This is a genomic window from Oricola sp. (genome assembly GCF_022763245.1).
In the GTDB taxonomy this organism is placed as follows: domain Bacteria; phylum Pseudomonadota; class Alphaproteobacteria; order Rhizobiales; family Rhizobiaceae; genus Oricola.
The window spans coordinates 110,432-161,877 of record NZ_JALEGV010000028.1; the positions used below are offsets into that span (position 1 = coordinate 110,432).

General features: G+C 66.2%; 45 protein-coding genes (1 of these 45 cut by a window edge). 25 read left to right on the top strand and 20 right to left on the bottom strand.

The features are described 5' to 3' along the window. The 5 genes in view from MRY80_RS12595 to MRY80_RS12615 are tightly spaced (at most 33 nt apart) and all read right to left on the bottom strand, a layout consistent with a single transcriptional unit that may run on beyond the window. A protein-coding gene (locus MRY80_RS12595; RefSeq protein WP_293291370.1) for a protocatechuate 3,4-dioxygenase crosses the window boundary here: on the bottom strand, window positions 1-825 show its 5' portion. Its footprint begins 18 nt before the window's first position; only the first 825 of its 843 coding nucleotides appear in the window; its start codon is at window positions 823-825; its stop codon lies off the left edge, out of view. Beyond that, complete coding sequence (locus MRY80_RS12600) at window positions 825-1,202, bottom strand: protocatechuate 3,4-dioxygenase (RefSeq protein WP_293291371.1); 378 nt, start codon at window positions 1,200-1,202, stop codon at window positions 825-827. Before MRY80_RS12600 ends, MRY80_RS12595 begins: the two co-directional genes overlap by 1 nt. After that, complete coding sequence (locus MRY80_RS12605) at window positions 1,199-1,990, bottom strand: alpha/beta hydrolase (protein ID WP_293291372.1); 792 nt, start codon at window positions 1,988-1,990, stop codon at window positions 1,199-1,201. Before MRY80_RS12605 ends, MRY80_RS12600 begins: the two co-directional genes overlap by 4 nt. Then, window positions 1,987-2,442 carry a nuclear transport factor 2 family protein gene (locus MRY80_RS12610; protein WP_293291373.1) on the bottom strand — a complete coding sequence of 152 codons (456 nt, stop codon included), beginning with the start codon at window positions 2,440-2,442 and terminating at the stop codon, window positions 1,987-1,989. Before MRY80_RS12610 ends, MRY80_RS12605 begins: the two co-directional genes overlap by 4 nt. A gap of 33 nt (window positions 2,443-2,475) precedes the next feature. Beyond that, entirely contained in the window at window positions 2,476-3,462 is a 987-nt protein-coding gene (locus MRY80_RS12615) for a fumarylacetoacetate hydrolase family protein (protein WP_293291374.1), read from the bottom strand. Window positions 3,463-3,614: 152 nt separating this feature from the next. Between MRY80_RS12615 and MRY80_RS12620 the strand changes: the two genes are divergently transcribed. Further along, window positions 3,615-4,424 carry a DNA-binding transcriptional regulator gene (locus MRY80_RS12620; protein ID WP_293291375.1) on the top strand — a complete coding sequence of 270 codons (810 nt, stop codon included), beginning with the start codon at window positions 3,615-3,617 and terminating at the stop codon, window positions 4,422-4,424. Here the strand turns inward: MRY80_RS12620 and MRY80_RS12625 are convergent. Beyond that, on the bottom strand, window positions 4,421-5,335 hold the full coding sequence (locus MRY80_RS12625) for a LysR family transcriptional regulator (protein WP_293291376.1): 915 nt from the start codon (window positions 5,333-5,335) through the stop codon (window positions 4,421-4,423). The genes MRY80_RS12620 and MRY80_RS12625 overlap by 4 nt on opposite strands. A gap of 115 nt (window positions 5,336-5,450) precedes the next feature. Between MRY80_RS12625 and MRY80_RS12630 the strand changes: the two genes are divergently transcribed. Continuing rightward, the gene (locus tag MRY80_RS12630) at window positions 5,451-6,824 is read left to right on the top strand and encodes an aminomethyl transferase family protein (protein ID WP_293291377.1); all 1,374 of its coding nucleotides are present in this window, start codon (window positions 5,451-5,453) and stop codon (window positions 6,822-6,824) included. Window positions 6,825-6,970: 146 nt separating this feature from the next. Here the strand turns inward: MRY80_RS12630 and MRY80_RS12635 are convergent, their stop codons facing one another. Continuing rightward, the gene (locus MRY80_RS12635) at window positions 6,971-7,747 is read right to left on the bottom strand and encodes an IclR family transcriptional regulator (RefSeq protein ID WP_293291378.1); all 777 of its coding nucleotides are present in this window, start codon (window positions 7,745-7,747) and stop codon (window positions 6,971-6,973) included. Between the two features lie 198 nt (window positions 7,748-7,945). Here MRY80_RS12635 and MRY80_RS12640 point away from each other — a divergent pair, with 198 nt between their 5' ends. From MRY80_RS12640 to MRY80_RS12700, 13 genes are all read left to right on the top strand, one after another. Beyond that, on the top strand, window positions 7,946-8,329 hold the full coding sequence (locus MRY80_RS12640; protein ID WP_293291379.1) for a hypothetical protein: 384 nt from the start codon (window positions 7,946-7,948) through the stop codon (window positions 8,327-8,329). Between the two features lie 59 nt (window positions 8,330-8,388). Continuing rightward, complete coding sequence (locus MRY80_RS12645) at window positions 8,389-9,237, top strand: alpha/beta hydrolase (protein ID WP_293291380.1); 849 nt, start codon at window positions 8,389-8,391, stop codon at window positions 9,235-9,237. 219 nt (window positions 9,238-9,456) lie between these two features. Next, window positions 9,457-10,227, top strand: coding sequence for an N-acyl homoserine lactonase AttM (attM, locus tag MRY80_RS12650; RefSeq protein ID WP_293291416.1), 771 nt, complete (start codon window positions 9,457-9,459; stop codon window positions 10,225-10,227). A gap of 129 nt (window positions 10,228-10,356) precedes the next feature. Then, entirely contained in the window at window positions 10,357-11,526 is a 1,170-nt protein-coding gene (locus tag MRY80_RS12655) for an ABC transporter substrate-binding protein (protein WP_293291381.1), read from the top strand. Window positions 11,527-11,599: 73 nt separating this feature from the next. Beyond that, window positions 11,600-13,468: a sugar ABC transporter ATP-binding protein gene (locus tag MRY80_RS12660; protein ID WP_293291382.1), complete on the top strand. Its 1,869-nt coding sequence runs from the start codon at window positions 11,600-11,602 to the stop codon at window positions 13,466-13,468. Next, the gene (locus MRY80_RS12665; protein ID WP_293291383.1) at window positions 13,465-14,883 is read left to right on the top strand and encodes an ABC transporter permease; all 1,419 of its coding nucleotides are present in this window, start codon (window positions 13,465-13,467) and stop codon (window positions 14,881-14,883) included. Before MRY80_RS12660 ends, MRY80_RS12665 begins: the two co-directional genes overlap by 4 nt. Continuing rightward, window positions 14,880-16,253 (top strand): ABC transporter permease, encoded by a 1,374-nt coding sequence (locus MRY80_RS12670; RefSeq protein ID WP_293291384.1) that lies wholly within the window; start codon window positions 14,880-14,882, stop codon window positions 16,251-16,253. The genes MRY80_RS12665 and MRY80_RS12670 overlap by 4 nt, the downstream gene beginning before the upstream one ends. A gap of 48 nt (window positions 16,254-16,301) precedes the next feature. Then, a complete protein-coding gene (locus MRY80_RS12675; RefSeq protein WP_293291385.1) occupies window positions 16,302-17,003 on the top strand; it encodes a bacteriorhodopsin in 702 nt (233 codons plus the stop codon). 57 nt (window positions 17,004-17,060) lie between these two features. Further along, window positions 17,061-18,779: a flotillin domain-containing protein gene (locus MRY80_RS12680; RefSeq protein WP_293291386.1), complete on the top strand. Its 1,719-nt coding sequence runs from the start codon at window positions 17,061-17,063 to the stop codon at window positions 18,777-18,779. Between the two features lie 55 nt (window positions 18,780-18,834). Further along, window positions 18,835-19,260: a hypothetical protein gene (locus tag MRY80_RS12685; RefSeq protein ID WP_293291387.1), complete on the top strand. Its 426-nt coding sequence runs from the start codon at window positions 18,835-18,837 to the stop codon at window positions 19,258-19,260. Next, window positions 19,257-21,206: a hypothetical protein gene (locus MRY80_RS12690; protein ID WP_293291388.1), complete on the top strand. Its 1,950-nt coding sequence runs from the start codon at window positions 19,257-19,259 to the stop codon at window positions 21,204-21,206. The genes MRY80_RS12685 and MRY80_RS12690 overlap by 4 nt, the downstream gene beginning before the upstream one ends. Window positions 21,207-21,234: 28 nt before the next feature. Beyond that, on the top strand, window positions 21,235-22,392 hold the full coding sequence (locus MRY80_RS12695) for an iron-containing alcohol dehydrogenase (protein WP_293291389.1): 1,158 nt from the start codon (window positions 21,235-21,237) through the stop codon (window positions 22,390-22,392). A gap of 26 nt (window positions 22,393-22,418) precedes the next feature. Then, window positions 22,419-23,870, top strand: a complete 1,452-nt coding sequence (locus MRY80_RS12700) for an NAD-dependent succinate-semialdehyde dehydrogenase (RefSeq protein WP_293291390.1) — start codon at window positions 22,419-22,421, stop codon at window positions 23,868-23,870. A 55-nt stretch (window positions 23,871-23,925) separates the two neighbouring features. Here the strand turns inward: MRY80_RS12700 and MRY80_RS12705 are convergent, their stop codons facing one another. Further along, window positions 23,926-25,965, bottom strand: a complete 2,040-nt coding sequence (locus tag MRY80_RS12705; RefSeq protein ID WP_293291391.1) for a cellulose synthase — start codon at window positions 25,963-25,965, stop codon at window positions 23,926-23,928. Window positions 25,966-26,185: 220 nt separating this feature from the next. Here MRY80_RS12705 and bcsN point away from each other — a divergent pair, with 220 nt between their 5' ends. The 4 genes from bcsN to MRY80_RS12725 all read left to right on the top strand — a co-directional run bounded on the left by bcsN (window position 26,186) and on the right by MRY80_RS12725 (window position 32,884). Continuing rightward, window positions 26,186-27,175 carry a cellulose biosynthesis protein BcsN gene (bcsN, locus tag MRY80_RS12710; protein WP_293291392.1) on the top strand — a complete coding sequence of 330 codons (990 nt, stop codon included), beginning with the start codon at window positions 26,186-26,188 and terminating at the stop codon, window positions 27,173-27,175. A 40-nt stretch (window positions 27,176-27,215) separates the two neighbouring features. Then, complete coding sequence (gene bcsA, locus MRY80_RS12715) at window positions 27,216-29,393, top strand: UDP-forming cellulose synthase catalytic subunit (protein WP_293291393.1); 2,178 nt, start codon at window positions 27,216-27,218, stop codon at window positions 29,391-29,393. A gap of 4 nt (window positions 29,394-29,397) precedes the next feature. Next, on the top strand, window positions 29,398-31,680 hold the full coding sequence (locus MRY80_RS12720) for a cellulose biosynthesis cyclic di-GMP-binding regulatory protein BcsB (protein WP_293291394.1): 2,283 nt from the start codon (window positions 29,398-29,400) through the stop codon (window positions 31,678-31,680). Between the two features lie 124 nt (window positions 31,681-31,804). Next, the gene (locus MRY80_RS12725; protein WP_293291395.1) at window positions 31,805-32,884 is read left to right on the top strand and encodes a glycosyl hydrolase family 8; all 1,080 of its coding nucleotides are present in this window, start codon (window positions 31,805-31,807) and stop codon (window positions 32,882-32,884) included. Window positions 32,885-32,965: 81 nt separating this feature from the next. Here MRY80_RS12725 and MRY80_RS12730 read toward each other — a convergent pair whose 3' ends face one another. Together MRY80_RS12730 and MRY80_RS12735 are read right to left on the bottom strand one after the other, a co-directional pair. Beyond that, a complete protein-coding gene (locus MRY80_RS12730; protein ID WP_293291396.1) occupies window positions 32,966-34,039 on the bottom strand; it encodes a pyridoxal-phosphate dependent enzyme in 1,074 nt (357 codons plus the stop codon). Between the two features lie 91 nt (window positions 34,040-34,130). Next, window positions 34,131-34,757: a YgjV family protein gene (locus tag MRY80_RS12735; protein WP_293291397.1), complete on the bottom strand. Its 627-nt coding sequence runs from the start codon at window positions 34,755-34,757 to the stop codon at window positions 34,131-34,133. Between the two features lie 216 nt (window positions 34,758-34,973). Between MRY80_RS12735 and MRY80_RS12740 the strand changes: the two genes are divergently transcribed. Next, window positions 34,974-35,633, top strand: a complete 660-nt coding sequence (locus tag MRY80_RS12740) for a TetR/AcrR family transcriptional regulator (RefSeq protein WP_293291398.1) — start codon at window positions 34,974-34,976, stop codon at window positions 35,631-35,633. Window positions 35,634-35,657: 24 nt separating this feature from the next. Here MRY80_RS12740 and MRY80_RS12745 read toward each other — a convergent pair whose 3' ends face one another. From MRY80_RS12745 to MRY80_RS12765, 5 genes are all read right to left on the bottom strand, one after another. Beyond that, entirely contained in the window at window positions 35,658-36,377 is a 720-nt protein-coding gene (locus tag MRY80_RS12745; RefSeq protein WP_293291399.1) for a response regulator, read from the bottom strand. Continuing rightward, the gene (locus MRY80_RS12750; protein ID WP_293291400.1) at window positions 36,374-38,311 is read right to left on the bottom strand and encodes an ATP-binding protein; all 1,938 of its coding nucleotides are present in this window, start codon (window positions 38,309-38,311) and stop codon (window positions 36,374-36,376) included. Before MRY80_RS12750 ends, MRY80_RS12745 begins: the two co-directional genes overlap by 4 nt. After that, window positions 38,308-39,369 (bottom strand): adenylate/guanylate cyclase domain-containing protein, encoded by a 1,062-nt coding sequence (locus tag MRY80_RS12755; RefSeq protein WP_293291401.1) that lies wholly within the window; start codon window positions 39,367-39,369, stop codon window positions 38,308-38,310. Before MRY80_RS12755 ends, MRY80_RS12750 begins: the two co-directional genes overlap by 4 nt. A 3-nt stretch (window positions 39,370-39,372) precedes the next feature. Beyond that, entirely contained in the window at window positions 39,373-39,729 is a 357-nt protein-coding gene (locus MRY80_RS12760; protein WP_293291402.1) for a group 1 truncated hemoglobin, read from the bottom strand. A gap of 167 nt (window positions 39,730-39,896) precedes the next feature. Beyond that, entirely contained in the window at window positions 39,897-40,754 is an 858-nt protein-coding gene (locus MRY80_RS12765) for an alpha/beta hydrolase (protein WP_293291403.1), read from the bottom strand. Window positions 40,755-40,984: 230 nt separating this feature from the next. On the opposite strand from MRY80_RS12765, the gene MRY80_RS12770 reads away from it, so the two are divergent. Next, on the top strand, window positions 40,985-41,143 hold the full coding sequence (locus tag MRY80_RS12770; RefSeq protein WP_293291404.1) for a hypothetical protein: 159 nt from the start codon (window positions 40,985-40,987) through the stop codon (window positions 41,141-41,143). Window positions 41,144-41,276: 133 nt separating this feature from the next. On the opposite strand, the gene MRY80_RS12775 is transcribed toward MRY80_RS12770, so the two are convergent. The 5 genes from MRY80_RS12775 to cysK all read right to left on the bottom strand — a co-directional run bounded on the left by MRY80_RS12775 (window position 41,277) and on the right by cysK (window position 46,468). Beyond that, on the bottom strand, window positions 41,277-42,446 hold the full coding sequence (locus tag MRY80_RS12775; protein ID WP_293291405.1) for an NAD(P)/FAD-dependent oxidoreductase: 1,170 nt from the start codon (window positions 42,444-42,446) through the stop codon (window positions 41,277-41,279). 12 nt (window positions 42,447-42,458) lie between these two features. Next, window positions 42,459-43,709, bottom strand: coding sequence for an NAD(P)/FAD-dependent oxidoreductase (locus MRY80_RS12780; RefSeq protein WP_293291406.1), 1,251 nt, complete (start codon window positions 43,707-43,709; stop codon window positions 42,459-42,461). A 211-nt stretch (window positions 43,710-43,920) separates the two neighbouring features. Further along, the gene (locus MRY80_RS12785; RefSeq protein WP_293291407.1) at window positions 43,921-44,049 is read right to left on the bottom strand and encodes a hypothetical protein; all 129 of its coding nucleotides are present in this window, start codon (window positions 44,047-44,049) and stop codon (window positions 43,921-43,923) included. A 68-nt stretch (window positions 44,050-44,117) separates the two neighbouring features. Further along, on the bottom strand, window positions 44,118-44,693 hold the full coding sequence (locus MRY80_RS12790; protein WP_293291408.1) for an OsmC family protein: 576 nt from the start codon (window positions 44,691-44,693) through the stop codon (window positions 44,118-44,120). A gap of 272 nt (window positions 44,694-44,965) precedes the next feature. Then, a complete protein-coding gene (gene cysK / locus MRY80_RS12800) occupies window positions 44,966-46,468 on the bottom strand; it encodes a cysteine synthase A (protein ID WP_346433400.1) in 1,503 nt (500 codons plus the stop codon). A gap of 240 nt (window positions 46,469-46,708) precedes the next feature. Between cysK and MRY80_RS12805 the strand changes: the two genes are divergently transcribed. The 4 genes from MRY80_RS12805 (at window position 46,709) to MRY80_RS12820 (ending at window position 51,315) form a co-directional block, all read left to right on the top strand. Then, on the top strand, window positions 46,709-47,950 hold the full coding sequence (locus tag MRY80_RS12805) for an MFS transporter (protein ID WP_293291409.1): 1,242 nt from the start codon (window positions 46,709-46,711) through the stop codon (window positions 47,948-47,950). Between the two features lie 294 nt (window positions 47,951-48,244). Then, entirely contained in the window at window positions 48,245-49,444 is a 1,200-nt protein-coding gene (locus tag MRY80_RS12810; protein WP_293291410.1) for an NAD(P)/FAD-dependent oxidoreductase, read from the top strand. Beyond that, the gene (locus tag MRY80_RS12815) at window positions 49,432-50,625 is read left to right on the top strand and encodes a GNAT family N-acetyltransferase (RefSeq protein ID WP_293291411.1); all 1,194 of its coding nucleotides are present in this window, start codon (window positions 49,432-49,434) and stop codon (window positions 50,623-50,625) included. Before MRY80_RS12810 ends, MRY80_RS12815 begins: the two co-directional genes overlap by 13 nt. Window positions 50,626-50,712: 87 nt before the next feature. Next, entirely contained in the window at window positions 50,713-51,315 is a 603-nt protein-coding gene (locus MRY80_RS12820; protein ID WP_293291412.1) for a hypothetical protein, read from the top strand. The last annotated feature ends 131 nt before the right edge of the window (window positions 51,316-51,446 follow it).

The following is a 51,446-nucleotide window of genomic DNA, read 5'->3' on the forward strand; positions in this document are numbered from 1 at the left end:
GAAAACGATCACGCCGCAACCGGTGATCGCCGGGAAGGTGTAATAGCGGTAGACCTCGCCGATGTCGTCCGACAGCGCGCCGCGCATCGAGAACCACAGGGCCAGTTCGGCCGCTTCCGTGCCGCCGAGCCGCATCAGCTCCTCCTGCGGCAGCGCGATCAGTTCTTCGACATCGTCGCCGATCTTCGACAGAAACCACTCATCCAGCGTCTCGTTGGCGATGCCGAAGCGCGCGCCGGAAATCTGGTGCGACATGCCACCCGTCGAAACGACGGCGATGCGGTCGTCGCTGCCGTCGTCCTCGAGCGCGGCGCGGATCGCCTTGCCGAGACCGTGCAGTCTCTCCGATGTCGGGATCGGGTGGCGCACCATGTTGATGGCGATCGGCACGATCGGGGTGTCCCAGGGCGTGTCCATCACGTAAGGCAGCCAGGAATAGATGCCGTGGTCGATCGCGAGGTCCTGGCAGACCGTCAGGTCATATCCGCCGCGCACCAGCTTGTTGGTCATGTGCCAGCCGAGATCGACATCGCCGACCAGTGACGGGAAGGGGCGGGGGCCCCAGCCTTCGTCGGCCTGGCAGAATTCCGGCGCGACGCCGATGGCGATGGTCGGATAGGCGTCGAAATCGAAATGGTTCAGGTGGTCGTTGTAGACGATCACCATCTTGTCCGGTTTGGTGTCCGCCAGCCACTGCTTCAGGCGGCGCGTCCCGTCGAACCATTTCTGCCAGCGCGGGTCGAAACCCTGCGCCATGCCCTTGTCGTACTCGATGCCCATCGAGGGGGTGTGCGAAATCCCGAACCCGCCAATGATACGTGACATCAGTCGTCTCCTCCCGGAAGCGCGGTGACCCTGCGCGGACACAGCGCCTGAAGTTCCTCGGCGCTCATGTCGGCGTTGTGGGCGCCGATGTGCCAGAGATTCTGGCCGACGGTCGCGGCGACCTTGAGCATGGATTGCAGGTGCCCGCCCGCCTTGAGGAGGCCGGTCCAGTCACGCGCCAGGACCATGGCGACCTCTTCCTCCGACAGTCCGTAACCGGCCATGTAGCCGGTCTCGTCGGCGAGGAACGTCGTGCGGTTGTCCGGATTGCGCAGGCTCAGGCCGAACTTGGTCAGTTTGTAACCGCGCGTCGCGGCCGGCCCGTCATAGATATAGGTGCCCGGCGGGTCGAGATTGAACGGGACGGAATTGCTCATGACACTTCCTCCTGTGTTGCGAGAAATTCGGCCAGCACCGCATTGAAGCGGTCCGGCAGTTCGAGATTCAACATGTGGCCGGCCTCTTCGAAGGTGACCAGGGACGCATTGCGGATCCTGCTCGCGAGCACTGTAGCGATGTCGCGATAGCCCTTGGCATCGCGGCCGCCGCTCATGACGAGCGTTCGTGCGGTCACGGCGTCGGGGTCCTGTCCGGGCGGGCTGACGAAACGCGGGTCGGCGTTTTCCCAGTGCCAGCCGCTGTAATCCGCGACCATCTCGCGGACGGCGGCTGCGGCTTCCGGATAATCGCCGAGCGAGGCAAACAGCGGATGGTCGAGCCAGAACGCCTTTGTCGCCTCGGCGCCGTGCGCGTCGGCATGGGCCTTCGCCGCGTCCGGCGGGCGTTCCTCCTGCCATTCGAAGCCGGGCAGTCCGGACGAGGCCAGAGCGAGTTTCGCCGCCGCATCCGGATAGCGCGCGGCGTAGGACATGGCGATATTCGCCCCCAGCGACAGGCCGACGAGGACCGGCGATTCGAGGCCGAGCGTTTCGATCATCGCCTGCAGGTCGAGCACGTGGTCGTAAGGCTCGGCCGGCGGCGCGGAACGGCCGAAACCGCGCAGGTCGTAGGCGATGCAGCGACTGGTGTCGCGAAAGCGCTCCATCTGCGGCGCCCACTGGCGGTGATCGAAGGAAAAGCCGTGCAGGAAGACGAGGGCAGGGCCGCTGCCTTCGTCGCGTGTCCAGAGGCGGCCGGAGCCGATATCGACCATGCCCTCGCTCATGATTTCGCCGGCCCTTCCGGGCCAGAAATCTCGGCGCTGCGGAAAACCGGGTCGATCCTGCGTTCGGCGAAGCGCCAGCCCTGCGGTCCGCGTGCATAGACGTCGGTGATGTCGGCGACGAGGAACGGCTCGGCCGGCATGATCGGCAGGGCGCCGTCGCCGGCGAAGGTGAGCCAGACCGAATAGCCCGTGGCGCGGTCCGGACCGTCGAAGGTGATCGAGAGCCCCGAATAGAGATGCCGCGACACCCGGCCGCGCGCGGCGCGGGCGGTGAAGAATTCGGTCATTTCCGCCCGCCCGTTGAGCGCGCGAGGGCCGTTCGCGTAGCGGACGTCGTCGGTGAAGAGCGCGACGAAGCCCGTGACGTCGCCCTGGTCGAGCAACCGTCCGAAATCGTCATTGAGCGCCATGATCGCCAGCCGGTCGGCGATGCGCGTGTCGTCTGCGCTCATGTCATTCGCCCTCCCTTGGTCTCCCGGACGCGATCACGACTGGCCGATATGGACGATCGGGTTTTCCAGCCGTCCGATGCCTTCGACGTCGATCCCGATCGTACCGGACATTTCGCCGATGAGGATGTTCTTGTGACCCCTCGGGAACCTGCCCTTACCTTTTCCAGTCGTCCCGAAGGAGATGACGTCGCCGGGTTCCAGCGTGAAATACCGGCTGGCTTCCGCCACGCAGGCCTGGATCGAGAAACGGTAGTTGGACGTGTGGTCCTCGGCGAAGACCTCGCCGTCGATATCGGCGACAACCTTCAGGTCGTTCGGGTCGGCGATCTCGTCGCGGGTGATCATCCACGGTCCCATCGGGCCGAAGGTGTCCGTGCCCTTGGAGCGGGTGTGGTAGACGTAATAGGCGTCGCGGTCGTCGTCGCCGTGGAGATGACGCCACTTGTAGAATTCGGGCCGCGCCATGTCCGGATCGTAGGTGATGGCGATGCTGTCCTTGCCGAATTTCAGGCCGTGGGACGTCACGTCGTTCATGATCGAATAGCCGAAGATGCAGGAGAGGGCGTCTTCCTCGCTGATGTTCTTCGTGCGCTTGCCGATGATCGCGCAGACTTCCGGCTCCGGGATCACAGCGCCCCAGGCGGGGTCCACGCAGATCGGGTGCCCCTGGCCGGTCAGCGCCGAGGGGGGCTTCAGGAAGAAGTTCGGCACGCCCGGATCGATATGCGCCTTCCTGACCAGTTCCTTGTTGTTGAAGGCGACGCCGATGATCTTCGACGGCCGTGTCACCGGCGGGGCCCAATCGATCGGTCCGCCGACCGGCGCGACCTTGTCGGCATGGGCGGCGACCGTTTCCCGCCAGCCGGGCTCGTCGCCTGCGGTCTCGACAAGGTCGAGGATGGTCGCCGGCGCTGCGACGCCCGCCATCTCGCAGACCTCGGACAGGAGGCGCGGAGCGCCGTCTTCGCCCGCGACGACCGGGCAGGATTTGCCATTCAGGTTGATGGTGCCGAATTTCATCCGTGAGCCTCCCGAAACTCCAACCGCAGCCCATCAGGCGCGATCGCACCACAGGGCATCCGGCAAGAGACCTACATCAATTCGCGCCCGATCGTTGATGTTCACGGCGAAATTTCACAAAGTGAAATTTCTGCCATCGCCCGAGGAACCGGATGACCGACGCGCCCGACTCGTTGCTGCCTGACGACATCGCCACCGAGCCCGAGGCGGAAACGGGCTCCTATGCTCCGATCAAGTCGGTCGAGAAGACCCTGCTCGTTCTGGAAGAGCTGAACCGCCATCCGGTGCGGCGCGTATCCGACATCCATGCGGCGACGGGCATTCCGATGCCCACCCTGGTCCGCATTCTCGAGACGCTGGCTGGCGCGGGATACGTCCAGAAGATTTCGCGCTGGGCGGGCTACTGCCTGACGCACAAGGTGCTGTCGCTGTCGTCCGGTTTTCACGGGCTGCCCGAGGTGTTCAGGCCGGCGCGCGAAGCCGCGGACAGTCTGACGCGCACGCTGAAATGGCCGTCGGCCATATGCAGCTTCGACGTCGACGCGATGGTGGTCCGCTATTCCACCATTCCGGCCAGCCCGCTTTCGCACAAGCATTCCACCATCAATCGGCGTCTCGATCTGCTGACCCGGGCGCACGGGCGCGCCTGGCTCGCCTTTTGCGAAGAGGCGGAGCGGATGCGGGTCTGGGACATGCTCGCCCGGTCAGGGCGTCATGCGGGACAGGTCGATGAGCTGCGCGGCGCGATGGAGCCGATCCTGGACGACGTCCGGCGCAAGGGATTTGCGGCGCGCGACCGGCAGACCGAGCCCGAGACGCACACGCTGGCAGCGCCCATCATCCTCGGCGGCGTGCTGATCGGCACTTTGGGCATGACCTACTTTTCCCGCTCGGTGCGCAGCTCGGCGGACATCGCCGAGCACTTGCTGTCGGCCAGCCGGCAACTGTCGAATTCGACCTAGGCTGCGGTCGTGCTTGTCGCGCTTGCGAGATAGTCCATGAGCGCGCGATGGCGCGCGGTGACCGGCGCGCCGGCCGGGCGCGCAAGGCCGAGGGACGTCAGCGGAATCCTGTCGTCGATTTCCAGGACGACGAGGGGCTTGCCGTCATAGGTCATCGGCGACAGCGGGCGCTGGAAGAGGACGCCGTAGCCCAGTCCCCGCGCCACGAGGCAGCGCACGAGCTCGAAATTCGTCGTGGTGTGGCCGATGAGCGGCTTCAGCTTGAGCGCGTTGAAGATGTGCTCGGTATTGGGCCGCGACGGATCCACGTCGAGCAGGATCATCGGCTCCGACACCAGTTCGCCGAGATGGACGCTTTTGCGGCCGGCGAGCGGGTGGTCGGGTGCGACCATCACATAGGGCCGCACCTCCGTCAGCGGGTCGAAAGCGAGCTGAGGCGGCACGTCGGTGTCGTAGAGAAGCGCGGCGTCGATCCGGCCCTGCAGCAGCATTTCCGCAAGCTCGGGCGCCGCGGCTTCGGTCAGGTCGAGCTCGAGTTCCGGATGCCTGCGCTGGAACACTTCCATGATCCCCGGCAGCAGGAAGGGCGTCAGCGTCGAGAAGCAGCCGATAGCGAAGCGGCCGCTCAGGCTGGACGACGCCTGCCAGGCGTTCTCGGCGAGCGATTCGGCGCCCTGCAGCACCAGCCTCGCATGGGACAGGAGGCGCGCGCCCGCCGGCGTCAGCATGACGCCCTTGCCCTTGCGGCGCACGAAGAGTTGCAGCCGCAGATGCTGTTCCAGTTCATCGACCGCCAGCGCCAGCGCCGACGCGCTGACCAGGCACCGTTGCGCGGCCGCGGCAAGCGAGCCTTCGCTGGCGATCGCGTTGAAATATTCCAGCTGCCTGATCGTGAAGGGGATCGAAGCCATCCACAGAAATCCTTGGGTGTTTCATCTTAAAAACATGTTTTACAAACTTGATGCGGGGGTCAAGACTGCCGCCCGACCAATCGGTCTCAGGCCAATGCAAGGGGAGGAACCAGTCTTGGCAAGAAATCTCGAAGAAGCGATCAAGGAAGCCGGCAGCCCGGTCAAACTGTTGTGGGAGTCGACGACGCCGCCGTCGGTGGTGCCGCGCGTCGTGCAGGAATTCACCAACTGGCGCGACGAACAGCTCGCCTGGCGGCGCACGGCCGTTCTCTACGACCAGTGCCACCACATGGCCGACCTCAACATCAAGGGGCCGGACGCGCTGAAGCTGATCAGCGACCTGGCTGTCAATTCGGTCGAGAAATTCCCGGTCGACATGGCCAAGCAGTTCGTCGCGGTGAACCATGACGGCTACGTCATCGGCGACAACATCCTGTTCCATCTCGAGGAAGACGAGTTCCAGGCGGTCGGCATTCCGCCGTCCATCAACTGGATGCACTACCATGCGGTGACCGGTGGCTATGACGTGCGCATCTGGCGTGACGACAACTCCGCGGTGCGCAAGGGCGATCCGGTCAACTACCGCTACCAGATCCAGGGTCCGGGCGCGATGGACGTCATCCGCGACGCGACCGGCGAGGAGCCGCCGAAGCTCAAGTTCTTCTACATGACCCGCTTCACGATCGCCGGCAAAACCGTTCGCGCCCTGCGCCACGGCATGGCGGGCGAGCCCGGTTTCGAGATCTGGGGCCCGTGGGAGGACAAGGACGCCGTTCACGCCGCGATCCTGGAAGCCGGCAAGAAGCATGGCCTGACCCAGGTCGGCGGCCGGGCGTATCACACCAATGCGCTCGAATCCGGTTGGCTGCCGCGTCCGCTGCCCGCGATCTACACCGACGAGCGGCTCGCCGACTATCGCCGCTGGCTCGACGAGAACGCCTACGAGACGATCTCGCCGCTCGGTGGCAGCTTCCATTCGGAGAACATCGAGGACTACTACTTCACGCCTTACGACCTCGATTACGGCCGCATCGTCGCCTTCGACCACGACTTCATCGGCCGCGAGGCGCTGGAGAAAATGGTGGCCGACGGCAAGACCGGCGAGCGCAAGAAGGTGACGTTCGTCTGGAACGGCGACGACACGGCGGCGGCCTACGGCTCCATGTTCCACCAGGGTCCGGGCGCAAAGTTCATCAACCTGCCGATGTCGCTCTACGACACGTTCCATGCCGATCGCATCGAGATCGACGGGAAGGTCGTGGGCCTGTCGACCTGGTGCGGCTATTCGGCCAACGAGCGGGCGATGCTCTCGCTCGGCGTGATCGACGCCGCCTTCGCGGAGCCCGGCACCGAGGTGACCCTGGTCTGGGGCGAAGACACGCCGTCTGCCAAGGTGCAGGTCGAAGACCACGTCCAGGTCAAGATCCGCGCCACCGTGCAGGCCGCGCCGCTGGTCGAAAAGGCGAGAACCAGCTACCGCGCCAACTGACGGCCCGGCCGATCAGAAACGACAAGAACGGCAGTCCCGCACAGGGGCTGCCGATTCTGCGGGACGACAATGTCCGGCCCGACCATTTGATGTCCTGACGCTTTCTGTCGCCGGGTCCAAGAGCCCCGCCGTGCTGCAATCATGCCTCAGCCGAGATCGGCGCCCATTCGGGTTGAGAGGGTGGAGGCGATCCGGCGAACGTTGGCGATGATCTTCTCGCGCTCCGCTTCGCTGATGTCCTCGGCCAACAGGCTGACGGCGACCCCCGCGATCGGCGTGTTGCGCGAATCGAGGACCGACGCGCCGAAGCATACGATTCCCTCCGCAACCTGTTGATTGTCCACCGAATAGTGGTTCTTGCGCGTCTGCTCCAGCTCGCCGAGCAGATGCTCCATCGACTGGACGCTGTGCGGCGTGCGCGGCGTCGGCAGGCCGTCGCCGTAGAGCCGTTTGACCTCGAAATCGCTCATGTGGCTGAGGAAGGACTTTCCGGTGGCCGTGAAGGCGGCCGGCAGGCGCATCCCGGCGCGGAAATCGATCAGCGAATGGCTGACGTCGGAGTTGCGCGCGGCGATGTAGACGACCTCGTTGCCCTCCAGCACGGACAGGGTGATCGTGGCACCCGGCATCTCCGTTTCCTTGTCCCAGATCGACGCGAATTCCGTCGCCACGTCAGACTGTTGGGTAAAGGCGTTCGACCAGCGCATGAGGTGCGGGCCGAGCTGGTAGGTCTGGTCGGGTCGCCGGATCAGGAGGTTCAGTTCCACCAGTGTGCGGCACAGCGTGTGAACGCTGCTCTTGGCGATGTCGAGCTCGCGCGCGAGCTCCGACAGGCTTGGGTGACTGCGCCTGCGCGCGACGACGTCGAGGATGCGGGTCGCCCTCTCAACGGCTGGAACTAGCTTGATTTCTTCTTGCGTCATGGTGGCCCCGGAAATGCGCGGTCATCGCCAGATGCAGCTTGACACTCTCGCCAAAACTTGACTAATGTTCTGTCTATTGAATTGTGTTCAATATACTGAACAGATGGCATATCCGTGAATGCTTTTCAAGGGTTTGTCCGTCTGCTGCCAAAAATTTCAACATGACCAGTGTGACTTTCAGGGAGGAGGCGCATGGTAATGAGCGTGAGGGACTGGGCCGTCAGGTTCAGCGAAGCCTCCGACCGCGATCCGACGATCGGCGCGATGGCTCGATATTTCACCTGTACCTATCTCTGGGACATGGGCGCCGCCAAGGTCATCGTGCGGATGGTCGATGGCAAGGTTCACGAGGTCAACATCGATCCGGCCCCGATGGATTCCTACGATTTCGCGCTGCGGGCGAGCCCCGAGACATGGCGCGAATTCGCCCGGCCGATCCCCGATCCGATGTATCACGGCATTTGGTCCGCCAGTTTCCGGCGTGACTTGAAGCTCGAGGGCAACATCCTCGTGCTGATGCAGAATCTGCGCAACTTCACCGTCCAGTTCGAGCTGCTTCGCAAGGTCGGCGTGCCGGTCTGATCCGGCGATTGCCCGCGCGCGCCGCCGCGCGCGCCCAACGAAACGTCACGGAGTTCCCAATGGCAAAGCATTCGCCGGTAATCGGGCGCTATGTCACCATCGAAGTGGATGGTTACGAGTACAAGGTCTTCTACTTGCGCAACGGCGAGGGCATTCCGCTCGTCTGCCAGCACACCGCCGGATGTCACAACCACCAGTGGCGCGACCTGCTGGAGGATCCGGACATCACGCAGGACTACGACGTGATCGCCTACGATCTCGCGCGCCACGGCAAGTCCGATCCGCCGCTCAACAAGGAGTGGTGGAAAGAGGAATACCGCCTGACGGCAGAGCACTACATGAACTTCATCGTGGCGTTCTGCGACGCGCTCGAGCTGGACGATCCGATCTTCATGGGCTCCTCCTTCGGCGGCAATGTCGCGCTGCAGCTGGCGCTGCACTATCCGGACCGCTTCCGGGCCGTCATTCCGGTCGAGGCGGCAGAGCACGCGCCCGGCTTCTTCCTCGACTGGTGGCGTCATCCCCATGCCAACGCCGCGCAGGTCTGCGCCTCCGGCGTCTGGGACCTGATGGCGCCGCAGAGCCCGGACAAGGACCGCTGGCTGACCTGGCATTACTACACCCAGGGATCGGAGGTCTTCAAAGGCGACCTCTATTTCTACTCCGTCGATCACGACCTGCGCGGGAAGCTGGGCTCCATCGACACCGGCCGCTGCCCGGTGATCATGATGACGGGCACCTATGACTACCTGACGCCGCCGGAGGCGACCGAGGCCACCGCCCGGCAGATCCCGGGCGGCATCTATATCGAGATGGAGGACATCGGCCACTTCCCGATGTCGGAGAACTATCCGCTCTTCGCCGTCTACCTGAAGGAAGCCTTGCGCCTCGTCGAGGAGCGGGCCTGACGTCGCCCGCCTGGGCCATTCTCCACACCACGCACCGCCGGGGAAACATTCATGAAGATCATCGAATTTGACGACAACGGGCGACGGGTCGAGAGTGATTCCTCTTCGTTGCGTTCCGATGTCGGACCGAGCAGCCTCGCGCCGCGTCCGCAGTTCAAGTCCGCGGTGGCGGAGACGCCGCGCCGCAAGCGTGGCAACTCGTCGGGCATCGAACTGCACATGTTCCAGACGGGCACGCTCAGGACGAAGCTCAAATACATCAAGATGAACCAGGGCGAGACGGATTTTGAGATCCCCGTGCCCTGGTTCCTGATCAAGCATCCGGCCGGCAATGTCGTCATCGACGGCGGCAACGCCGTGGAGACGGCGATCGACAAGCGCGGCCATTGGGGCGCGGCGGTCGACGCCTACGACCCGATCATGGACGTGTCGGAGAACTGCGTCGATCAGCTGAAATCCGTCGGCGTCGATCCGCATTCGGTGCGTTACGTGCTGCAGTCGCACCTGCATCTCGACCACACCGGCGCGATCGGCCATTTCCCCAAGGCGCAGATCTTCTGCCAGCGGGTGGAATACGAATACGCCTTCAAGCCGCACTGGTTCTCGAACGCTGCCTATATCCGCGCGGATTTCGACCGCCCGGGCCTGAACTGGAAGTTCCTCGGCGGCGAATTCACCGACAATTACGACCTGTTCGGCGACGGCACGATCCGGATGATCTTCACGCCCGGCCACGCGCCCGGCCACCAGTCCTTCCTGATCACCCTGCCGCGCACCGGGCCGGTCCTTCTGACGATCGACGCCGCCTACACGCTCGACCATTGGGAGAACAAGGCCCTGCCGGGGCTGGTGGTGTCGTCCGCCGACGCCGCGGATTCGGTGGCCAAGCTGCGCCGCATCGCCAGCGACACGAATGCCATGGTGGTGACCGGACACGATCCCGACACCTGGCGGTCGTTCCTCAAGGCGCCGAACGATTTCTACGATTGAGGCCGTCGCCCGCGCGGCGCGGCGCATCTTGAAGGGAGGAGGAACGGACAGGTGAGGGCGAGGCCCTACGACATCCCCCGGGACATGCGGTTCGCAGGCGGGAAAATTCACTGAAACGGAGGAGAAGCAATGAATCTTCTTAAGCAAATGACGTTGGCTGCCGGTGCGCTCGCCGTCAGTCTCATCGCCGCCCAGGCCGAAGGCGTGGACGAGATCAACCCGGACGTCGCCGAGCGGCTCTACAACCCGGAAATGCTCGATCCGATGCAGCCCGTCGGCGCGAGCCCGCTGCGCGAGTTCAAGGCGAAGAACCCGCCGCCGTGGAAGATCGGCTACGCGTCGTCCTATGCCGGCAACACCTGGCGCGCCAACGCCATGGAAGCCCTGCAGAAGGACATCATCCCCAAGTGGAAGGAAATGGGTCTGATCAGCGAGGTCGTCATCACGCAGTCGAACCTCAACGATTCCACCCAGATCCAGCAGATGCGCCAGCTCGTCGACCAGGGCGTCGACGCGATCTTCGTGTGCTGCTCCAACCCGACCGCGCTGAACCAGACGGTCCAGTACGCCTACGACAAGGGCGTTCCGACGTTCTCGTTCACGGGCTACCTGACCGCGCCGACCTCGGTGAACTCGTCGGTCAACTACCAGGTCGCCGGTTTCGAGATCGGCAAGCGCATGGCCGAGGAACTGGGCGGCGAGGGCAACGTGCTCGTCGTCGAGGGCATTCCCGGCACTTCCGGTTCCGACAGCCAGGACCGTGGCGTGAAGGCCGGTCTCGCGACCGCGCCGGGCATCAAGATCGTCGGCTCGATCGCCGGCATGTGGACCGACCAGGTCGCCCAGGGCGAAGTGCAGAAATGGCTCGCCACCCATCCGGGCAAGCTTGACGGCATCGTCGTCCAGTCGGCCGCCGAAATGGGTGTTCTGCGCGCGCTCAAGCAGTCCGGCCGCCAGGGCGTCAAGGTCGCCGTCGGCGGCGAGCTCGGCGCGCTGTGCACGTGGCGCAAGGATCCGAGCCTGATCGACGTCGCCGTCCAGACCTGGCCGCCGGCGGACGACATCGGCCTGATTTGGGACATCATGATGCGCACCCTGCAGGGCCAGGGCCCGAAGGTTCAGTCCGTGCTCGTCGATCCGGTGGTCATCACGCATGAAGACGTGATGAAGCTCCTGCCGGAAGATTGCGACGAGAACGCGCAGAACTGGTTCAACGTCGGCAAGGACAGCTGGGGCTCCAAGGACTATCTCGACCAGTTCTTCGTGAACCCGGCCGACCCGACCCAGTACAAGCCCTGATCGCAGCTTGAAACACGGACCGTCGCCGGCGCGGCGGCGGTCCATCCGAACCCCGTCAGGATTGTTTCGTTCGATGTCGACCCGACCCGCAGAAAAATCACAGAGCGCCCATGGTCGCGAGACCATCATCGTGCGCAACGTGAAGAAGTATTTCGGGCCGACCCGGGCGCTGGACGGGGTGAACTTTTCCGCCCGCGCCGGAGAAATCCACGCCGTCGTCGGCGGCAATGGCTGCGGCAAGAGCACCATGGCCAAGGTGGTGTCGGGCATTCTGCCGATCGACAGCGGATCGGTATCGATCCTCGGCGAGACGCCGTCGACGCCTGCGGAGAGCAAGGCGACCGGCATCTCCACCGTCTACCAGGAAGTCCTCGTTGCCGACGAGAGCACCGTCGTCGACAACATCTTCATGGGCTCCGACGCCCTGTTTTCCAAGACGCTGTCGCATGACAAGAAGGTCGCGCGCGCAGCGGAACTCATGCACGATCTCGCCGGCGAGCCGGTCGATCCCTTCGCCATCGTCGGCACACTGCCGCTCGGGCTGAAGCAGTGGATCACCATCGCCCGCGCGCTGGTCAACGATCCGAAGATCCTGATCCTCGACGAGAGCTCGGCCGCGCTCGATTTCGACAGCACCGAGCGTCTCTTCGCCAAGATGCGCAGCCTGCGCGACCGGGGTGCCACGATCCTGATCGTCACCCACCGGATCGCCGAACTCATCCGCATCTCCGACCGGGCCACCGTGCTGCGCGACGGACGCGACGTTGGCGTGCTGGAGAAGCAGGAGATCACCGAAAAGAACCTGCTGGCGCTGATGACCGGCGACGAGGACGCGGGCAACGCCCATGCGCACGAAGCGCCGCAGCCGCGCGACGACGCGCTGGCCATGGTCGCCTCCGCGATCTCGGTCTGGAGCGACGACGACACCTTCGATTTCGATTTGCGCCGCGGCGAGATCGTCGGCATTGCGGGCCTCGACGGCCAGGGGCAGGACGCCTTCGTGCGCGCCATGGCGGGCATCGAGCCGGTGCGCCGGGGCAGCGTCCAGGTTTCCGACCGGCATGGCGAATTCCATCCCGTGCGCAACCTGTCCGAGGCCGTCGCGGGCAAGATCGCCTATGTCTCCGGCGACCGGAAGCGCGAGGGCATCTTCGCCTCGCTCTCGATCTTCGAGAACATGGTCATGCCGCTCTACCGCGACAAGAAACGCGGCGGCATCCTGGGCATCATCGACTGGGACACGCTCGGCACCATCTTCAAGCGCGAGGCCGACAACCTGCTGATCAAGTTCGGCATGCGCGACGACCGCATCACCTCGCTGTCCGGCGGCAACCAGCAGAAGGTTCTCATCGGCCGCGGCTTCGCCATGCGGCCGGACGTCATCGTGCTCAACGATCCCGCGCGCGGCATCGATGTCGGCGCCAAGACGGAACTCTACAAGCACCTGCGGCGCTTCGCCGAAGAGGGCAAGTCGGTCATCTACATGTCCTCCGAACTCGAGGAGTTCATGGGTTTCGCGACCCGGGTGATCGTGTTTCGAAACGGCAGGCCGTTCGACGCCTTCGACGGCCGGGCCCTCGATCCGAAGAAGGTGCTGGAGGCGATGTTCGGTCAGACGGACGGTCGCGGGCTGGACGCGCCCTGGGGGCTGAAGCCGGCATGGGATGACGAAACGGTTCCTCATGGCACCGGTGCCGCGCCCGCATCGTCGGCGGCAAGCAGCGACGGCGTGCGGGTGAAGGTCGAGGTTCCCGCCAGCATTCGCAGAGAGATGGAACAGCGCCGCAACGCGCCCGCCGAACATCCGGTGTCTGCCGCGCCTGCGCGCCAGCCGGACGACAGGGTCCGCGCCGCCCGTCCGCACAAGCCCGCGCCGCCGAAATCCATCCGCATCGTCGAATTCGACGCCGACAGCGGCGAAGCCAGGAATATCGGCCGATGAGCGACGTTGCCACCACAGAGCCGCGCGTTCAGGCCGAGCCGTCCCAGGGCGGTCGCGCCAATCCGTTCCTTCTGGTTCCGATCACGCTGTTCTTCCTGTTGCTCGGGTTGGCCGTGCTGCGTTCGCCGAGCCTGATGACGAGCTTCGGCATCGGCAGCGCGGTCATCGTCGCCACGCCGCTGATCCTCGCCACCTACGCGCTGATGGCTTCTGTGATTTCGGGACGCGGCACGGTGGACCTGTCGATCGGCCCGCTGATCGGCTTCGTCAACGTGACGCTGATCCAGCTCTATGGCGCGGGCGTCCTGCAGAACCCGATCTCCATCTTCCTCTATGCGATCGTCATCGGCGGGCTCTACCAGTTCATCTTCGCGCTGATCGTCATCTATGTGCGCGTGCAGCCGATCATCGTGTCGCTGTCCGGCTATCTCGCGCTTTCGGGCATAAATCTCGTCATCCTGCCGAGACCCGGAGGTGTCGCGCCGCAATTCATGGCCGACTGGGGCCTCGGCACGTCCATCTTCTCGCCGGTGTTCGTGATCCTCGTGCTGGCGACCATCGCCTGGCTGCTGTTCACGCGGACCGCCTTCTACACGCATCTGCGCCTGATGGGCTCCGACGAGCGCGCGGCCTATACGAGCGGCGTGCCGATCTATGTGGTGCGCATCGGCGCGCATGTGATCTCCGGCGGGTTCGCCGGCCTCGCGGCGATCGCGTTCACCGCGCTGATCTCGTCCGGCGATCCCTCCCAAGGCACGACCTACACGCTGATTGCCGTCACCGCGCTTGTGCTCGGCGGCGCGTCGCTGGCGGGAGGCCGCGCCAGCGTGTTCGGCTCGTTCCTGGGGGCGGTGAACCTCTATCTGATCACCTTCGTGCTCGCGACGTTCAATTTCGGCGCGGTCCAGAGCTTCGTGACCAATCTCGCCTATGGCTCGATCCTGGTCGCGTCCCTGCTGCTGACGCTGATCATCCCCTTCATCCAGCGCCACATCCACAATTTCTCGCCGGTGCTCTACTTCGTCGTCCTGGGCGTGGTTGCGCTGGGCGTGATCCTGCACGCGACGAATGACTACGATCCCCGGGCGCGGTCGCAGCCGGTCGAGGAGGTGGTGGCTGTCGCGCCGCTCGAGCCGATCGCGCCGGAACGCCTCTATGTCGGCCCGCTGGAGGTGGCGCAGCCCACCGCGACGGACGCGGTGCTGCGCGCCGAGGCGGCGCCGCTGATCCTGTCGGCCCTGCTGCTCATCGTCATCGCGGTGTTCGTGCGCCTTGCCGTCAGCCAGTCCGACCGCAAGACGATCGCCCCGGCGGTGGCCGTGGTCCTGGCGGCGCTGGTGCTGTTCGGCGCGTATCTGATGCGCGGTGACGGGTCGCCGGCGCCTGCGGCCGGACAGACGGAGGAAACCCGATGAGCGCGACCTCCACCCTGCCGAAGCTCGGCCTTCCGGCGACGATCATCGGCCTGATCGCGGGCATCATCCTGACGGCGATCGGCGTGGTGTTCGGTTTCCTGCAGGGGCTTTCCGTCCAGTTCATCATCCTGTCGGCGATCGCCACCCTCGCGGCCTTCGTGTGGGCATGGCGCTTCGTCATCGGCCAGTTCGTCTCCGACACTCCGCCGCCCGCGGAAGGCGAGATCAGCGAGGCGCGGCGCGTCTGGCTGAAGTTCCGCCCCGCGATCTACGGCCTGATCGTGATCCTCGGGCTGTTCCTGATCCTGTCGCTGACGATCGAGGGCTTCTTCAACGTCTGGAACGTCGTTTCGCTGCTGATCATCCTGACGATCATCGTGCTCACACGCACGCTTGGTCGGCATTTCCAGGAGAACCGTTCCGCCTTCATCGGCGTCATGGTGCTGTCCGGCCTGTTCTCGATCGGGTCGATGAACATCGACGGGTTCGCGTCGGCCAACAACATTAAGTCGATGCTCCTGTTCGCCTCCTTCCTCGGCATCGCCTCGGTCGGTCAGACGCTCGTGGCGCTTTTGGGCGGGCTCGACCTGTCGATCCCCTTCATCATCGGCGCGGCCAATGTCGGCCTTCTCTACCTGATCGGGCTCGGCGTCCCGCCATGGCTTGCCGCGATCATCGTGCTGGTGATCGGCGCGATCCTCGGCGTCATCAACGGGCTGTTGAGCTACCGCTTGCAAGGCCAGGCGCTGATCGTCACGCTCGGAACCGGTTTCGCGATCTCCGGCGGCGTGCAGATTGTCACCTCGATCGGAACGGCCTATGGCGGCAACGTCTTCGGCACCGTTCCGGCGTGGTTGTCCAACCTGGCCGCGATGAACGGCTCGACCTTCGGGCTTCCGGTTCCGCCGGTGATCGCCATCTGGCTGCTGATCGCCATCATCCTGATCGCCGGCATGCGGCTGACATCCTATGGCCGCTATCTCTACGCGCTCGGCGTCAACCGCACCTCGGCGGATCGCGTGATGGTGTCGGAACTCGGCTACTGGGTCTCGATGTACGCGGTCTCCGGCTTCTTCGCGGCGCTGACCGGCGGGCTTCTTCTCGGCTGGTCCGGCGGCGGCTTCATCGGGGTCGGCGACCAGTATCTGTTCCTCACGCTGGCGGCCGTCGTCGTCGGCGGCACTTCGCTGCTCGGCGGACAGGGCGGCTACGGCTTCACCGTGATCGGCGTGCTGGTTCTGCAGGTCCTGTCCTCGTTCCTGATCGGCATCGGGCTCGATTTCGAATGGCAGCAATTCATCTTCGGACTCCTGATCCTGCCCATGGTGGCGCTCTATGCGCGCTCGCCGCACATCAGGACGCAAATCTAGAGAGGCTTCACATGAACAAGTTCGAATTGCTCAATGGGAGGGCGTGAAATGGCGGTGTTCGAAACGGCGGACCTGACCGCGGCGAGCTATTCGACGGCGGTCTTCGGACTGGTCGCCACGAGCGTGTTGCTGCTGCTGGCGACCGGATGGGTCGGACGGGCCTGGAAGCTGCCGGTGGCGCTGTGCGCGCTGGCGGCGCTGGTCGGCGTGGGCGCGGTCTTTGAGGCCCGCGAAGCCTGGGCGGCGAGCCAGAGCGTTCCGGTCGTCTATCACTATGTCGGCTGGGCGATCTCCATGCCGCTTCAGGTGCTGGCGCTGTTCTTCCTGGCGGCGCGCTGCGGCAAGCTCGGGATCGGGCTGTTCTGGCGGCTCGTCATCGTCTCCGTCCTGATGGTCTTCGTGCGCTATCTCGGCGAGGCCGGCTTCATGCACGCCACGCTCGCCTTCCTGATCGGGCTGGTGTTCTGGCTCTACATTCTGGGCGAACTGTTCTTCGGCCGCATGGACGAGATCATCCGCGGCTCGCAGCGCGAGGCCGTGTCGCGCGGATATTTCTGGCTGCGCCTGATCGTCACCGTCGGCTGGGCGATCTATCCGCTCGGCAACTTCATCACTTCCTTCGGCGGTTACGTCGACGATGGCGCATTGTCCGTCGCCTACAACCTCGCCGATTTTCTCAACCGCATGGCGTTCGGCATCGCCGTTTTGGCCACGGCCATGCTCGACGGCGAGGAGGAAGCCCATGGCTGACCCGCGCCGCAGCTCGCCGATCCGGTTCAACGCATTCATTTGTGAAGGGACATTCCAATGAAGGGTGCAGATTTCATCGCAATCATAATCCTGGCGGCGATCGTCATCGCGGTCTGCGCCTATCTCCTGCACTGGCTGTATCGCCGTTCGACCAAGGACATCTCCTTCGTGCGGACCGGTTTCGGGGGCGAGAAAGTCGTCATGGGCGGCGGCGCCTTCGTGCTGCCGATCCTGCATGACATCACCGAAGTGAACATGAACACGCTGCGCCTGGAAATCACCCGGGCGCGCGAGAAGTCCCTGATCACCAAGGACCGGATGCGCGTCGAGCTGACGGTGGAATTCTATGTCCGCGTGCAGCCCGAGGACGAGGCGGTGGCCACCGCGGCGCGATCGCTGGGCAACCGCACCATGCATGCCGAGCAGCTCAAGGATCTCATCCAGGGCCGCTTCGTCGACGCGATGGGCGGCGCGGCTGCCGCGATGACGCTGGAGCACATCCACGAAAAGCGCCAGGACTTCGTCAAGGAAGTGCGCAAGGAAGTGGCGGAAAGCCTCGCGCTCGACGGTCTGGAACTGGAATCCGTGTCGCTGACCTCGCTCGACCAGACCGACATTTCGCTGTTCGATCCGTCCAACACCTTCGACGCCGAGGGTCTGACGATCCTCACCGAGCAGATCGAAAGCCGCAAGAAGAAGCGCAACGACATCGAGAAGGACACGATGATCGCCATGCGCGCCAAGAACCTCGAGGCGGAGAAGCGGTCGCTGGAGATCGAGCGCGACACCGAATATGCGCGCCTGGCGCATGACGCCGAGGTCTCGGTCCAGCGCGCCCAGCGCAAGGCGGAAATCTCCAACGAGAACGCCGCTCGCGAGCGTGAGATGGAGACGATGAAGCTCAAGGAACGCGAGGCCGTCGAGCGCGCCCGCATCGAGATGGAGCAGGAGGTCGAGCGCATCGACATCAAGCGCAAGGAAGCGCTGCAGATCGAGGAACAGGCGCGCGAGATCGCTATCTCGATGAAGTCCAAGGAGCGCTCGGAAGCCCAGGCGCTCGCCGAGGAGGCCCGCGCCAAGATGATCGAGGCGCAGGAACGCGTGCAGACCATCCGCGACACCGAGATCGCGACGCGCCAGAAGGCCATCGAACTGCTCGAGGCGCAGAAGGTGGCGGACGCCGAGGCGGCGCGGCTGCGCATCCTCGCCGAGGCGGAGAAGGCGGCGGCCAGCGACCGTGCCGAAGCCGACCGGATCGCCGTCGCCGCGCTCGCGGAGCGCTACAAGGTGGAAGCCGACGGCAAGCAGAAACTCAACGAGGCCGAGAACATCCGTTCGGATGCCAGCCGGCGCAGCGGCCTGCACAAGGCGCTGGTCGAGAACCTGCCGGCGATCATCCGCGAAAGCGTCAAGCCGATGGAGAAGATCGAGGGCATCAAGATCCTGCATGTCGACGGCATGCCGGGCTTCTCCGGCACCGGCGCGGCGGGTTCCGGCGGCGGAGGCGGTGCGGGCGGCGCAGATGGCGACGGAACCGGCCCGAAGGACGGCAACCTGGCCGACCAGGTCGTCTCCTCGGCGCTGCGCTACCGGTCGCAGGCGCCCTTCGTCGATCAGTTGCTCAACGAGATCGGGCTGAGCGCGGACAATGTCCACCGCACGCATACGCTCCAGGACCTGTCGAAGGTCGTCTATTCGGAGCCGAACGCCGCCGACAGCGGGAGCAGTCGCGCCAAGCCCAAGGCGAAGACGCCGGGCAAGGCGACCGAGAGCTGACAGGCCAACGCGGCGGCGCCTGTCCGTGCCGCCGCTTCCAACCGGAGACCGTTGAATGTCCAAGCCAGCGTCAGTTGAGCGCGATCTGCTCGTCTTCTCGATCTGGGCCGTCCTCGGCCTGGGCGGACTGGCGTTCCTGCTCGAGGGCTTCGCCCGCGATTCCTATCTGGTTTCGCTCGCTGGCGTCGTGACGATCATCGCCGGGTTTGTCGCCCACATCGTCGTCAACGGGGTGTTCGGCTGCAGCTTCAAGCCGGGCGAGGCGGCACTCGGCATCGGCGTCTTCGGCGTGCTGGCCCTGGTGTTCATCGCCGGCTGGGCAAGCGGCGGCCTGTCGCAGAACGACTACTGGTCCGGGCTGACGCTGTTTGCGGCGCTGGGCTTCGGTTTGCCGATCTACCTTTCCACCCGGTACGGGCTGCGCGGCGCCTTCTCGCGCTTCCATCTCAAGCCGGCCGACAGCGGGAAACCGAACGCATGAGCAGCGTCGACGTGACAGTCTGGCTTCCGCTCCTGGCGCTGTTCTACGTCGCCGTGCTGCTCTACTGGGCGCGCGTCGCCGTGCGCCAGAGCGAGGGTGCGGACGGCTTCTTCTCGGCAGGGCACGCCATCGCGCCATGGATTTCCGCGCTCGTCATCGCGGGTGCAAGCTTGTCGAGCTGGTTCGTGCTCGGCGGCAGCCGGCAGATCGCGGAGACCGGCTTCCAGATGCCGGCCCTGCTGGTCGCGGGCATCGCCATCGCGCTGCCGGGCGTCGTCTTCTTCAAGCGGCTGTGGTTCGTCGCCGAGCGGCTGCGGGTGTCCTCGCAGGCCGACATTTTCCGCGTCTATTATCAAAGCCCCTTCCTGGTGGTGGTCTCCACCGCGGTGGCCTTGCTCTTCGCCGTCGGTTTCGCCGGCCTGCAGATGCGCGCCGTCGCCGAAGCCGTCACGCTGCTGACCGACGGCGCGGTGTCGCAGCTTGCCGCCAGCGTGGTGCTCGGCTTCGTCCTGTTTGCGGGCGTCGGCATCGGCGGCATACGTGCCATCGCCTATTTCGGCGTGATCCAGACCGTGCTGGTGTTCACCTCCATCGTGACGCTTGCCGGCTTCGCGCTTCTGTGGAGCGGCGGTTTCGGCGCGCTCAACAGCGGGCTTCTGGCCTTGTCGGCTTCGCCCGAGGCGGCGTCCGGCTTCCTCGTCGACGGGGTGATCCATTTCACCGCCGGGCTCGGCCGCGCGGGCGAGGCGGAGGGCGCCAGCACGGCGGTCGCCAATCTCAGCCTCGCGCTGGCCTTCATGGGGTTCCAGGCAAGCCCGCTGGCCCTGAAGCTCGTGCTCTCCACCCGCAGCCCCAACGGCATCGCGGCGGGCCAGACCTGGGTCACCGCCGGCTTCTTCGGAGGCCTCGTCGTCTTCGCGGTCACGCTGATTGGCGTCGCGGGCCTGCTCGACAAGGGACTGACGCTGGACGCGCTCTTCGCGCGGCTGCAGTCGCAGTCGCCATGGTTCGCGGCCTGGATCTTCATCGGCATCGTCGCCGGCGTTCAGCTCCTTGCCGGATTGGCGTTGTTCGCCGCGGGCGAGGGGCTCGTCCGGCATGTCTACAAGCCCTATTTCAATTCGCGCCTGTCCAAGACGGACGCCGTCACGCTGACCCGCATAGCCGTCGCGATCCTCGCCGTCGTCGCCATGGTCATGCAGAACCTGACCCCCGTGACGTTGTCGGCGCTTGCCGCCGTGGCGCTACCGGCCGCGTTCCAGCTCTGGACCCCGCTTCTCGGCGTGACGTGGCTCGGCTGGATCACGCGTCCCGCGGCCATGACCGGCGTCGGCTTCGGCCTGGCCGGCGTGGTGCTGACGGAACCGCTCGGATACGAGATCCTTTCCTTCTTCGGCCTCGAACTGCCGTGGGGCCGGTGGCCGTGGACCATCCATTCGGCGGCATGGGGCATGGCGGCCAACATCGCGGCGGTCCTCATCATCTCGGCGATCACCAACCGCAAGGCGCTCAGCGCCGAGGCGCTCGAAGTCCGGAAGCTCTTCGCCGGGGCGCTGTCCGTCGGCAAGAAGGCGAGGGGGCTGCGCGCCACCGCATGGTCCGTCGCGCTGGCATGGTTCTTCCTGGCCACCGGTCCCGGCCTGATCTTCGGCAACGCCGCCTTCGTGACCCGGGACGGCGAGACCATGACGTGGCTTCTCGGCATGCCGTCGCTGTGGGCTTGGTCGCTGGCGGCCTGGGTCAGCGGTCTCGGGCTGGTCTGGTTCCTCGCCTACAAGATGGAAATGGCAAGCCCCGTTCACGTGGAGATACCGCCCTACACGCCGCCGCGCCGGCTGGAGACAGACCGGTCGACGGTGGAGCAGGAGCGTGTGCGGACCCTTATCATCACCGGTGCGGCCGGCTTCGTGCTGGCTGTCCTGACCGCATTCAGTTTCGGCGGCTGAACGCATCGCAAAACGCGCGGAGAAGACGATGACACCCTTCACCTTCAACACCTCGAAATCGATCCAGTTCGGCGTCGGCGCCCTCGGTCGCATCGGCGAACTCGTTCGCGCCCAGATCGGCGAACGCATCATGCTCGTGACCGATCCGGGCATGATGTCGACCGGCATCGTCGACAAGGCGCTCGACATCCTGAACGCCGCGGGCGTGACCGTGGAACTGTTCAAGGACGTCGAGGCCGACCCGCCGGAAAACGTCGTCCTGCAGGCCGCGGCCCAGGCGCGTGACGCGGGCGTCGAGGGCGTCGTCGGTCTTGGCGGCGGCTCCTCGCTGGACGTCTCCAAGCTCGTCGCCCTGCTGGCGCTCGGCAAGGAGGAGCTGAAGGACGTCTACGGCGTCGGCAACGCGAGGGGGCCGCGCCTGCCGCTGATCCTTGTCCCGACGACATCCGGCACGGGCTCCGAGGTCACGCCGATCTCGATCGTCACCACCGGCACCAACGAGAAGATGGGCGTGGTCTCGCCGGTCATCTTGCCCGACGTCGCCCTGCTCGATCCCGAACTCACCTACGGCCTGCCGCCGCACATCACGGCTGCGACCGGCATCGACGCCATGGTGCACGCCATCGAGGCCTATGCCTCGGCGAGCTCGAACAACAACCCGGTGTCGCGCATGCTCGCCACGCAGGCCCTGACGCTGATGGGGCGCTCGATCCTGAAGGCGGTGCATGAAGGCACCGACACGGAAGCGCGCTCCGACATGCTGCTCGGCTCGATGCTCGCCGGCCAGGCCTTCGCCAATTCCCCCGTCGCCGCGGTGCACGCGCTGGCCTATCCGCTGGGCGGGCATTTCCACATTCCCCACGGCCTGTCGAACGCGCTCGTCCTGCCGCATGTGCTGCGCTTCAACGTGGTGACGTCGCCGCAGCCCTATGCGGAACTGGCGCCATACGTGTTTCCGGAGCTGGCGAAATTCGAGGGACAGGAACGCGCGGCGGCCTTCTGCGACAGCCTCGCCGAACTCTCCGGCGCCTGCGGCCTGCAGCCGAACCTGCGGGCGATGAACATTCCCGAGGAGGTGCTTCCGAAGCTCGCCTCCGACGCGATGAACCAGACGCGCCTGCTCGTCAACAATCCGCGCCCGGTCACCGAAGCCGACGCGCTGGCGATCTATCGCGCCGCCTACTGACGCCGTTTCCATCGAAAGGAATTGCCATGTCACTTGCTCTCAAAGATCCGAGCCTTCTGGAAACCCGCGCCTTCCTCGGCGGCGAGTGGGTGACGACCGGCAAGACGTTTCCGGTGACCAATCCGGCCACCGGCGAGACCATCGCCGAGGTGACCGACCTCACGCCTGAGGATACGGCCAAGGCCATCGACGCGGCCTATCAGGCGCAGAAGGCATGGCGCGCGAAGACCGCCAAGGAGCGCTGCGCCATCCTCCTGAAATGGAACGACCTGATGCTGGAGAACCAGGAAGACCTGGCCCGCATCCTGACCGCCGAGATGGGCAAGCCGCTCGCCGAGGCGCGTGGCGAGATCGCCTATGGCGCGTCCTTCATCCAGTGGTTCGCCGAAGAGGCGCGCCGCGTCTATGGCGACGTCATTCCCGGCCACCAGTCCGACAAGCGCATCGTCGTCATCAAGCAGCCGATCGGCGTCGTCGGCTCGATCACGCCGTGGAACTTCCCGAACGCCATGATCGCGCGCAAGGTCGGGCCGGCGCTCGCGTCGGGCTGCACCTTCGTCGGACGGCCGGCTGAAAAGACGCCGCTTTCGGCGCTTGCCATGGCGGTGCTCGGCGAGCGCGCGGGCATCCCGAAGGGCGTCCTGTCGATCATCACGAGTTCCAACTCGAGGGGCGTCGGCCTGGAGCTCTGCACCAACCCGAAGGTCCGCAAGCTGACCTTCACCGGTTCCACCGAGGTCGGCCGTATCCTGATGACGCAGTGCGCCCACGACATCAAGAAACTGTCGCTGGAACTCGGCGGCAACGCGCCGTTCCTCGTCTTCGACGACGCCGACCTCGACGCCGCGGTCGAGGGCGCGATGATCGCCAAATACCGCAATTCCGGCCAGACCTGCGTCTGCGCCAACCGCATCTACGCGCAGAGCGGCGTCGCCGAGGAATTCGGCCGCAAGCTCGCCGAGGCGACGGCGAACCTCAAGGTCGGCGACGGCATGCAGGAAGGCACGTCCATCGGGCCGCTGATCGACGGCGCGGCGCTGGAGAAGGTCGAGGACCATGTCGCCGATGCGGTCGGCAAGGGCGCGACCGTCGTCACCGGCGGCAAGCGGTCCGATCTCGGCGGCACCTTCTACCAGCCGACCGTGCTGATGGGCGTCGCGAAGGGCATGAAGGTGCTGTCCGAGGAGACCTTCGGCCCCGTCGCGCCGATCATCACCTTCGACACGATCGACGAGGGCATCGAACTGGCCAACGACACCGAGTTCGGCCTGGCGGCCTATTTCTACGCGCGCGACATCTCCACCGTGTGGAAGGTCGCCGAGGAGATCGAAAGCGGCATGGTTGGCATCAACACCGGCCTCGTCTCCACCGCCGAAGCCCCCTTCGGCGGCATCAAATCCTCCGGCCTCGGCCGCGAGGGCTCGAAATACGGCATGGATGAGTTCCTGGAGATCAAATATCTCTGCATGAGCGTCTGAACGGACGCTCGGGGAAACCCGGCTCAGAGCCGTTTTCCGTCCTCGGCCAGCCTCCTCAGAGGTCGCCGAGGGCGCGCATGGCTTCCTTGTTGCCGACGCTGGCCAGCGCCTGGAATATCCGCTTGGCGTCGGAGCGGCGGCCGATGTTGTGATAGGCGAAGGCGCGCAGGACCATCAGGTCCTGGCGTTCCGGCGCGAAGCGGGCGCGCTGGTCGAGCGCGATGATCGTCTCGTGATAGCGGCCGAGGCGGAAGGCGCCGATCGCCCGGTCGGCGAGGATCGCGCTCTGCAGTTCCATCGCGCGCGCAGGTTCCTGCGGCGCGGCGGTTGCCGCGGCGGCGGCCTTGTCGGGCATCTTGAGGCGCAGATAGGCGAGGCTCTTTCCGTAGGCGGCGTCCTTGCGGGTCGCCTGAGCGCCGCTCGCCAGAGCCCGGTCGAAGGCCTGCACTGCCTCCATCGTCCGGTTCAGGTCCATCAGGCACCAGCCGCGATCAAGCGCGCTTTCCGGCGAGATGGTCTGCATGTCGACCGTCGTGGTGCAGCCGGCGGGCTGAGCCGCCCGGCGCGTCGACGGCCTTGTGGTCGTGGTGGTGGTGCGGCTGCGCGCCGGGGTGCTTGCTGCGGCCGTGCGGGCGGGTTCGGTCTCGTCCTTTTCCTCGCCGAGATTGGCGATCCGCTCGGACCGGCCGCGCCATGTCTCCTGGATCTGCGCGACCTCGGCGTCGCGGTTCAGCGCGTTCAGCGCAAGCGCGAGGCCGTAGGCGGCCGGCTCGTGCTCGGGGTCCCATGACAGGGCGGCGCGGAACCAGTCGATGGCGGTGGTTTCCTGGCCGAGATAATGCGCGTACCAGCCGAACTGCTCGGCGGAGACGACGTCGCGCTTCTCGATCACGACGGGCGCCATCCGGTTGAGGACGTCGGCGGCGATCGCCTTGGGCGGTTCGAGGCTCAGGAGGTTGGCGACGGTGGCGAGATAGACCTTGATCGTGTCGTCGCTGACGTTCCGGTATTCGTAGAGCACCGATTCGGCCACGGCGTAGTTCTTCAGTTCGGCTTCGGTCAGCGCCAGCCCCTGGGCGGCTTCCGGCGACTTCAGGCTGTCCAGCGCCGCGCGGAACCAGTCGCGCGCCTGCAGATACATGCCGCGCTGGTAGCTGTACCAGCCAAGCAGGATCGAATCGTCGGGTTCGCCGTCGCGCCGGGCGGCCGTCTTCAGGCGGTCCAGGTAGCTCGCGGCCACGGTGGTGTCGGGCTCGTTGGCGACGCGCGACACCATCGCCCGGGCAAGGTCGTCGCGCACCGCCTCGAATTCGCCCTGGCCGTCGTCGCCGCGCCGTTCCAGCATCAGGAGCGATTCGATCTGCGCGGTGTCGAGGAAGGCGCTCGCCTTGATCACCGTCGCCTGGCGCTCGCCGGGGTCGTCGCAATTCTGCAGGATGAAGCGATAGGCGTCGGCGGCACGGTCGGCGCGGTCGGTCTGCGCGAAGGCCTCGGCGAGCCGCCACATGACGTCCACTTCCGCGCAGGTGAGGAGCTGCGGCGAGCGGGCGGCGACATCGACCACGGTCGCGAAGGCGCCTTCGTTCGATGCCTTGACCAGGGCTTCCCGATCCTTGGCGAGCCGCAGGCTGTCGACGAGCACCTGCGGCGGCAGGAAGCCCGGCGTCGTGTCCTGGATGCGGGCGATCTCGGCCTCGACCTCGTCATAGCGGCCTTCGGCGTAGAGCGCCCAGAGCGCCTCTATCCGCGGGTCGCCCGAGCGCGAATAGTCGAGCGGGTCGTCCGGCGGCAGCCAATCGGGATAGAGCGCCCGCAGTCGCGCGATCTCGGCATGCAGACGCTCGATGTCGCCCTGGGCCGCGAAATATCGCAGGGCGCTTTCGTCCACGTCGGTGCGGCGGGGCGGGGGCGCGGGTGCCGCGGTCGATTCGCTTTCGGCCTGCGCGCTCGTGGTCGCGCCGTCGATCTGCGCGCCCGCAGGCATGGCGCTGCCGGCCGGTCCGACCTGGCTGATCAGCAGCGGCGCGCTGTTGCGGACGGAAAGGCCGTAGTAAGCGGCCGATGCGACTGCGAGAGCGAGGGCAAATATTGCCAAGATTGATGTGCGCATAACCTCTTCGGCCTTTCGGGCACACGAGTTGGCGAGTTTCTGCAAATCTTACTGAACAGGGTAAAGGTTCTCTTAATTTCTCAATCTTACGGTACGTCCATTGAGAGTCGTTCCGATGGAATCGAACCCCGGAATTCAGGCGCTCAGGAGTTGTTTTGGACGGTTTCCCGGCGCCGTGGGTGCGGCGCTCAAGGACAGGCGGATGATGAACCGTTTTCGGCGGAAGGGACGAATTGCTGCGCGGGGCGCCGGTCTGGGCGCGCTGTTGGCGTTGTGCGGCTGCGCGGCGCAGCCCGTGCATCTCGATTCGGAGGTGCGCACGGTCGGCGCGGAGCAGGCCTATATCATGCCCGTTCCCGGCTCCTTCGCGATCACCGGCGTGGTCGAGCAGCGTCACGGCAACGCGGTGGAGCAGAAGATCTTCCTGTCCACCGACTCGTCTCTTGCCGGATCGAACGTCGCGAAGGTCAAGCTCTTCGGCACCAGCAACCAGCACCGATTCGCGGAGAACAATCTGCGCTTCAAGCCGCTGACCGAGCGCCAGATCGCCAACGACGTGCATGACGCGTTCCCGACCGTCAAAATGTTCAAGTCCGACTTCTTCGTCCAGAACGAGTACGGTCCGTTCGGCTACGCGATGGGCCGCCCGTCGTCCGGCGAGTTGTGCATGTATGCCTGGCAGCAGATCCGCGCGCAGGCCAGCAGCAACCCGTTCAACCAGACCGGCGCGCTGCAGATCGACGTGCGGCTGTGCAAGGCCGGCGCCTCCGAAAACGACCTGCTCGCCTTCATGTACGGCTTCACCATCACCGCGGCGGTCGATTCGCCCGGCTGGAACCCGTTCGGTTCGCCGCCGGCCACGCCCGACCGTCTCGGCAAGACCGGCGACCCGATCTATCCGCTGCAGGCGGCCACGGTCCTGCCTCAGCCCGCACCCGTCGCGGCGCCGGCCGCCGCGCCCGTCCGCAAGACGGTTCGCAAGTCCGCGCCCAAGAAAGCTGCCGCGCCGACGCCGACGCCGGCGACCGTGCCCGCCGTCACCGTGCCGTCGCCTGGCGGCGGCGGCTCCGCGGCCGCGAGCCCGGCCGGCATCTCGCCGGACATTGCGGCGCAGAATGCCTCGCTGCAGGGCATCCGCGTTCCGTCCCCGGCCTGCGCGCAGGCCGGCAGCGCCGCGTCGGTGGATTGCCCATGACCCTCCGTTCCGAAAAAGCCGCCGAAAAGGTCACTTCGACATGCGTTCGGTGAACATCTTCCTCTTCTGGGCGGTCAGCGCCGTCGTGCTGGTGTTCTTCATCTTCCTGCCGATCGACCCGCGCACCCAGCTGGTGACGACCTTCGTCGTGCTGATGATCGTGGTCGTGCTGAAATATCTCCAGGCGGAGGGCGCGACGCGGATGGTGCTGCTGGCGCTCGCCACCTCCATCGTGCTTCGCTACGTCTACTGGCGCACGACAAGCACGCTTCCGCCGATTAACCAGCCGCTGAACTTCATTCCGGGGCTGCTGCTGTATCTGGCGGAGATGTTCAGCGTCTGGATGCTGTTCCTCAGCCTGTTCGTCGTCTCCCGGCCGCTGGCGCCGCGTCCGCCGTCTCCCGGCCTTGCCGAAGGCACGCTGCCGACCGTCGACATCTTCATTCCGACCTACAACGAGAATTCGACGCTCTTGGCCCACACCATGGCCGCCGCGCTCAACATCGACTATCCGGCGGACAAGTTCACCGTCTGGCTGCTCGACGACGGCGGCACGGTGCAGAAGCGTAGCGCCATGAACATGGTGGAGGCGAAGGCCGCCGAGGCGCGCCACGCCGAGTTGCAGGACCTGTGCGCGCAGCTTGGCGTGCGCTACCTGACCCGCGAACGCAACGAGCACGCCAAGGCCGGCAACCTCAACAACGGCCTTGCCCATTCCACCGGCGAGCTCGTCGCCGTGTTCGACGCCGACCATGCGCCGGCGCGCGACTTCCTGAAGGAAACCGTGGGCTTCTTCGGCGAGGATCCGAAGCTCTTCCTCGTGCAGACGCCGCACTTCTTCATCAATCCGGATCCGGTGGAGCGCAACCTTCAGACCTTCCAGAAGATGCCGAGCGAGAACGAGATGTTCTACGGCATCATCCAGCGCGGGCTGGACAAGTGGAACGCCGCGTTCTTCTGCGGCTCGGCCGCGGTGCTGCGGCGCGAGGCGCTGGTCATCTCCGAAGGCTTCAGCGGCATGTCCATCACCGAGGACTGCGAGACGGCGCTGGAGCTGCATTCGCGCGGCTGGAACAGCATCTATGTCGACCGGCCGCTGATCGCGGGGCTGCAGCCGGAGACCTTCGCCAGCTTCATCGGCCAGCGCAGCCGCTGGGCGCAGGGCATGATGCAGATCATGCGGTTCCGCTTTCCGGCGTTCAAGCGCGGCCTGACGGTCGCGCAGCGGCTTTGCTACATGTCGTCGACGATGTTCTGGCTGTTCCCGTTCCCGCGGTTCATTTTCTTGTTCTCGCCGCTCTTCTACCTGTTCTTCGATCTGGAGATCTTCACGGCGTCGGGCGGCGAATTCATGGCCTATACGGTCTCCTACATGATCGCCAACCTGTTGATTCAGAACTCGCTTTACGGCTCGTTCCGCTGGCCCTGGATCTCCGAGCTCTACGAATACGTGCAGTCCGTGCACCTTCTTCCGGCGGTCATTTCCGTCGCGCTCAATCCGACCAAGCCGACCTTCAAGGTGACGGCCAAGGACGAATCGGTGGCGCAGAACCGGCTGTCGGAGATCAGCCGTCCGTTCTTCCTGATCTTCTTCGTGCTGCTGATCGCGACCTTCGTGACGGGCTACCGGCTCTACACGGAATCCTACAAGGCCGACATCACGCTGGTCGTCGGCGGCTGGAACCTTCTCAACCTACTCCTGGCGGGATGCGCGCTCGGCGTCGTCTCGGAGCGCGGCGAGCGGCAGACGACACGGCGCGTCAAGGTGCAGCGGCGCGCGGAGGTCGAGGTCAACGGCAAGTGGTATCCGGCGATGATCCGCGACGTGTCCGTCAACGGCGCGGGCATCCAGGTCTTCTCCACCGAGGTCGAGGAGTTCCCGCGCGACCAGATCGGCAATGTCCGCTTCCAGACCCATGGCGTCGTCGCCGAAGGCGATCTGCCGATCAGCATCCGCCACACTTCGGTGAGGGGAGAGATCATCTTCATGGGCTGCCGTTTCGCGCCCGACAGCGTCGCGCATCACAGCCTCATCGCCGACCTGCTCTACGCGAATTCGGAGCAGTGGTGGCAGTTCCAGCATTCCAGGCGCTACAATCCGGGCGTTGTGCGCGGCACGTTCCGCTTCCTCCACATCGCGCTCGTGCAGACCTTCCGTGGCCTCCAGTATCTCGTGCTGCACCGCGAGCCGCAGGCGAAGACCGGCGGGAGCGAGTGACGCGATGAGAGCCCTTCTGTCCGCCACGGTCCTTTCGCTCTCGCTCACGGCGGCCGCGGCGCAGGTGCCGTCCTTCGACATGAGCCCCGAGCGCAATTCGGCTTCGCCGTCGCAGCCGGACGGCTCGACAGCGCCGAAGAGTTCGCCGCTGCCGCAATTGTTCGCGGCGCCGCCCGAGTCCCTTCGGCACTATCTGCTGCAATCGCCGACGCTGCGCCTGCAGGGCGAGACGGCGGTGCGACAATGGGCGTTCAACCTGACCGCCGCCGAAGCCGCGTCGGCGGCGCGCTTCATCCTGGAATACACCAACGCCATCACGGTCGCGCCGGAAGCCTCGCGCCTGACCGTCTCGATCAACAACGCCAAGCTGATCGAGGAAACGCCGCGCGGCGCCGAATATGCCGTGCAGCGCCTGTTCGAGGTGCCGGAGGGCATGCTCAAGCCGGGGCGCAACACGATCCGCGTCCACGCCCAGCAACGTCACCGCACCGACTGCTCGATCGATTCCACCTTCGAATTGTGGACCGACCTGCAGGCCGAGAACACCTATCTGGATTTCGACACGCCCGGTGCGGGGCTGATGCGCAGTTCGTCGGACATCGCCACGGTCGGCGTCGGCGCCGACGGCGTCACCCGCATGCGCATCGTCGTCCCGTCGCTCGGCCGCCAGGCGCCGCCGCGCACGCTTCTGCAACTCGCGCAGACGCTGGCGCTCGCCACCGGTGCCGCGAACACGGCCTACAGCTTCTCCTCGTCGCTGCCGGCCTCCGCCGCGCGGGGAGAACTGGTCGTCCTCGTCGGCACGACCGCCGATCTCTCCCGTCTCGCCGCGGTCGACGCCGACGCCGCGTCGCGCACCTCGGCCTTCATCCGGCTGCCCGAGGGCGGCCAGGCGCTGACCGTTTCGGCGGCCGACTGGCCCGGCATCGCCAACGCCATTCGCCAGCTCGCCGACGCGACCATACCGCCGGTGCGCGAGACGCCGCATGCCGAGGCCAAGGGCGCGACGCGGATCAGCTTTTCCGAACTCGGCGTCTCGGCGCAGCAATTCTCCGGCCGACGCTTCGTGACCGGGTTCGAGATCGGCATGCCGGCCGATTTCTACGCCGGCAATTACGGCAAGGCGCGCATCTATCTCGACGCGGCCTATTCCAGCGACGTCCTGCCCGGCGGCAGTTTCAACGTGACCATCAACGGGCAGCTCGCGACCACCGTTCCGATCACCAAGTCGGGCGGCGCGGTGCTGCAGGAATACCCGATCCGCATCCCGATGCGGCACTTCCGTCCCGGCAAGAACACCGTCGAATTCGAAGCGCTGCTGCCGACAAAGGCCGACACCGTCTGCGCGCCCGGCGCGACGGCCAACGAAACGCCGCGTTTCGCGCTCTTCGGAACCTCGGAACTTGTCATTCCGGAATTCGCGCGCGCCAAGCGCGTTCCAGATCTCGCGGCGACGGCGGCGCTCGGCTTTCCCTATGCCGGGTCCGCGGAGACCGTGGATCTGGTGTTGGCGCAAGAGGACGGCCTGACGCTGTCGGCGGCCGCGACGGTGCTCGGCAAGCTGGCGCAGGCCTCCGGCGCGCCGATCCGCTTCGAGACGGTCGAACCTGGCAGCATCACCGAAGGCCACCACGCCATCCTCGTCGGCGCGATGGGAAGCCTGCCGCCCGACATGCTGTCGAAGATCGAGCTGGCGGCCGCCCCGGAGGGCGAGAACGGCATCGAGCGGCTCGACGACAAGAACCTCGAATTCTGGCAGCAGCGCGTCAGGCCGGGCCGCGTGCTCGGCTGGTTCAGCGGCGCCAGCGAATGGCTGAAGCGGAATTTCGACCTCGATCTCACCACCGCGCGGTTGCTGCCCGCCTCGGAGCCGGAGCGCCAGCTTCCGTCGACCACCGACATCTTCCTTTACCAGTCGGCCGACACCGCCGACGACACCGTCCGCACGATCGTCAGCGCGGGAAGCGCCGCGCAACTCGCCAACGGCGCCGAGGCGATCGCGCTTCAGGACAATTGGGCCAAGGTCGGCGGCATCTTGAGCTACCACGACACGCTCGAAGACGAGATGCTCGCGGTGGAACCGAAGGCGGCGCGCTTCCTGTCGATCAGCCCGCTGAGTTTCACCAATCTTCGCCTGGTGATGACCAACTGGCTGGCGAGCAATTTCGTGCTCTATTCGCTGATCCTGCTGGTCATGGCCGTCACGGTCGGGCTCCTGACGAATGCGTTGCTCGGCTCGCTCGGACGCAGCCACGACGACGAAGCGTCTGACGAGGACGGAATCTGACCGCTTCAATGCAAGGTCCCGCGGCATCGGCGGGTTAACCTTGCCGCCTGTTGGGCGAGGCGGCCGGGGGTTGCGCACTTGACCCCGGCGGGCGATCGTTCTTCTGATCTGGCGGACAACGGTCATGCAACGGAGCAAGTCCATCGACACCTTCGCAAAGTGCCTGCGCATTGTTTCAGGGATCACCTTCATGCTTGCCTTCGGCGCGGGGCTGAGCCCCGCTGGCGCGCAGCAGCGCGTCACCGCCGACGAGTGGCGCGTCTACACCGACAAGTTCGTGGAAGCCGAAGGCCGCGTCGTCGACAACGCCAACAAGAACATCACCCACAGCGAAAGCCAGGGATACGGCCTGCTGCTGGCCTATCTGGCGGGGCAGCCGGCCGATTTCGCGCGCATCTGGGATTTCACCCGCAAGGAACTGTTCGTCCGCGACGACGGGCTGGCGGCTTGGCGCTGGGAGCCCGACAAGTCTCCGCATATCAGCGACTTCAACAACGCCACCGACGGCGACATCCTGATCGCCTACGCGCTCGCCCGCGCCGGGCAGGACTGGGGCGAGACCGACTACATGAAGGCCGCCGCCAAGATCACCGCCGGCATATTGGCGAAGACGGTGGTGCGCCACGCCGGCCGCACGATCCTGCTTCCGGGCGTCGACGGTTTCACCGCCGAAAGCCGCTCGGACGGACCGGTCGTCAATCCGTCCTACCTGATTTTCGAGGCGTTTCCCGTGCTCGCCCAGCTGGTGCCGTCGCCGATGTGGGACGGTCTGAAGAATGACGGGCTCGACCTTCTGCGCCGCGCCCAGTTCGGCCCGGCGAAACTGCCGTCCGAATGGGTGTCTCTCGGGGGCGCGCCCCGGCCGGCCAAGGGCTTCGACGCGGTGTTTTCCTACAATGCCGTGCGCATTCCGCTCTATCTCGTGCGGGCGGGGCTGACGGAGCCGTCGCTTCTCGAACGCGTCGAGACCGGCATGGCGGACGAGGCCGGCGAGCCTTCCGTGATCGACCTGAATTCCGGCAAGCCGCTGGAACCGCTTGCCGATGCCGGCTATCGCATCATCGTCGACGCGATCGGGTGCGCCGTGCGCGGGCGGCCGGTGCGACAGGCCAATACGCGTTTCGAGCCGACCTTCTACTATCCGGCAACCCTGCAATTGCTGACCCTGGCGCATCTGCGCGAGGCGCATCCGGAATGCCTGTGATCCCGATCCCATAATGCCAACTGCCGCGCGACGGCCCCGAACCTCGGGAACGCCACGCGGCAGCCTGGTTCATGACGTCCGTCAGTCCAACCGGGCGGCGGGCGTCGAGCGCGAGATCGTTTCTTCCTCTTCGTTCATGTCGGCGCCGAAGGGCTCGAACAGGGGCGTGGAGAGACAGCGTTCGCCGGTGTCGGGCAGCATCGCGAGGATGGTGGTGCCCGGCTCGGCCGTTTCGGCGATCTTCCGCGCGACGGCGAAGGCCGAACCGCCGGAGACGCCTGTGAGGATGCCTTCCTTGGCCGCCAGTTCGCGCGCCCAATGCATGCCGTCCGGGCCTGCGACGGGCGTCAGTTCCTCAAAATAGCGGTTGTCGATCGCTTCCTGCAGCACCAGCGGCACGAAGTCCGGCGTCCAGCCCTGGATGGGATGGGGTTCGAAGGCCGGATGGCTGACCGCCGGCGAACCGTCCGCCGTGCGTTGCTGGTCGATGCCGGAGCCGACGAGCTGCGCGTTGGCCGGTTCGGCGAGCACGATCTTCACCTCGGGGCGTTCCTTGGTCAGCCTGCGGCCGACGCCGGTGACGGTGCCGCCCGTGCCGTAGCCGGCGACGAAATAGTCGAGGCGGCGGCCGGCGAAGTCGTTCAGGATCTCCTGCGCCGTCGTGCGTTCGTGAATGTCGGCATTGGCCTCGGTCTCGAACTGGCGGGCGAGGAACCAGCCATGGGCCTCGGCCAGTTCCTGCGCCTTGCGGTACATGCCGAAGCCTTTTTCCGCGCGGGGCGTGAGCACCACCTTGGCGCCGAGCATGCGCATCAGCTGGCGGCGCTCGACCGAGAAGCTGTCGGCCATGGTCACGACCAGCGGATAGCCCTTGGCGGCGCAGACCATGGCAAGGCCGATGCCGGTGTTGCCCGAAGTCGCCTCGACGACGGTCTGGCCGGGCTTCAGCGTGCCGTTGCGTTCGGCCGTCTCGATGATGCTGAGCGCGAGCCGGTCCTTGACGGACGCGCCCGGATTGAAGGCTTCCACCTTCACATACATCGTGACGCCGTCCGGGGCGAGATTGTTGATCCGGACCGTCGGCGTGCGGCCGATCGTGTCGAGGATGCTGTCGAAGAGCCGGGTTTCAGTGGGTGCGTTGTTTTCGGTGTTCATTGTCCTGTTCTTTCCTGTTGGTGCGCCATCTCTTCGGCGCGTGGATTGTCGTGGGAGCGGGCGTCGGCCCGGCATGGGATGTTCGGGTGCTTCAGCTTGCGAACCTCCTTTCTTCCCGCGCGGTCATGAGGGATGCCGCGCGCAGGAGGACGGCGTGGGCGGACGCGACCCGATGCGGGAGGTCGTCCCGTTCGTGGCGGGCGTTCAGTTCGCGGATCAGGGCCGCGAAACCGAGCCCGGCGGATATGATCGCGCCGGCGAGAGCAGGGGCCGCGCCGACGGTCAGGTCGTAGCCGATGCCGAAGGGCGAGGCGGCGACCAGGAAACAGCGCATCGCGAGCGTGTCGCGCTGCATGCGTCCGATCATGATAAGGCAACAGGCCGTCATGGCGAAGAAGGAGGCGATTCCGCTCCAGGTGGCGAAGGAGATCGCGCCCACGACCGGGATGAAGACGAAGCCCATCCGGCGCAGCCAGGGGCGGTCGCCCGCGATCAGCGCGATCAGGGTCTGGGTCGCGCCGACGCTGCACACGCCGACCCCGCTCCAGGCGTCCAGCAGCGCGTAGGACGCGGCGTAGCTGGATCCGATCCCGAGCTGGACCGCGAGGATTTTGCGGCGGCTGCGAAACAGCGGCCATGCAAGTTGGCACATCAGGCCCGCGGCGCCGAAAACGGCTGCCAGGGGCGCGTCCTGGAGAAGCTGGTTTATCCCGTTCATGGCGTCGTCCTCGACCTTTGGGTTCATTCAGAAAGCAGACTTTTTGGTCTGATCTGAACATACTATTTGGTCTGTTATGGGAGCAACGAATTCCGGGTTTCGGTTGTTTCCGGGGCCGAATGTCTTTGTTTCAGATGTTTCAGCAGGCTTGCGGGATGGTTATTTGTCCCGATCTGCGCTATTCATAAACAAACTGAACCGTATGAAATGTGCGCCATGTCACGCAAAGGCCAGCAGACAAAAGAGAAGATCCTGACCACCGCCAGGGATCTCGTCATGCAGAAAGGGTTCGCCGGGACGTCGATCGACGACATCCTGAAGGGCGGTCCCTATTCCAAGGGTCAGTTCTTCCACCATTTCGGGTCCAAGGCGGATCTCGCCACCGAACTGGTGAAGTGGCACGCCGGGCGCGACATCGAGATGTTCCGCACCACGCTGGCCCAGGCGGAAACGCGCAGCGACGATCCGCTCGCCCAGATGATGCTCTTCCTGAAGATGTTCGAACGCTACATCAGCAATGAGAACGAGCCGTCGCTCGGCTGCATGTATGCGGTCTACACCTATGAGAGCATGCAGTTCGACCCCTCGATCCGGGACTTCGTGGCCGACACGCTGCGCGACTGGACCGCGATCTATGTGCGTAAGTTCCAGGAGATCCTGGAGTGTTACGAGCCGGCGCGTCCGGTCACCGCGCGCCAGCTCGCCGAGATGATCGTCTCGATCATCGAAGGGGCGCTTGTGCTGCAGCGTGCCTACGGCAATGTCACGATGACGGCACGGCAGTCAGCCCATTTCCGCGACTATCTCGAACTGCTCTTCGGAACCGACGGCAAGACGAATTCCGGGGAGGAGAAGCGTCTCGGCACCGCCGCCTGACGGTCCGGGCGCGCGCCCGACACCTCAGGTCTCGTCATAGATGTAGCCGATGCCGCGCACCGTGCGGATGACGGTCGGTTTCTGCGGATTAAGTTCGATCTTGCGGCGGATGCGCGAAATGCGGATGTCGATGCTCCGGTCGAACGGATCCCAGGAGCGGTCATGGGCGCCTTCGAGGATCTGGTCGCGGTTCAGAACCCGGCCGCGATTGCGCGCGAACAGTTTCAGCAGGTTGAATTCCATCGAGGTGAGGGGGATTTCCTCGCCGTTCTCGTCGGAGAGCTTGGCGGCCTCGAGATCGAGCCAGGTCTTGCCGAAGCGGAAGCGCTTGGGCTCGTCGCCGGCTTTCGCCCCGCCCTCCTTCGGCGCGGCCGATTTGCGCCTGAGCACCGCCTTGATGCGCGCTTCCAGTTCGCGCAGGTCCACCGGCTTGCCGAGATAGTCGTCGGCGCCGAGTTCCAGGCCGATGACTCGGTCGATGACGTCGCTTGCCGCCGTCAGCATGACGACGGGCAGGTCCTCGCCGCCGCGCAGGCTCTTCAGCACCGACAGCCCGTCTTCGCCCGGCATGTTGATGTCGAGCACGATGAGGTCCGGCGCGTCGGCCTCCACCAGCCCGCGCAATTCGGTCGCGTTGCCGGCCGGCGACACGCGGAAACCGCGTCGTGTCAGGTATTCGGCCAGCATGTCCCGGATGTCGGCCTCGTCGTCGCAGACGAGAATGTGTTGGGCGGTGTCGCTCATGCGCCTTCTCCGGTTTCTTCGAGCATGTGCCGGGCGAGCGCCCGCAGTTCCGACGGCGCGATCGGCTTTTCAAGGAAGGGCCGGCCGGCGCTGTCGAGGAAGCCGCGCGCCGAGGGGCTCATCGTGTCGCCGGTGACGAAGCCGACGCGTATCGCCATCTCGGGCAGTTCGCGCGCGACGATCTCGTAGAAGCCGCGGCCGCCGATGCCCGGCATGTTCAGGTCGCTCAGGACGAGCGCGTAGCGATGGTTGCGGGCCAGCGTCAGGGCGGCTTCGGCGGAATCGGCGTGATCGACGTTGAAGCCGTCGCGCACCAGGATCTCGCGGATGAGTTCGGCGACTTCCGGTTCGTCGTCGACGACCAGGACCCGGGCCGGCGCGTGCTTGCCGTTCTCCGACGCCGCCTCGGCCGCGTTGACCGCCTCGTCCATGGCGACCGGCAGGCGCAGGAGGAAGGTCGCGCCGTCGCCGCGGTCCGGTTCGAGCCGGATCTGGCCGTCATGCGATGTGATCACCCGGTGGCAGAAGGCGAGGCCGATGCCGGTGCCTTTGCCGACGTCCTTGGTGGTGAAGAGCGGGTCGAAGATGCGGCTGCGGATGTCCTTGGGAATGCCGGGCCCGTTGTCGGAGACGCGCATTTCGATCATCCGCGCCGGCTTGTCGTAGCGCGCGGTGATCTCGATGCGGTCGCCGACGCCGGAAGCGGCGATGGCCTGGTCGGCATTGGTCAGCAGGTTGATGATCACCTGCACGAGCTGGTCCGCGTCGCCCATCGTCCAGGGCATTTCGCGCTCGAAATCGACATTGACCGGCACCTGCAGGCCGTTCGCGCCTGCGTTCAGCGCCTCGACGGCGGTCTCGACGGCCTCGCGCAGGCCCATCGGCGCGAGCCGGGCCGGCTGCTGGCGGGCCATCGCCAGGAACGACTTGACGATGCGGGCGCAGCGTTCGGAGGCTTCGGAGATCTTCTCCAGCCGGCGCAGCACGTCGGGATCGGTCGTTTCCTCGCGCAGCATCAGCGCGTGGCCGACGACGACCGACAGCGGGTTGTTGAGCTCATGGGCGACGCCGGCCAGCAATTCGCCGAGCGCCGACATCTTTTCGGACTGGAAGATCTGCTCGCGCTGCTCCGACAGCGTGCGCTGCATCTCGACCTCGCGCGACATGTCGACCGTGCTGGAGACGATCACTTCCTCGCCGCGATAGTCGATCACGCGGGCGGAGACCGAGCAGGGGAAGGTCGAGCCGTCGGGCCGCAGCCCCGTCACCAGCATGTCGTCGACGCGCCCGTCGGGCAGCAGTTCGGTGACGAAATCGGCGCGTTCCTCGCGGCTGGCGAAATGGTCCTGCGAATTGTGCGACGTGCCGAGCAGTTCGGTCGCGGCGGGCGAGCGATAGATGATGTGGCCGTCGCCGATGCGCGACATGATCACGTTGGCGGGGCAGGCCTCCAGCACCTTGCGCAGCAGGATGTCGGCCTGGCGCTCATGTTCCTCGAACTGGCGTTTCTCCGAGACGTCGGACTGGGTGACGACGAAGCCGCCGACGGGCGTCTGGCGCATGGCGATCTCGTGCAGCGCGCCGTTCTGGAGCTCGATCTCCAGCGTCGCGGCCGAGCTGGAACCGATCGCCAGCCGGTTCTCCATCCAGCGCAGCCGGTCGAGCGCGTCCTCCGAAATCGCGCCGCGCAGGCCAAGTTCGCGCAGGATCAATTCCCACTCCATCCCCGGTTCCAGCAGGTCCGCGATCTGCGGGTTGAGCTCGCGATAGACCGAGTTGCAGCGCACCAGCCGGGCGTCCTCGTCGAACAGGGCAAGCCCCTCCGACATCGCCTCGATGACTTCGCGAAGCATGTCGTGCGACGCGCCGCGCGTGTCGGCGGATGCTTCCGTCTCCTCGCTCTTTCTCGTTCGCGCGTCGTATCCGAGGTTCATTGTGCCAATCCGTATCCCGAGTTCTGCTCGGCGATGACGTCCATGCGGAAGATCTCGCCTTCCTCGCCGCCTCCGAGGTCCTTGGTGCCGAGGGATTCGCGGCTGAACTTGGCCTCGATCATCTCGGCGATGGTGGTGTCGGCGGAGATCGTCATCGGCTCGGCATGGGCACGGATGCGCACCGCGCGGGTCACGGCGGGGCCGAAGACGTCGTAGATGTATTTCTGCACGCCGACGACCGAGCCGATCACCGCGCCGGTGGAGATGCCGATGCGGCACTGCCATTTGACGGGGTGGCTGTCGTTGCGCTGCTTGAGATAGCGCAGGAAGCGGACAGCGGCGTTGGCGACCGACATGGCGTGGTCGGGCGCGGCGTCCGGCATGCCCGACACCGTGATATAGGCGTCGCCGATCGTCTTGATGCGCTCGCAGCCGAACTGTTCGCCGATCCGGTCGAAGGCTGAATAGATGTCGTTCAGTTCGCTGACGATGACGCCCGGATCGAGCGTCGCCACCAGCCCTGCGAAATCGCTGAAATCGAGCGTCAGCACCGAGACCGGGTCGTAGAGCCGCGGCGTGACGACGCCGAACGTCTTGTATTCCTCGTAGACCGAGCGCGGCATCATGTTGAGCAGCAGCTTTTCCACCTGCTCCTTTTCGCGCTTGATCTCGCGCGTGTTGCGCTCGACCATCATCGAGTAGGAATCGATCATCGATTCCAGTTCCTTGATGCGGGTGATGTTCTGGCAGACGAGCACCGCGATGCGTTGCCCGCCGTCCAGCGCGCGGTTGAAGTCCATCGCGACGGTCATGGTGCGGCGACGCAGCTTGAACGACGTCTCCGTGGTGTATCGGCCGCCGTCGTTCAGCCCGGCATGCAGGGCTGCGGCGTCGAGGGCGGAGAAGATGTCCGTCAGGCGGGCTTGCGGATCCGGCTCTCCGAACCAGTCTGAAAAAGTGTCGTTGTGAAAGCGGAAGGTCAGCTCCTCGAGGTCGAGGAGCGCGACGCCGACGCCGATCGCGCGCAGGAGCTGTTCATTGATGGCTTCGATCGACATCGGTCAGTCCACCACCAGGTTCCGGCGCTGGTCGAACGCCTTGACCACCGCCTCGATGTCGTCGGGCTCCATGCCGTGATCGGCGAGCGTTTCGGCGAGGATGGTGGCCAGCGAGTCGAAATGGCGCGTGTGGATCGCCAGGTGGCGGTGCATCTTGGCGATCTGGTCGTCGGTGTAGGAGGCCGGGCCGCCGAGCAGCGACGACACGAACTTGGTCTGGTGGTCGACGATCCGCGCCATGTCGACCTCATCGAAGAACGGTCCGACCTCGTCGTCGTCGAGCAATCGGTCGTAGAGATCGAGAACGATGCGGCTGACCTTCGAGAAGCCGCCATATTTCTGGAAGAGCGTCTGTTCCATTACTTGGATTTCCTGTTCAAATCGGACGCCGCTGCCTCGGGCGGCGCGCCCGTCCCTCCTGAATGCCCCGAAAAGTCTGCCCATGCTTGTTACGTCAGGCAAGCAGAAAGGGTGTCTGCACGTCATTGAATGACGTAGAGGAAGAGGTACGGGCGGCGACGCCTGCGTCATGCGGCCTCGCAATAGTGGTGGCGGCACGCGCGGGCTTCGCGCCGTTCGGCGGCCTGCACGTGACGGGCGATCATCGGGTCGATCACATGCGGATCGGTCAAGGGCGCCATGTGGCCGGCATCCGCGATCTCGGCCAGTTCGGCCGTCGGCAGATGGCGCGCGAGGCGCTCGGTCAGGTGCTGCGTCACGGCCGGCGACTGGCGGCCGGTGACCGCGAGGACCGGGCAGGCGATCTGCGCGTAATCGGCAAATGTCGCGCGTTCCGACGCGATCGCCGTGAAGTCGGCGATCACCTGCGGCAGCGTCGTCAGCAGCTTGTCGCGCAGGCCCTGGCTGGTGGACGCCCATGCGCCGTCGCCGTTCCAGAAATCGATGAAGCGGGCCATGGCGGTGTCGTCGTCGCCGGTCGCGCGGTCGGCGCGCATCGCATCCGCCACGGCGGCGAGCGGGTTCAGGTAGGGCCGGTCGGCGAGGTCTTCCGCCAGAAGGTGAAAGGCGGCCGGTTCGATCACGACGAGGCTGCGCACCATGTGCGGCATCGTCTGCGCGACCTTCAGCGCCACAGCGCCACCGAAGGAGTGGCCGACGAGATGGAACGGTTCTCCGATCTCCCGGAAGACGGCGGCAAGGCGCGTGACCATGGCCGGCAGGCTCATCTGGGCGGCGGCGAGCGGGGCGGACTTTCCGTATCCCGGCAGGTCCGGCCGGACGACCCGGTGGCGCCCGGCGATGTAGCCGGTGAGGCTTTCCCACTGGTATCCGGACGAAGCCGAACCGTGGAGCGCCACGACCGGCGCGCCCGCGCCGTCGGCGCGGAAGTGTATCAAGCTGTTCTGGTGTTCAACGAATGGCATCGGTTTTTCCTCCCGTCTGCGGGAATGGCGTGTTTGATGGCCAAGTCGTATGGTTCGCGCGTTTCAGACGCGTGTCCCGAAAAGGGGCTGAATGTTTCAAATGTTTCAGCGCCCGCCACGCCGGCGGCGAAACAACTGAAACGCAGGCGGGGGTGCGGCGAAATCCGCCTGAAACGGCGGCTTGAGATTGTCTGTCCATCGGAAAACGAACCAATGGAGACGAAACCATGATGAACCAGATCCGCAATGCCATCCGCCGCGCCGACGAACGTGCTCGCCACCGCCGGGAATATGAAATGCTGCTGCAGAGCGGCGACCAGATGTTCCGCGACATCGGCGTCCAGCGCGCCGACGTCGAGCGGATGCACCGCAAGGTCAGCCTGTTCTAGGCGCCCTGGCAATCAACCGCAAAGCCCGCCGGAAACGGCGGGCTTTTTTGTGCCCGGATGGCCGTGACACGAAAAAGCGCCGGGGTTTTGCCCCGGCGCTTTCGGTTCTTTGAGGAGGGCCTTGTCGTGTCGGTCACGCGGCGCGCGGTTCGGCGGCGAAGGACGCGGCCATCCAGTCCTGCTCGTCCTTCATCACCTTGTTCAGCCTGAAATGCAGCCGCTTGACCTCGTCCATGCTCCAGTCGAGCGAGGCGATGCGCTCGGTCACGTCGAACATGCCGCGTGACAGCGCGTCGCGCGTCTCCTGGTAGCGGGCGAGGCCGGACGGACCTGAGGCGACGGCGCGCGCCAGGATCTCGGCGTCGCGCAACGCGTCGGTGATGCCGTGCGCGGTGCTCTGGTCCTTGAAATAGCCGGCGTCGCCCACCAGCGCCCAGCCCGGCCCGGCCGCGCGGCGCAGATGGCCGTGATGGCCGACGAAGCCGATGGGACGACGATCGAGCTTCGCCGGCGCGAGCCGGGCGGCGAGATCGGGAAAGACGTCGTCGGCGAGGCCGCGCAGGCCCGCTTCCAGCCGGCCGCGGATCTGTTCGAGATAGGTGAGGCGGGGCATCGACACGAAGACGCAGGTCTGGCCGTTGTTCGTCGGAATGGCGCCCGCGGCGTAGCCCGGCGTGAAATACCAGCGGTTGCCGTGATCGGGAATGCCGTCGAAATATCCGTAGACGACGGCCGTGGCATGCTGCGCGCGGCGCTGCACCTCGGCGCCGGCGAACCGGGCGACGGAGGATTGCTTGCCGTCCGCGCCGATGACGATGTCGGCGCTGACCGGCACGGTCTCGCCATCGCCGGTGTCGATGACCGCACCCCGGACCCTGCCGTCGGCACCCGTCAGGAGGCCGCGCAGGGACATCTCGAAGCGTGTGTCGACCCCGGCCGCCTCGGCGGCGTCGGCGAGAATGGAATCGAGGACGTAACGGCGCGGCGCGTAGAGCGCATCGACGCCGTGCGAGGGCTGGATGTCGAGATCGACCGCCTCGTCGCCATAGATGAAGCTGGTCTTGCGGATCGCGGGCGTGCCGGCGTCGATCACCTTGTCGAGCAGGCCCCACGACGAGAGCTGCATCACGGCGCCGCGCATCAGCGCATGCGTGGACAGCGTGTCGGTGCCTCTGCGATCGCGATCGATCATCAGGACGCGGGCGCCCTGGCGGGCGAGCAGCATCGCCGTGGCGGCGCCGGCGCAGCGCGCGCCGACGACGATGGCGGTGTAATGGGGCGCGAACGGCTTTGCGTACGGCATGGGGGTTTCCTTTCAGGCGGCTTTTTCGGAGCGGGGATTGAGGTGACGCGCGATGTCGACGACGAGCTCCTCGGCGTCGCGGCCGACGCCGTCGATGAATGTCGAGGACCGGCGACGCATGAAGGGCAGGCCGAGGGCGAACAGGCCGGGGACCGGCGTCACGCCGCCCGCGTTGCGGATCTCGCCCGCCTCGTCCAGAACCGGCACGTTCAGCCAAGGATAGGTGCGGCGGTAGCCGGTCGCCCAGATCACGGTGCGGATGCCGGTGGCGCGCAGGTCGAGACGGGTCAGGCCGTAGCCGACGTCATGCGGCTGCGCCCATGCGGCGGGGTCGTGCGGGGCGTCGATCCCGGCCTCGGCGACATAGGCGTCGATGCGCGCCAGGAGCTTGCGCCGCCGGTTTTCGGCCGAGGCGGTCTGCTGCGGCAGGTCGGGGGCGATCGCCACCGATGCGCCGTTGACGGCGAGCGCGCGTCCGATGACGCGGACGCCGCGCGCGGCCAGCCGAGGCAGGTCGAGCGACCGGTGATCGGGATGACCGATCAGTTGCAGCGACGGCTGGCGGTTCACCCGGTCGCTGCTGTCTTCGGGCGAGCGCCGCTCGTCGAGGAAGCCGCATGCGTCGAGCCAGGCCATGATGTCGCGGCCGCGATAGCTGCGCGGCACGCGGACATGACGTCCGGCGGCGACGGTGACCGGACGGCCCGTGCGGTGGATCTCGTCGGCGAGCTGCACGCCCGTGGCCGACGCGCCGACGACGAGAACGCCGCCCGCCGGCAGGTCGTGCGGCCGGCAGTAGCGCTCGGGCACGATCTGCTCGACGCCCTTGGGCAGGTCGGCGGCTATGGCGGGCACCACGGGCCGGTCGCATGCGCCCGTCGCGACGACGACGGCGCGGGCGATCCAGTCGCCGCGGTCGGTGCGCACATGATAGGCCGCGCCGACGCGCGACACGTCGAGGACGCGGGTCTGCGCCTGGACCGGTGCGGCGAAGGACGAGCCGTAGGTTTCGAGAAGGCGGACGAGCTCGCCGCGGCGCATGAAGCCGTCGGGATCGTTGCCGGCATAGCGATGGCCGGGAAGCCGCGTCATCCAGTTGGGCGTCAGCAGCCTGAGCGATTTCCACCGCTCCGACCGCCACCGCTCGCCGACTTCGCCGCGCTCGATGACGACATGCTCGATGCCGGCCGAGGCGAGGCAATGGCTCATCGAGAGACCGGCCTGGCCGGCGCCGACAATGAGCACGTCAATATGTTGGGCCACTTGAATTCTCCATCGTTTTTCCTGGGGGACGAAAGGGCCTGTCCCCGAACTTGAGGCGAAGCTAACAAGTGCCTGTTTCAGCTCGGCTTCCGGCTTTCGGATTTCAGGTTTCATTTGTTTCCGGAGGGGTGTTGCGCGGGGCATGAAAAAGGCCCGCTCCGGGGGTGCCGGGCGGGCCGTTTTCGGCGGCGCGTCGGTCTGCGCGCAGACGTCAGCGACGCGGACCGGTGTAATGGATCGAGCTGCGAGCCGTGCCGGTCAGATAGGGGTAGTGCAGGCGTTCGAACTGGGTCCTGATGCGTTCCGGGTTCGCCGGCCTGCGGGCTGCGATGGCCGTCATGATCGTGTCCTTTCGTGTTTCAGGCGGTGCGGCGGACGGGAGGGGGACCGTCCGCCGCCAGCGCGGGATCAGCCTGCGTCGACGCCGACCGTGACCGGCAGGCCGTTGGTCAGCATGTCGAAGACGGCCGAGCGCGAGACCGACTGGTCGACAACCTGGCGCAGCTTGTCGGCCGACGCGTCGCCCTGGATCTTCACGTTCATGCGGATGGCGCCGAAGCCGTTGCGGACGCTGTCGTCGAGGCCGAGCATGCCCAGCAGGTTGGCGTCGGCTTCGAGCGACGTTTCAACCGAGTCGAGCTTGATCTGACGTGCGGACGCGATGTTGCCGATGCCGGCGGTGATGCAGGCGGAGAGCGCCGCGAGAAGCAGTTCCGGCGGGGTCGGGGCGTTGTCGCCGCCGCACAGGACAGCCGGGTGATCGGCTTCGACGACGAAGTCGTTGCCGCGGCCCTGTTCGGCGCCGGCGCCGAAATAGCCGTTGATGCGGGTGGCGGTGTGGGTGCCGTTCAGCCATTCGCCATTGGCGCGGAAGGTGAACTTGGCGAGGTCGCGGTGTTCGCTGACGGCGCCGATCGTGCCGAGAAGCGTCGGGACGTCGACGCCGTTGATTGCGACCTTGGCGGGTTTCACGGGAGCGTTCATTGTCATTTCCTTTCAGAGGTTGAGGTCTGCCGGTCGGGCAGGGTTCGCTTGGGTTTCGAAGTGGTCGGCGGGGCGGGGGAGAGTGTCGGTATCCGCTGTTTCCCTTCGACTGGTGACAGTTCTAGAAGGGGCGTGTTTCAGTCCGATACCGCGCCACGGCCCCCTGCGTTTCGATTGTTTCGGCCTGCGTTTCAAAGCCTGTTGCGGCCAAGTCCGGACATGAAAAAACCCCGGCAAAGCCGGGGTTTAGGAGAACTTCGCGATCTTCTGCGTCAGCGCGGATGCACCCATTTGGGCAGGAACTCGTAGGGGTCGCCCGCGACGCTTTCCAGGTAGCCGACATTGATGTCTTCAAGCATCGATTGCAGCCGGCCCTCGCGGAAATAGTCGAAGGTCTCCGTGCAGCCGCCGACATGCTTGCCGCCGATGAAGACCTGCGGGATCGTCGGCAGACCGGTCCTGGCATGCAGGGCCACGCGCAGGTCGCCGCCCATGTTGTCCTTCTGCCAGGCGACCGAGTCGAGATCGACGGACTTGTAGGGGATGTTGCGGCTGGCGAAGAACTTCCGAAGCGCCCAGCAGAACTCGCACCATTCGAGCGCGAACATCACGACCGGCTCGTCGTCGTCATGGGTCAGCGCCTCCAGCCGTTCCACCGCTTCCGGCTTCGGCTGCGGGCCCGGCGCGGGTGCCGCGGCGGGTTGGGCGGCCTGCGGCGCGGGCGCCGGCGCGCCGATGCGGAAGTTCGGGGTCGAGGCGGCGATGTCCTGTTCCTCGTCGCTCATCGTCTCGACCACATGCTCGAACAGCGGCGTGGAGAGATAGCGTTCGCCCGTGTCGGGGATCATCGCCAGGATCGTCGAGCCGGGCTCGGCGCGTTCGGCGACCTGCAGTGCACCCGCCAGCGTCGCGCCGCCGGAGATGCCGCAGAAGATGCCTTCCTGGATGGCGAGCTGGCGCGAGAGGTGCAGCGCCTGCTTGCCGTCGATCGGCACCACATGGTCGACGTCGCCGCCCGAGAACGCGTCATTCGTCAGCTTCGGGATGAAGTCCGGCGCCCAGCCCTGCATCAGGTGCGGGCGGAACATCGGATGGCTCTCGGCAGCGGTGCCGTCGTCACGATAGGCCTGCTGGATGCCGCTGCCGATCATCGGCGCATTGTCGGGTTCGCAGGCGACGATCTTGGTGTCGGGGCGGTGCTGCTTCAACACGCGCGACACGCCGCGCAGCGTTCCGCCGGTGCCGAAGCCGGAGACCCAGTAGTCGAGGCGGCGGCCTTCGAAGTCGGCGAGGATCTCCTGCGCCGTGGTGGTCGAATGGATGTCGGGATTGGCCTCGTTCTCGAACTGGCGGCAGAGGAACCAGCCATGCTTGTCTGCCAGCTCCTTGGCCTTGGCGACCATGCCGGTGCCCTTCGCGGCGGCCGGGGTCAGCACGACGCGGGCGCCGAGGAAGCGCATCAGCTTGCGGCGCTCCACGCTGAAGCTCTCGGCCATGACGATGACCAGCGGATAGCCCTTCTGGGCACAGACCATCGCCAGGCCGATGCCGGTGTTGCCGCTCGTGGCTTCCACGACCGTCTGGCCGGGCTTGAGCGCGCCGGACTGTTCGGCGGCCTCGATGATGCCGAGCGCGAGGCGGTCCTTGACGGACCCCAGCGGGTTGAAGGCCTCGAGCTTGACGAAGAGATCGACGCCCTCGGGCGCCAGCTTGTTGATGCGCACGACGGGCGTGCCGCCGATGGTTTCGAGAATGGTGTTGTGCGGTCCGGCCATGACGGAACTCCTGGGATAGCGGTTTGCGGATGGCCGGAAACTACCGGGAGGGGCGGCGCGGCTATAGGCGCATTCGGGTTGCAAATGTTTCGATTGTTGCCGGCGCCCCCGCCGCCGCGAAGCAATCGAAACCCGATCGCCAAACCGGCGACATCGCCCGGAAACGCTCCACCGTCAGGCTCTGCGCATCTTGAATCACGGCGCAGGCACGACCCTGCCGCCCGCAGCGGAGCAGAAAAGATGACAATCGCAACGACACTCGACCGGCCCTCCGGCCCGAACGCCCTCGATCGGGTCGCCGGCGGCGGCGTCAGGGCCGCGCTCGGCGCCACCATCGGCATGGCGACGGGCTTCGGCTCGCTTGCCCTGATCTCCGTCTTCATCAGCCCGCTCCAGGGCGAGTTCGGATGGTCGAAATCGGAACTCAGCACCTGCTACACGCTGGCGGCCGTCGGCATGGCCGTCGGCGGCATGGTCTGGGGCAGGGTGTCCGACCGGATCGACATCCGCTACCTGCTCGCCTCCGGCGGCCTGTTCCTCGTTCTGCCGCTCTTTGTGATGTCGATGGCGACGGCGCTCTGGCACTTCTATGCGGCGCATCTCGTCCTCGGCATCGCCGGTTTCGGCTGCCTCTACGCGCCGCTCGTCTCTGCCTCCGGCGAATGGTTCGACAGCCGGCGCGGCCTGGTCATGGGGATCGTCACCGCCGGCGGCGCGCTCGGGCAGGGCATCATGCCGTTCGCCGCCGAAAGCCTCATCGCCGGCCTCGGCTGGCGCGAGGCCTTCGTCGCGCTGGGCCTCGCGGTGCTCGCCCTGCAGTCGGTGATCTGGATGCTCGTGCGCCGGCGCCACGGCAACGCGGTCGCACCGGCCCGGACGGGCGGCCCGGCAAGCGGCGGCGTCTTCTCGCGGCCGCGCCTGCTGGCGCTCGCGCTGGCGGCCTTCCTGTGCTGCGCCTGCATGGGCGTGCCGCTGATCCATCTCGCGGGCTTCGTCAGCTCGGTCTGCGGCTCCACCTCCTTCGGTGCCACCAGCCTGCTCGTCGCGATGGTGTTCGGCGCGGTGGGGCGCGTCTGCTTCGGCATGGTCGCCGACCGATGGGGCAACCTGTTTGCCTATGCCTGCGCCTCGGCGATGCAGACGGCCTGCATCCTCGTCTTCCCGATGCTGCAGTCGGAACTGTCGATCCTCGCCATGTCGGCGCTGTTCGGTTTCGGCTTTGCCGGCAACATGACCTGCCTGATCCTGTGCGTGCGCGACGAGGCGCCCGCGAGCGGCTTCGGCGCCGCGATCGGGCTGGTGATGTTCATCGCCTGGGCGGGCATGGGGCTCGGCGGCTATCTGGGCGGCGCGATGTTCGACCTGACGGGCGCCTACAGTCTCGCCTTCCTCGCCTCGGGCCTGTTCGGCGTGGCCAATCTGGCCGTGCTGGCGCTCCTCGGTCTGAACCTCGGCGCGATGCGCCGGCCCCGCATGGCGTAATTCGATTGCTCACCTGCAAGATGAGAAGGCCGTCATATCATGCTGAAAAATAACGCATTCGATTGAGCGATCGAACGCCACATGAAGCCAGCGGCGCCGCCTTTGCGGCGCCGATCTGGTTTCGGGAGCCGGTCGCATCCGGCACGGCCGATTGCCATCGAATGCCTCGCATTTTATGCAATCCGTCAACACGCCGTTTACCAGCTTCGCGGTTCGCGCGGCGGAATGCCCGTTTCGGTCCTCCAATTAGTTGCCAGTTAAGCGCGACATGCCAGATGTCGCATGTGTTCAACGGTGACGGACAAGACGGCGATGCATCGGTATGATGTGGCGATCATTGGAGCGGGCTCGGCCGGATCCCTGGCGGCGGCCATGCTGGGCCGTGCCGGCTATTCGACCTGCCTTGTCGATCCGCTCGCCCGCGCCAACCCGGAGTTCCGGGCCGAAAAGCTCGAGCACGCGCATATCGAGGCGCTGAGCGAGGCGGGGTTCCTGGACCAGGTCGCCCAGGCCGGCCGGCGCTACGACACGATCTGGGTCGCCAGGCAGGGCCACCTTGTCGAGAAGCGCCCCTCGGTCGAATACGGCATGGATTACGCCGCCATGGTCGACGCCATGCGCGACATGGTTCCCGACACCGTCACCTTCGTCAACGACAAGGTCGTCGATGCGCAATTGGGCGAGGCCGGATCGAGCCTGGTTCTCGGTGACAATTCGACGATCGAGGCCCGGCTCGTCGTCGCCGCGACGGGGCTCAACGCCAGCCTGCTGACGGCGCTCGGCATCGGCCGCCGCACCGCCGCCAAGTGCCATTCGATCTCGATCGGCTTCGACGTCAAGCCCGTCGGGCGCGACCGGTTCGACTTCGATTCCCTGACCTATTTCGGCGAGCATCCGCGCCACCGCGTCGCCTATTTCACGATCTTCCCGATGCCGACGCGGCTGCGCGGCAATCTCTTCGTCTATCGCGACAAGGGCGATCCCTGGCTCGGCCGGTTCCGCGAGGATCCCGTCACGCTGCTGCACGAATGCATGCCGCGCCTGCGCCGCCTGACCGGCGAGTTCGAGGTGCTCGACATGCCGAAGCTGCGTCCCGTCGACCTGGTGAACGCCGTCGATTACGAGCGGCCCGGACTGGTGCTGATCGGCGACGCCTGGTCGACGGCCGATCCTGTCAGCGGCACCGGCGCGAGCAAGGCGATGGTGGACGCCGTGCGCCTGTGTGCCGATCACGTGCCGGGCTGGCTTGCCGCGGACAGCATCCCGGCGGCGCGGATCGCCGAGTTCTACGCCAATGAGCGCAAGCGCGCGTCCGACGCCCATTCGCGCAGCGTCTCGCTCAACGCCAGGCGGCTTGCGCTGGAGACCGGGCCGGCCTGGACCGCCTATCGCTGGCTGCGTTTCGCCGGGTCCAGGGGCCGTGGCCTGATGACGGACCTGTTCAAGCCCAAGCCGTCGGATGGCGGCGCGGCGAGGCCGCAATGGCAACCGTAACCCTGACGGGCGACCTCGAGGTCGATCACGCGGCGCGCGCGCCGGCGGGTTTCGAGTGGGCGGGCCACCAGGTCGCCCTGCAGACCAGCCTTGCCGGGCTGGAGGCCGATTGGCGCGCGCTGGAGGCGGGCGGCACCGTGTCGCTGTTCCAGGGCTGGGACTACGTCTCCAAATGGGTCCGCATCGCCGCGACGGCGAGCGGCGAGGAGCCGGTCTTCGCGGTCGGGCGCCGTGACGGCGTCATCTCCTTCATCCTGCCCGTGGCCGTCACGCGGCTCGCGGGCGTGAAGCTTCTGTGCTGGCTCGGCCAGTCGCATTCCAATTACGGCATGGGCCTCTTCGCCGACGAGGCGTTCGAGACGGCGAGCGTCTGGCCGGTGGAAGGCCTCGTCACGGAGATCGCCCGCCGGGTCGGCGCGTCGATCGTGCATCTCGACCGGCAGCCAACGCGCTGGGCGGGCCGCGACAACCCGTTCGCCACCGGAAGCCGCACGAGTGTGACGGCCAACGACACCTTCGTGCTGGCGCTGGAAGAGGATTACGACACGCAATACCGGCGCCTGTTCTCCGGCCGCACCGTGTCGGGGATCAAGCGCAAGCAGCGCAAGTTGGAAAAGGAATGCGGCGCGGATTTCGCCGAACCGGAGGAGACGGAAGCGCGCCGCGCGTCGATGGACTGGTTCTTCGACGAAAAGCGCCGCCAATTGTCCGCCACAGGCCGGTCGAGCCCGTTCGAGCCGAAGCATGTGCGCGATTTCTACCATGCGCTGGCCGCCGACGACCGCGCCTTCGTCGTCGACGAACTGGCGTCCGGCACCGACCGCATCGCCGTGGCGATGAGCGCGCGGCACGGGCGGGCGGAATATCTCCTCAACACCGTGCATGCGGGCGGCGAATGCGCGAAATATTCGCCCGGCCTCCTGCTGCAGCATCGCATCATGGCGCGGGCACATGCGGCGGGCATGCGCGTTTACGATTTCGGCCCGGGCGCGTTTTCCTACAAGCGCGACTGGGAGCCCGACGTCGTGCCGCTGCGCGCGCGCACCCATCTCGTCAATCCGGTCGCTCTGGCCCATTACCTCGCCCTGACGCTCGGCGTCGCGGCGAAGGCCGCCATCAAGCGCAACGAGCGCCTGTCGGGGCTTGTCGACCGCCTGCGCATGGCGATGTCGCGCGGGTAGGCGGCCGGACGCCGGCATTTCCTTTGCCGGCCCCCTCGAAATTGTGTAGCCAGATGGCAGGCCGGTCGTCGCGCCCCGGAGGAGGTCATGCCCATGTCACGCCTGTTTCTCGCCGCCCTGTGCGCCTCGGTCGCCGTGCTGCCCGCCGCCGCCGAAACCTGCGAGGAGACGTTCGTGCGCCTGCTCGTCGGGGGCAATTCGGTCGGTCCGGTGAAGATCCACGTCACCCAGCAGATCGCCGGCGCGCCGGCCTCCACCAACTGGTCCTACCAGGTTACGCCGGATCACTGGATGACCGAGGTCATCGAGCCGGCCGGCCAGCCCTGGGTGCTGGCCTATGCCGACGTGATGTACACCTCGGCCGACAAGGGCGCGACCTGGACGAAGCTGCGCGACATCGACAGCGCGGGCAATGCCGACGGCGCGAAGGAAGCCATGGCGGAGAACGCGGCGACGACGCGCAACGCCGTGTGCGGTGAGGAAGAGCTCGACGGCGTCACCCTCCAGACGGTGGCAGCCGATTTCGACATGCTGCAGAATTTCAGGACCGAGAACCACCACGCATACTGGGTCGATCCGGACGGCTTCATCGTCAAGGCGGTCTACGAGATGAAGGCGTCGAATTTCCATAGCGTCACGACGCAATTGATCGAGCGGGCGCCCGACCTGTCGCTGCCGATGCCGCAATAGGGCCGGCAGTCGCCCGGCAGTCACCCGGCAGAATCCTCAAAACGAGGCGCTCAGCCGCGCCGTGGCCTGTCCGCCCAGCGTCTCCTCGCCGAAAAAGCCGGTGACGTTGACCGCGAGCTGCGCGCTCGGCC

What these genes read in the sequence shown, in the direction of transcription:
- MRY80_RS12770 (WP_293291404.1), top strand. Translation starts at nt 40,985, where the DNA reads ATGAACCAGATCCGCAATGCCATCCGCCGCGCCGACGAACGTGCTCGC.
- MRY80_RS12675 (WP_293291385.1), top strand. Translation starts at nt 16,302, where the DNA reads ATGGCGGTGTTCGAAACGGCGGACCTGACCGCGGCGAGCTATTCGACG.
- MRY80_RS12720 (WP_293291394.1), top strand. Translation starts at nt 29,398, where the DNA reads ATGAGAGCCCTTCTGTCCGCCACGGTCCTTTCGCTCTCGCTCACGGCG.
- MRY80_RS12635 (WP_293291378.1), bottom strand. Translation starts at nt 7,747, where the DNA reads ATGACGCAAGAAGAAATCAAGCTAGTTCCAGCCGTTGAGAGGGCGACC.
- MRY80_RS12620 (WP_293291375.1), top strand. Translation starts at nt 3,615, where the DNA reads ATGACCGACGCGCCCGACTCGTTGCTGCCTGACGACATCGCCACCGAG.
- MRY80_RS12605 (WP_293291372.1), bottom strand. Translation starts at nt 1,990, where the DNA reads ATGAGCGAGGGCATGGTCGATATCGGCTCCGGCCGCCTCTGGACACGC.
- MRY80_RS12815 (WP_293291411.1), top strand. Translation starts at nt 49,432, where the DNA reads ATGGCAACCGTAACCCTGACGGGCGACCTCGAGGTCGATCACGCGGCG.
- MRY80_RS12755 (WP_293291401.1), bottom strand. Translation starts at nt 39,369, where the DNA reads ATGTCGATCGAAGCCATCAATGAACAGCTCCTGCGCGCGATCGGCGTC.
- bcsA (WP_293291393.1), top strand. Translation starts at nt 27,216, where the DNA reads ATGCGTTCGGTGAACATCTTCCTCTTCTGGGCGGTCAGCGCCGTCGTG.
- MRY80_RS12805 (WP_293291409.1), top strand. Translation starts at nt 46,709, where the DNA reads ATGACAATCGCAACGACACTCGACCGGCCCTCCGGCCCGAACGCCCTC.
- attM (WP_293291416.1), top strand. Translation starts at nt 9,457, where the DNA reads ATGTTCCAGACGGGCACGCTCAGGACGAAGCTCAAATACATCAAGATG.
- MRY80_RS12665 (WP_293291383.1), top strand. Translation starts at nt 13,465, where the DNA reads ATGAGCGACGTTGCCACCACAGAGCCGCGCGTTCAGGCCGAGCCGTCC.
- MRY80_RS12695 (WP_293291389.1), top strand. Translation starts at nt 21,235, where the DNA reads ATGACACCCTTCACCTTCAACACCTCGAAATCGATCCAGTTCGGCGTC.
- MRY80_RS12785 (WP_293291407.1), bottom strand. Translation starts at nt 44,049, where the DNA reads ATGACGGCCATCGCAGCCCGCAGGCCGGCGAACCCGGAACGCATCAGG.
- MRY80_RS12735 (WP_293291397.1), bottom strand. Translation starts at nt 34,757, where the DNA reads ATGAACGGGATAAACCAGCTTCTCCAGGACGCGCCCCTGGCAGCCGTT.
- MRY80_RS12765 (WP_293291403.1), bottom strand. Translation starts at nt 40,754, where the DNA reads ATGCCATTCGTTGAACACCAGAACAGCTTGATACACTTCCGCGCCGAC.
- MRY80_RS12625 (WP_293291376.1), bottom strand. Translation starts at nt 5,335, where the DNA reads ATGGCTTCGATCCCCTTCACGATCAGGCAGCTGGAATATTTCAACGCG.
- MRY80_RS12820 (WP_293291412.1), top strand. Translation starts at nt 50,713, where the DNA reads ATGCCCATGTCACGCCTGTTTCTCGCCGCCCTGTGCGCCTCGGTCGCC.
- MRY80_RS12655 (WP_293291381.1), top strand. Translation starts at nt 10,357, where the DNA reads ATGAATCTTCTTAAGCAAATGACGTTGGCTGCCGGTGCGCTCGCCGTC.
- MRY80_RS12725 (WP_293291395.1), top strand. Translation starts at nt 31,805, where the DNA reads ATGCAACGGAGCAAGTCCATCGACACCTTCGCAAAGTGCCTGCGCATT.
- MRY80_RS12690 (WP_293291388.1), top strand. Translation starts at nt 19,257, where the DNA reads ATGAGCAGCGTCGACGTGACAGTCTGGCTTCCGCTCCTGGCGCTGTTC.
- MRY80_RS12660 (WP_293291382.1), top strand. Translation starts at nt 11,600, where the DNA reads ATGTCGACCCGACCCGCAGAAAAATCACAGAGCGCCCATGGTCGCGAG.
- MRY80_RS12730 (WP_293291396.1), bottom strand. Translation starts at nt 34,039, where the DNA reads ATGAACACCGAAAACAACGCACCCACTGAAACCCGGCTCTTCGACAGC.
- MRY80_RS12640 (WP_293291379.1), top strand. Translation starts at nt 7,946, where the DNA reads ATGAGCGTGAGGGACTGGGCCGTCAGGTTCAGCGAAGCCTCCGACCGC.
- MRY80_RS12610 (WP_293291373.1), bottom strand. Translation starts at nt 2,442, where the DNA reads ATGAGCGCAGACGACACGCGCATCGCCGACCGGCTGGCGATCATGGCG.
- MRY80_RS12615 (WP_293291374.1), bottom strand. Translation starts at nt 3,462, where the DNA reads ATGAAATTCGGCACCATCAACCTGAATGGCAAATCCTGCCCGGTCGTC.
- MRY80_RS12600 (WP_293291371.1), bottom strand. Translation starts at nt 1,202, where the DNA reads ATGAGCAATTCCGTCCCGTTCAATCTCGACCCGCCGGGCACCTATATC.
- MRY80_RS12745 (WP_293291399.1), bottom strand. Translation starts at nt 36,377, where the DNA reads ATGAGCGACACCGCCCAACACATTCTCGTCTGCGACGACGAGGCCGAC.
- MRY80_RS12680 (WP_293291386.1), top strand. Translation starts at nt 17,061, where the DNA reads ATGAAGGGTGCAGATTTCATCGCAATCATAATCCTGGCGGCGATCGTC.
- bcsN (WP_293291392.1), top strand. Translation starts at nt 26,186, where the DNA reads ATGAACCGTTTTCGGCGGAAGGGACGAATTGCTGCGCGGGGCGCCGGT.
- MRY80_RS12740 (WP_293291398.1), top strand. Translation starts at nt 34,974, where the DNA reads ATGTCACGCAAAGGCCAGCAGACAAAAGAGAAGATCCTGACCACCGCC.
- MRY80_RS12670 (WP_293291384.1), top strand. Translation starts at nt 14,880, where the DNA reads ATGAGCGCGACCTCCACCCTGCCGAAGCTCGGCCTTCCGGCGACGATC.
- MRY80_RS12775 (WP_293291405.1), bottom strand. Translation starts at nt 42,446, where the DNA reads ATGCCGTACGCAAAGCCGTTCGCGCCCCATTACACCGCCATCGTCGTC.
- MRY80_RS12760 (WP_293291402.1), bottom strand. Translation starts at nt 39,729, where the DNA reads ATGGAACAGACGCTCTTCCAGAAATATGGCGGCTTCTCGAAGGTCAGC.
- cysK (WP_346433400.1), bottom strand. Translation starts at nt 46,468, where the DNA reads ATGGCCGGACCGCACAACACCATTCTCGAAACCATCGGCGGCACGCCC.
- MRY80_RS12685 (WP_293291387.1), top strand. Translation starts at nt 18,835, where the DNA reads ATGTCCAAGCCAGCGTCAGTTGAGCGCGATCTGCTCGTCTTCTCGATC.
- MRY80_RS12645 (WP_293291380.1), top strand. Translation starts at nt 8,389, where the DNA reads ATGGCAAAGCATTCGCCGGTAATCGGGCGCTATGTCACCATCGAAGTG.
- MRY80_RS12700 (WP_293291390.1), top strand. Translation starts at nt 22,419, where the DNA reads ATGTCACTTGCTCTCAAAGATCCGAGCCTTCTGGAAACCCGCGCCTTC.
- MRY80_RS12790 (WP_293291408.1), bottom strand. Translation starts at nt 44,693, where the DNA reads ATGAACGCTCCCGTGAAACCCGCCAAGGTCGCAATCAACGGCGTCGAC.
- MRY80_RS12750 (WP_293291400.1), bottom strand. Translation starts at nt 38,311, where the DNA reads ATGAACCTCGGATACGACGCGCGAACGAGAAAGAGCGAGGAGACGGAA.